Annotated in this window: 55 protein-coding genes, 2 tRNA genes and 1 pseudogene (1 of these 58 only partly in view); 34 read left to right on the top strand and 24 right to left on the bottom strand. The window is 57.7% G+C overall.

Annotation, left to right across the window (positions count from 1 at the left end; all coding sequences use genetic code 11):
* Nucleotides 1-86, bottom strand: the 5' end (the start) of a protein-coding gene (locus tag ACR1XY_RS00290) for an AI-2E family transporter (RefSeq protein ID WP_480588970.1). Its footprint begins 1000 nt before the window's first position; 86 of the gene's 1086 nt are visible here — the first part of the coding sequence; it begins with the start codon at nt 84-86; its stop codon lies beyond the left edge, outside the window.
* A gap of 150 nt (nt 87-236) precedes the next feature.
* Between ACR1XY_RS00290 and ACR1XY_RS00285 the strand changes: the two genes are divergently transcribed.
* The 3 genes from ACR1XY_RS00285 (at nt 237) to ACR1XY_RS00275 (ending at nt 3283) form a co-directional block, all read left to right on the top strand.
* Nucleotides 237-1103 carry a YihY/virulence factor BrkB family protein gene (locus tag ACR1XY_RS00285; RefSeq protein ID WP_480588968.1) on the top strand — a complete coding sequence of 289 codons (867 nt, stop codon included), beginning with the start codon at nt 237-239 and terminating at the stop codon, nt 1101-1103.
* Nucleotides 1100-2998, top strand: coding sequence for a multiheme c-type cytochrome (locus ACR1XY_RS00280; RefSeq protein ID WP_480588966.1), 1899 nt, complete (start codon nt 1100-1102; stop codon nt 2996-2998). The genes ACR1XY_RS00285 and ACR1XY_RS00280 overlap by 4 nt, the downstream gene beginning before the upstream one ends.
* Nucleotides 2999-3094: 96 nt before the next feature.
* Nucleotides 3095-3283, top strand: coding sequence for a hypothetical protein (locus ACR1XY_RS00275; protein WP_480588964.1), 189 nt, complete (start codon nt 3095-3097; stop codon nt 3281-3283).
* Between the two features lie 2 nt (nt 3284-3285).
* On the opposite strand, the gene ACR1XY_RS00270 is transcribed toward ACR1XY_RS00275, so the two are convergent.
* The 3 genes from ACR1XY_RS00270 to ACR1XY_RS00260 are packed head-to-tail and all read right to left on the bottom strand — an operon-like array spanning nt 3286 to nt 5519.
* On the bottom strand, nt 3286-4002 hold the full coding sequence (locus tag ACR1XY_RS00270) for an RlmE family RNA methyltransferase (protein ID WP_480588962.1): 717 nt from the start codon (nt 4000-4002) through the stop codon (nt 3286-3288).
* Between the two features lie 52 nt (nt 4003-4054).
* Complete coding sequence (locus ACR1XY_RS00265) at nt 4055-4390, bottom strand: hypothetical protein (RefSeq protein WP_480588960.1); 336 nt, start codon at nt 4388-4390, stop codon at nt 4055-4057.
* A 16-nt stretch (nt 4391-4406) separates the two neighbouring features.
* The gene (locus ACR1XY_RS00260) at nt 4407-5519 is read right to left on the bottom strand and encodes a Ppx/GppA phosphatase family protein (RefSeq protein WP_480588959.1); all 1113 of its coding nucleotides are present in this window, start codon (nt 5517-5519) and stop codon (nt 4407-4409) included.
* Between the two features lie 241 nt (nt 5520-5760).
* On the opposite strand from ACR1XY_RS00260, the gene ACR1XY_RS00255 reads away from it, so the two are divergent.
* The 5 genes from ACR1XY_RS00255 (at nt 5761) to ACR1XY_RS00235 (ending at nt 9166) form a co-directional block, all read left to right on the top strand.
* The gene (locus tag ACR1XY_RS00255) at nt 5761-6057 is read left to right on the top strand and encodes a virulence factor (protein ID WP_480588957.1); all 297 of its coding nucleotides are present in this window, start codon (nt 5761-5763) and stop codon (nt 6055-6057) included.
* A gap of 26 nt (nt 6058-6083) precedes the next feature.
* Nucleotides 6084-7010, top strand: coding sequence for a methylenetetrahydrofolate reductase (locus ACR1XY_RS00250; protein ID WP_480588955.1), 927 nt, complete (start codon nt 6084-6086; stop codon nt 7008-7010).
* Between the two features lie 9 nt (nt 7011-7019).
* Nucleotides 7020-8072, top strand: coding sequence for a methyltetrahydrofolate cobalamin methyltransferase (locus ACR1XY_RS00245; protein WP_480588953.1), 1053 nt, complete (start codon nt 7020-7022; stop codon nt 8070-8072).
* 128 nt (nt 8073-8200) lie between these two features.
* Nucleotides 8201-9028, top strand: a complete 828-nt coding sequence (locus ACR1XY_RS00240) for a polyphosphate kinase 2 family protein (RefSeq protein ID WP_480588951.1) — start codon at nt 8201-8203, stop codon at nt 9026-9028.
* A gap of 64 nt (nt 9029-9092) precedes the next feature.
* Nucleotides 9093-9166 (top strand) — tRNA-Gly (locus ACR1XY_RS00235).
* A 1-nt stretch (nt 9167) separates the two neighbouring features.
* Here the strand turns inward: ACR1XY_RS00235 and ACR1XY_RS00230 are convergent.
* Nucleotides 9168-10025, bottom strand: a complete 858-nt coding sequence (locus ACR1XY_RS00230; RefSeq protein WP_480588949.1) for a class I SAM-dependent methyltransferase — start codon at nt 10023-10025, stop codon at nt 9168-9170.
* A gap of 23 nt (nt 10026-10048) precedes the next feature.
* Nucleotides 10049-12091 carry an ASKHA domain-containing protein gene (locus ACR1XY_RS00225; protein WP_480588947.1) on the bottom strand — a complete coding sequence of 681 codons (2043 nt, stop codon included), beginning with the start codon at nt 12089-12091 and terminating at the stop codon, nt 10049-10051.
* Between the two features lie 217 nt (nt 12092-12308).
* Here ACR1XY_RS00225 and guaB point away from each other — a divergent pair, with 217 nt between their 5' ends.
* The 3 genes from guaB to ACR1XY_RS00210 all read left to right on the top strand — a co-directional run bounded on the left by guaB (nt 12309) and on the right by ACR1XY_RS00210 (nt 17404).
* Nucleotides 12309-13757: an IMP dehydrogenase gene (gene guaB / locus ACR1XY_RS00220; RefSeq protein WP_480588945.1), complete on the top strand. Its 1449-nt coding sequence runs from the start codon at nt 12309-12311 to the stop codon at nt 13755-13757.
* A gap of 93 nt (nt 13758-13850) precedes the next feature.
* A complete protein-coding gene (locus ACR1XY_RS00215) occupies nt 13851-15008 on the top strand; it encodes an RsmB/NOP family class I SAM-dependent RNA methyltransferase (protein ID WP_480588943.1) in 1158 nt (385 codons plus the stop codon).
* 104 nt (nt 15009-15112) lie between these two features.
* Entirely contained in the window at nt 15113-17404 is a 2292-nt protein-coding gene (locus ACR1XY_RS00210) for a hybrid sensor histidine kinase/response regulator (RefSeq protein WP_480588941.1), read from the top strand.
* Here ACR1XY_RS00210 and ACR1XY_RS00205 read toward each other — a convergent pair.
* Nucleotides 17401-17994 carry a sulfotransferase family 2 domain-containing protein gene (locus ACR1XY_RS00205; RefSeq protein ID WP_480588939.1) on the bottom strand — a complete coding sequence of 198 codons (594 nt, stop codon included), beginning with the start codon at nt 17992-17994 and terminating at the stop codon, nt 17401-17403. The genes ACR1XY_RS00210 and ACR1XY_RS00205 overlap by 4 nt on opposite strands.
* Nucleotides 17995-18186: 192 nt before the next feature.
* On the opposite strand from ACR1XY_RS00205, the gene recA reads away from it, so the two are divergent.
* From recA to ACR1XY_RS00185, 4 genes are all read left to right on the top strand, one after another.
* On the top strand, nt 18187-19254 hold the full coding sequence (gene recA / locus ACR1XY_RS00200; RefSeq protein ID WP_480588937.1) for a recombinase RecA: 1068 nt from the start codon (nt 18187-18189) through the stop codon (nt 19252-19254).
* Between the two features lie 138 nt (nt 19255-19392).
* Nucleotides 19393-22062, top strand: coding sequence for an alanine--tRNA ligase (gene alaS, locus ACR1XY_RS00195; protein ID WP_480588935.1), 2670 nt, complete (start codon nt 19393-19395; stop codon nt 22060-22062).
* 1 nt (nt 22063) lies between these two features.
* On the top strand, nt 22064-22351 hold the full coding sequence (locus ACR1XY_RS00190) for a DUF1330 domain-containing protein (protein WP_480588933.1): 288 nt from the start codon (nt 22064-22066) through the stop codon (nt 22349-22351).
* A 410-nt stretch (nt 22352-22761) separates the two neighbouring features.
* Nucleotides 22762-23331, top strand: coding sequence for a transglutaminase-like cysteine peptidase (locus tag ACR1XY_RS00185; protein ID WP_480588931.1), 570 nt, complete (start codon nt 22762-22764; stop codon nt 23329-23331).
* Nucleotides 23332-23470: 139 nt separating this feature from the next.
* On the opposite strand, the gene ACR1XY_RS00180 is transcribed toward ACR1XY_RS00185, so the two are convergent.
* From ACR1XY_RS00180 to ACR1XY_RS00170, 3 genes are all read right to left on the bottom strand, one after another.
* On the bottom strand, nt 23471-24163 hold the full coding sequence (locus ACR1XY_RS00180; protein ID WP_480588929.1) for a hypothetical protein: 693 nt from the start codon (nt 24161-24163) through the stop codon (nt 23471-23473).
* 458 nt (nt 24164-24621) lie between these two features.
* On the bottom strand, nt 24622-26439 hold the full coding sequence (typA, locus tag ACR1XY_RS00175) for a translational GTPase TypA (protein WP_480588927.1): 1818 nt from the start codon (nt 26437-26439) through the stop codon (nt 24622-24624).
* Between the two features lie 76 nt (nt 26440-26515).
* Entirely contained in the window at nt 26516-26851 is a 336-nt protein-coding gene (locus tag ACR1XY_RS00170) for an SMR family transporter (RefSeq protein ID WP_480588925.1), read from the bottom strand.
* A gap of 206 nt (nt 26852-27057) precedes the next feature.
* Here ACR1XY_RS00170 and ACR1XY_RS00165 point away from each other — a divergent pair, with 206 nt between their 5' ends.
* The gene (locus ACR1XY_RS00165) at nt 27058-27189 is read left to right on the top strand and encodes a hypothetical protein (RefSeq protein ID WP_480588923.1); all 132 of its coding nucleotides are present in this window, start codon (nt 27058-27060) and stop codon (nt 27187-27189) included.
* 52 nt (nt 27190-27241) lie between these two features.
* Here ACR1XY_RS00165 and ACR1XY_RS00160 read toward each other — a convergent pair whose 3' ends face one another.
* From ACR1XY_RS00160 to ACR1XY_RS00150, 3 genes are read right to left on the bottom strand one after another with little or no spacing between them, the layout of a single operon-like run.
* Nucleotides 27242-28399 carry an HD domain-containing protein gene (locus ACR1XY_RS00160; protein ID WP_480588921.1) on the bottom strand — a complete coding sequence of 386 codons (1158 nt, stop codon included), beginning with the start codon at nt 28397-28399 and terminating at the stop codon, nt 27242-27244.
* Entirely contained in the window at nt 28396-28641 is a 246-nt protein-coding gene (locus ACR1XY_RS00155) for a hypothetical protein (protein WP_480588919.1), read from the bottom strand. Before ACR1XY_RS00155 ends, ACR1XY_RS00160 begins: the two co-directional genes overlap by 4 nt.
* Nucleotides 28641-29294 carry an alpha/beta hydrolase gene (locus ACR1XY_RS00150; RefSeq protein ID WP_170413326.1) on the bottom strand — a complete coding sequence of 218 codons (654 nt, stop codon included), beginning with the start codon at nt 29292-29294 and terminating at the stop codon, nt 28641-28643. Before ACR1XY_RS00150 ends, ACR1XY_RS00155 begins: the two co-directional genes overlap by 1 nt.
* A 177-nt stretch (nt 29295-29471) precedes the next feature.
* On the opposite strand from ACR1XY_RS00150, the gene iscR reads away from it, so the two are divergent.
* From iscR to ACR1XY_RS00090, 12 genes are all read left to right on the top strand, one after another.
* Nucleotides 29472-29930, top strand: a complete 459-nt coding sequence (gene iscR, locus ACR1XY_RS00145) for a Fe-S cluster assembly transcriptional regulator IscR (protein WP_480588917.1) — start codon at nt 29472-29474, stop codon at nt 29928-29930.
* 57 nt (nt 29931-29987) lie between these two features.
* Nucleotides 29988-31031: a cysteine desulfurase family protein gene (locus ACR1XY_RS00140; protein ID WP_480588915.1), complete on the top strand. Its 1044-nt coding sequence runs from the start codon at nt 29988-29990 to the stop codon at nt 31029-31031.
* Nucleotides 31032-31049: 18 nt separating this feature from the next.
* A complete protein-coding gene (gene sufB, locus ACR1XY_RS00135; RefSeq protein ID WP_480588913.1) occupies nt 31050-32570 on the top strand; it encodes a Fe-S cluster assembly protein SufB in 1521 nt (506 codons plus the stop codon).
* 38 nt (nt 32571-32608) lie between these two features.
* The gene (locus ACR1XY_RS00130; RefSeq protein ID WP_480588911.1) at nt 32609-32773 is read left to right on the top strand and encodes a hypothetical protein; all 165 of its coding nucleotides are present in this window, start codon (nt 32609-32611) and stop codon (nt 32771-32773) included.
* Nucleotides 32774-32775: 2 nt separating this feature from the next.
* The gene (locus tag ACR1XY_RS00125) at nt 32776-33609 is read left to right on the top strand and encodes a polysaccharide pyruvyl transferase family protein (protein ID WP_480588909.1); all 834 of its coding nucleotides are present in this window, start codon (nt 32776-32778) and stop codon (nt 33607-33609) included.
* Nucleotides 33602-34357 carry a Fe-S cluster assembly ATPase SufC gene (sufC, locus tag ACR1XY_RS00120; protein WP_480588907.1) on the top strand — a complete coding sequence of 252 codons (756 nt, stop codon included), beginning with the start codon at nt 33602-33604 and terminating at the stop codon, nt 34355-34357. Before ACR1XY_RS00125 ends, sufC begins: the two co-directional genes overlap by 8 nt.
* Nucleotides 34357-35637 (top strand): Fe-S cluster assembly protein SufD, encoded by a 1281-nt coding sequence (gene sufD, locus ACR1XY_RS00115; protein ID WP_480588904.1) that lies wholly within the window; start codon nt 34357-34359, stop codon nt 35635-35637. Before sufC ends, sufD begins: the two co-directional genes overlap by 1 nt.
* Nucleotides 35637-36122, top strand: a complete 486-nt coding sequence (locus ACR1XY_RS00110; protein WP_480588902.1) for a YIP1 family protein — start codon at nt 35637-35639, stop codon at nt 36120-36122. Before sufD ends, ACR1XY_RS00110 begins: the two co-directional genes overlap by 1 nt.
* Nucleotides 36119-36685, top strand: a complete 567-nt coding sequence (locus ACR1XY_RS00105; protein ID WP_480588899.1) for a YIP1 family protein — start codon at nt 36119-36121, stop codon at nt 36683-36685. Before ACR1XY_RS00110 ends, ACR1XY_RS00105 begins: the two co-directional genes overlap by 4 nt.
* 13 nt (nt 36686-36698) lie before the next feature.
* Nucleotides 36699-37919, top strand: coding sequence for a cysteine desulfurase (locus tag ACR1XY_RS00100; RefSeq protein WP_480588896.1), 1221 nt, complete (start codon nt 36699-36701; stop codon nt 37917-37919).
* A 66-nt stretch (nt 37920-37985) separates the two neighbouring features.
* A tRNA-Arg gene (locus ACR1XY_RS00095) sits at nt 37986-38062 on the top strand.
* Nucleotides 38063-38259: 197 nt separating this feature from the next.
* Nucleotides 38260-39189, top strand: a complete 930-nt coding sequence (locus tag ACR1XY_RS00090; RefSeq protein ID WP_480588894.1) for a DMT family transporter — start codon at nt 38260-38262, stop codon at nt 39187-39189.
* Between the two features lie 350 nt (nt 39190-39539).
* Here ACR1XY_RS00090 and mepK read toward each other — a convergent pair whose 3' ends face one another.
* Nucleotides 39540-40109 (bottom strand): peptidoglycan L,D-endopeptidase MepK, encoded by a 570-nt coding sequence (mepK, locus tag ACR1XY_RS00085; RefSeq protein ID WP_480588891.1) that lies wholly within the window; start codon nt 40107-40109, stop codon nt 39540-39542.
* A 354-nt stretch (nt 40110-40463) separates the two neighbouring features.
* On the opposite strand from mepK, the gene ACR1XY_RS00080 reads away from it, so the two are divergent.
* Genes ACR1XY_RS00080 through ACR1XY_RS00065 form a run of 4 tightly spaced genes read left to right on the top strand, consistent with a single transcriptional unit; the run spans nt 40464 to nt 44703 of the window.
* A complete protein-coding gene (locus tag ACR1XY_RS00080) occupies nt 40464-42068 on the top strand; it encodes a L,D-transpeptidase family protein (protein WP_480588888.1) in 1605 nt (534 codons plus the stop codon).
* 35 nt (nt 42069-42103) lie between these two features.
* Nucleotides 42104-43195, top strand: coding sequence for a UDP-3-O-(3-hydroxymyristoyl)glucosamine N-acyltransferase (gene lpxD, locus ACR1XY_RS00075; RefSeq protein ID WP_480588885.1), 1092 nt, complete (start codon nt 42104-42106; stop codon nt 43193-43195).
* 32 nt (nt 43196-43227) lie between these two features.
* Nucleotides 43228-43485, top strand: coding sequence for an acyl carrier protein (locus ACR1XY_RS00070; protein ID WP_170324939.1), 258 nt, complete (start codon nt 43228-43230; stop codon nt 43483-43485).
* A 9-nt stretch (nt 43486-43494) separates the two neighbouring features.
* Nucleotides 43495-44703: a beta-ketoacyl-[acyl-carrier-protein] synthase family protein gene (locus ACR1XY_RS00065; RefSeq protein ID WP_480588881.1), complete on the top strand. Its 1209-nt coding sequence runs from the start codon at nt 43495-43497 to the stop codon at nt 44701-44703.
* 70 nt (nt 44704-44773) lie between these two features.
* On the opposite strand, the gene ACR1XY_RS00060 is transcribed toward ACR1XY_RS00065, so the two are convergent.
* A complete protein-coding gene (locus ACR1XY_RS00060) occupies nt 44774-45379 on the bottom strand; it encodes an invasion associated locus B family protein (RefSeq protein ID WP_480588878.1) in 606 nt (201 codons plus the stop codon).
* A 426-nt stretch (nt 45380-45805) separates the two neighbouring features.
* Here ACR1XY_RS00060 and ACR1XY_RS00055 point away from each other — a divergent pair, with 426 nt between their 5' ends.
* Entirely contained in the window at nt 45806-47347 is a 1542-nt protein-coding gene (locus tag ACR1XY_RS00055) for a helicase HerA-like domain-containing protein (protein WP_480588875.1), read from the top strand.
* Between the two features lie 45 nt (nt 47348-47392).
* On the opposite strand, the gene ACR1XY_RS00050 is transcribed toward ACR1XY_RS00055, so the two are convergent.
* From ACR1XY_RS00050 to ACR1XY_RS00015, 8 genes are all read right to left on the bottom strand, one after another.
* Nucleotides 47393-47644: a hypothetical protein gene (locus ACR1XY_RS00050; RefSeq protein WP_480588872.1), complete on the bottom strand. Its 252-nt coding sequence runs from the start codon at nt 47642-47644 to the stop codon at nt 47393-47395.
* Nucleotides 47645-47831: 187 nt separating this feature from the next.
* On the bottom strand, nt 47832-49274 hold the full coding sequence (locus ACR1XY_RS00045; RefSeq protein WP_480588870.1) for a branched-chain amino acid ABC transporter permease: 1443 nt from the start codon (nt 49272-49274) through the stop codon (nt 47832-47834).
* On the bottom strand, nt 49271-50281 hold the full coding sequence (locus tag ACR1XY_RS00040; RefSeq protein WP_480588866.1) for a branched-chain amino acid ABC transporter permease: 1011 nt from the start codon (nt 50279-50281) through the stop codon (nt 49271-49273). Before ACR1XY_RS00040 ends, ACR1XY_RS00045 begins: the two co-directional genes overlap by 4 nt.
* A 209-nt stretch (nt 50282-50490) precedes the next feature.
* Nucleotides 50491-50868: a hypothetical protein gene (locus tag ACR1XY_RS00035; RefSeq protein WP_480588863.1), complete on the bottom strand. Its 378-nt coding sequence runs from the start codon at nt 50866-50868 to the stop codon at nt 50491-50493.
* Between the two features lie 300 nt (nt 50869-51168).
* Nucleotides 51169-51636, bottom strand: coding sequence for a hypothetical protein (locus tag ACR1XY_RS00030; protein WP_480588860.1), 468 nt, complete (start codon nt 51634-51636; stop codon nt 51169-51171).
* Nucleotides 51637-51647: 11 nt separating this feature from the next.
* A complete protein-coding gene (locus ACR1XY_RS00025; protein WP_480589495.1) occupies nt 51648-52478 on the bottom strand; it encodes an ABC transporter ATP-binding protein in 831 nt (276 codons plus the stop codon).
* 8 nt (nt 52479-52486) lie between these two features.
* Nucleotides 52487-53275 carry an ABC transporter ATP-binding protein gene (locus tag ACR1XY_RS00020; protein ID WP_480588857.1) on the bottom strand — a complete coding sequence of 263 codons (789 nt, stop codon included), beginning with the start codon at nt 53273-53275 and terminating at the stop codon, nt 52487-52489.
* 107 nt (nt 53276-53382) lie between these two features.
* Nucleotides 53383-54564: an ABC transporter substrate-binding protein gene (locus tag ACR1XY_RS00015; protein ID WP_480588854.1), complete on the bottom strand. Its 1182-nt coding sequence runs from the start codon at nt 54562-54564 to the stop codon at nt 53383-53385.
* A 159-nt stretch (nt 54565-54723) separates the two neighbouring features.
* On the opposite strand from ACR1XY_RS00015, the gene ACR1XY_RS00010 reads away from it, so the two are divergent.
* Nucleotides 54724-55812: a PQQ-dependent sugar dehydrogenase gene (locus ACR1XY_RS00010; protein ID WP_480588851.1), complete on the top strand. Its 1089-nt coding sequence runs from the start codon at nt 54724-54726 to the stop codon at nt 55810-55812.
* Between the two features lie 294 nt (nt 55813-56106).
* Here ACR1XY_RS00010 and ACR1XY_RS00005 read toward each other — a convergent pair.
* Nucleotides 56107-56196, bottom strand: a pseudogene (locus tag ACR1XY_RS00005) (IS5/IS1182 family transposase); the annotation flags it as partial.

The raw sequence follows: 56196 nt of genomic DNA, 5'->3' as shown, positions 1-56196 counted from the left end.
ACGAGTGTAGTCACAATCGACACGTCCCGAACAACCGACAGCTTGAGCTTCGTCGGCGTAGCGGTTTCGTCTTTGTCCGGTGTCATGCGGTAGCTCATCCTGAGAATTGCACTTGTGTATGATCCTGCACAGCAGGGCCGGATTATGCAATGCGCCCAGATGTTTGTCAGAGAATATTTGCGCAGCGGACAGATTTGCCGGTTCAGTGGCTGGGGCAAGCGGGTTAGGCTTCGGGAATGAATGCACGCGTGATTCCTTACTTTGGTCGGCCCATTCAGGCGCTTTGGGTGGCTGTAACTCGTTTCGACGCCAAGAACGGCTTCGTCATGAGCAGCCACGTGGCCATGTCGCTGATGTTGGCGCTGTTTCCCTTTGCCCTATTCACAGTTGCGTTGGCAGGTTCACTGTCGCAGGACTATGTCACCAACGAATTGATCGATTTGATTTTCGGCGCATGGCCCAAGGATGTGGCAGGGCCGATCGTGGCCGAACTGCGCTCGGTTCTTTCCGAGTCAGGATCTGGCGTGATTACGCTGGGCGGTCTGCTGGCGGTGTTCTTTGCCTCGAACGGGGTGATGGCAGTGCGCAAGGCGATGAACCAGGCCTATCATGATTTTGACAGCTGGCCGTTCTGGAAAACCCGGCTGCTTTGTTTTGGGTTGGTGATCGGTGGCGGCCTCACCATCATGATCATTGCTGCGGTCGAGGTCATCCTGCCGGTCTACACGCAACTGGTTTCGGAAAAGACCGATGTGAACGTATCCGAGTGGTTGTCGGTCGATCGCCTGCGCTGGACCTTCACGGTGGGTGTTCCGGTGGGCGTGGTGGTGCTGGCGCATCTGGTCCTTCCGACCGGGCGTCATAGATTGCGTCAGATCCTGCCGGGCGTGTTGTTGACGCTGGCCTTGTGGGCAGCAGGAGGATGGGGCTTTTCGGTCTATATTGCGCAGTTTGCCTCATACAGCGCCACCTACGCGGGCTTGGCCGGAGCCATGGCGGCACTGATCTTTCTCTATCTTTGCGCTGCCATCCTGATCCTTGGGGCAGAATATAACGGAGCCTTGATGGACCTGCAGAACGATGCCGACGGACTTGAAACGTGAGAGCCGCGTTTCTTATCTGGATGTTTTTGCCAGCTGTCGCTTTTGCGCAAGGGCCGAACTATGTGGGCTCGGATCAATGCATCGAATGCCACACCTCCGAGGCCGAAGCGTGGGCGGCATCCCATCACGCGCTGGCTTGGACCGAGGTCGCGGCCGGGCATGTGGCGGCGGATTTTGACGAAGCCCGGTTTGATCACGACGGCATGGCGGTAGAGTTCAGCGTGAACAACGATGGCCTGCGGGCCAAGGTGACCGAGAAGGACGGCGTCGCAACTGAATATGGTGTGCATTCGGTCGTGGGTATCGAGCCCCTGCAGCAATACCTGTTCGAAACCGAGCCCGGCCGGTTGCAGAGTTTCGATGTCGTCTGGGATACCGAGGCTCAGAACTGGTACCACCTCTATCCCGATCAGGACTTGCCGCCGGATGACGGGTTGCACTGGACCGGTCCCTACAAGAACTGGAATGCTCGCTGTGCCGAATGCCACGCCACCGGGTTTGAAAAGGACTATGACGCGCAGTCCCGCAGCTACGCCTCAACGCAGTCCGAAATTGGGGTCGGGTGCGAGGCCTGCCACGGTCCCGGATCGGCGCATATCGACTGGACGCAAGGCCAGACACTCGCCGCTGATCTGAGCGAGTTTGGTTTCACCATGAATTGGGGCAGGGGCCGGACTGAGGCCGAAATTCAACAATGCGCCGGATGCCATTCCCGACGCGAGGCGCATGGCGACGGCAACCCGATTCCCGGAACGCCCTATCACGACGCTTATAACCTAGCGGTGCTGCGTCCGGGTCTTTATCACCCCGATGGCCAGATTCTGGATGAGGTCTATGTTTATGGCTCGTTCCTGCAATCCAAGATGTATGCGCAGGGCGTCGGGTGCATGAACTGCCATGATCCACATAGTGCTGGGTTGAAGGCGGAGGGCAACGGAGTTTGCACGCAATGCCACTCACCAGCGGGCAATCCTGACTTTCCATCCCTGACCGCCAAGGACTACGACACGCCCGCGCATCATCACCACCCGGAAGACAGCGCAGGCGCGCAGTGCAAATCCTGCCACATGATCGAGCGCACATACATGGGTGTCGACGGGCGGCGCGATCACAGCTTTCGCATTCCGCGCCCGGATCTCGGGCTTGGTGAAGATGCCTGCACCGATTGTCATCAGACCGAGGATCAGGATTGGGCCGCGCAGCGGATAGAGGAGTGGTTTCCGGTGTCCGCTCATCGTGCGCCACACTATGGAACGGTGTTTCAGTCAGCCCTGGACGGTCGCGCGGAAGGGCCGGGTGCTTTAATTGCGATTGCGATGGATTCGTCTCAGCCGGGCATTGCCCGCGCCACGGCAGCCTATCTGCTGCAAACCTTCGGCTCGCCAGGTGTTGCGGACGAAGCGGCGGCATTGTTGTCCGACACGGATCCGCTGGTGCGCGCAAATGCGGTGGTATTGCAACGTCAGGCCGCCTTGCCGGATCAGGTTCAGCGTCTCGAACCCTTGCTGTCTGATCCATTGCGCAATGTCCGTATCTCAGCCGCCAAAGAGTTCTTGAACATCCCCGGCCAAGCCCTGACCCCGGAACAGCAGGCTCGGGTGGCCAAGGGTATGGAAGAATGGCAGGGCACTATTGCTAACCGGCTGGACTTTCCCGAAACACACCTTGTACTGGGCGGTATGGCTCTGACCTTCCGCAACGCCCCGGCCGCCGAACGCGCCTTTCGAGAGGTCGTCACGCTGGACCCGCAACGGGCCGAAGCTTGGCCCATGCTGGTCCAACTGGCACAGATCAACCGCGGTCCGGATGCCGCGCGGGACGTGCTACAAGAGGGACTGGCGGTTTTGCCGAACGATCCGGAGCTGCAACAACTCAAGGCGCAATTAGCCCCGTGAAACGGCACGGCTTGGCCCGGTTTAGGTCACGATCCCGGCAAAATTGGGCGTTAACCGTGAGAAAGGCAGAAACCCAGCCACGCCCACAGGTGACCCATGCCGGAAAAACCGGTCCACACATCGCAGTTGCAAAACCCTTTGTCCCCGGATCAAAGGATAGCCGATCTGCAGGCCAGAAAGCCGGAATATATCAACCATGGTCAGGCGTTGTTGCTGCAACAAACCGCCGCCGCGTCACTGCGCGAGCAGTTTCTGACCGGCGACCGTATCTGGCTTGACGACTGAGGTCAGCCCCGGAACCCCGTGGCGACCACGAATTTCTCGGAACTGTCAGAGCGCGACGCAGGCGGTTTTACGTTTGCCACCTTCTCGAACTTCTGTTTCAACAACTTCTGCAGATCACCCTCGGCGCCTCCGGCCAGAACCTTGGCAACGAATGTGCCGCCTTCTTCCAGAACGTCAAAAGCGAAATAGGCCGCGGTTTCGCACAGGGCCATTATGCGCAAGTGATCGGTCTGTTTATGCCCGGATGAGGCCGCGGCCATATCGGACATCACCACATCAGCCTTACCGCCCAGCCAGTCTTTGACCTTTTGGTCGGCGTCGTCCTCCATGAAATCCAGAACATGGGTGTCCGCACCGGCGACGGGCTCGATCTCTTGCAAGTCAATGCCCAGCACGGTGCCGACCCGTTTACCCGACCGTTCACCCAGCGCGTTGACACGTTTGACGGCCACCTGACACCAGCCGCCGGGCGCGCAGCCCAGATCGACGACGCGTGCGCCTGGGACGAGAAAGCGGAATTTATCGTCCAGTTCCAAAATCTTAAACGCCGCGCGCCCGCGATAGCCCTCGGCTTGCGCGCGTTTCACATACGGGTCATTCAACTGCCGCTCAAGCCAGCGGGTCGAGCTGAGCTTGCGCCCGCGCGCCGTCTTTACTTTGACCTTCAGGTCGCGTTGCCCACGGCCTGAGTTGTTTTTTCCGCTCGGCGTTTTTGCCATGCGCTGGTTCTCCTGAAAGGTTCCCGCTCAATACCGGCTTGGCCAATGTGTATCAAGACGCTGTCGTTGCGGGCTGTCGAAGAGCCAGATCTGGCCAGGGGGACGAAACTCCAAAGATGTACCAGCCCAAGGCATCTACAGCTTTGACAGTCCACGGTGCACCTCGCGCGTCCTCTTGTACAAAGCCTCGCAGCAATTCATGTGCATCCACCACCTGGTCATCGGGCACAGCAATTTGAATGCCACCAATGGCCAAAGAGTAGTGGGGGAGCATGGTCGCAGTATGAAAGCTGGGGCAGAAAACATCAAATCCCGCAGCTTCCAATGTACATATTGTGGTTGCAGCCGTGGCATAACGATAGGCAATCGCAATCGTTGAGATGCTCATACACCTGTGTCCGAAATCAGAATGGTCCGTCTTCCAATACGCCGTCCGCGCTCATCTGCGCATAAAGCAGACCTTCGCGAAGTCCCCGGTCCGCCACGGAAAGGCGGTCGGTGGGCCAGCAGCGGAGCAATGCCTGCAAAATGGCTGAGCCGGACATGATTAGGGCTTGCCGGTCATCGCCGATCCGCGGATCACGCCGCCGTCCCAGTGGGCCGAGTTCCAAGTATCCTCGTATGACTTTGTCGATCTGATCGCTGGTCATACGCAAACCATCCACCTTGGTTCGGTCATAACGCTTTAGTCCCAGATGAGAGGCCGCCACGGTAGTCACGGTGCCGCTGGTTCCGACGATCTGGAACCCTTCGCGGGCTTGCTCATCCTTGTAGGGGGCGAAGTCGGCCAGGTTTTCTTCGAAAAACCAGCTCATCAGTGCAAAGCGTGCCGAATCGTCTTCGACATCGTGGAACTGGTCGCGCAGCGTCGCGACACCCAGCGGCACGCTAATCCAGTCCACCACCTTGGCCGCTGGAAAGGGGCTGTCAGCGGTGTGAAACCCATTGTGCAGGCGCATGATCGCGGCAGGGCGGTCGCGGCGCGGCACCGATGAGATGTCGATCCACACCAGTTCGGTCGAGCCGCCGCCAATATCCACGACCAGCAACTGTTCCGTTTTGGTCGACACCAGTGGCGCGCAGGAGATCACGGCCAAACGCGCCTCTTCCTCGGGCTGGATGATCTCCAGTGTCAGGCCGGTCTCGCGCTTCACCTGCCGGATGAAATCACGCGAGTTTTTCGCGCGCCGACAGGCCTCGGTTGCGATCAACCGCATCCGTTTGACCTTGTTGCGTTTCAGCTTTTGCTGGCAGATGCGCAGTGCCTGAACGGTACGCGCCATTGAGGCCCGGGACAGCCGCCCGGTCCGTTCCAAGCCCGCGCCCAACTGCACGGATTTGGAGAAGCTATCCACCACATGAAACCCGCTGCCCTTTGGCTGGGCTATCAACATGCGGCAGCTATTAGTTCCCAGATCCAGAGCCGCATATAAAGCATCTGGATCGGGTCTTGCCGGCGCGGGGCTTTCGACCGCCTTCGGGAACGCGCCCGCACCTTTGGGACGCTTGGGCGCCATCTTAAACGCCCTCCGATTTTCGAGTTACCCCGACCATAGGTCGGGCGATTGTTTCGTGCAAGACGCTCATTAAAGTGATGAGTATTTTGATGTGCGCGTTTGCGTCGGAATCCAGTACAAGCGCCGTATCCCATCGTGGGCGAAAACGTCGCTTGAAATACGCCTAGTGTCGAAAACCGACCGACTTGCCCCCACATAGACGTTTAGAACCGGTCCATCTGGTTAGGAGGAATCAAAAGCAATGCCTGACGTCACCATTGTATACTGGCGCGATATTCCCGCTCAGGTCATCGTCGGCAAAGGCCGTCGTGGCGCAAAGCGGCAATTGGAGGAACGGTTCGAGCAAGCCATCGACCGCGCGGCCATGAAGGTGAACGCCAAGGACAGCGATGCCTATCTGGCCGAGTGGCGCAAAGCCGAACCTTTTGCAGCTGAGGGCGACCCGTCCGAGATTGCCGAGGCCGAAGCCGTGCGTCTGGAAACGGAATACGATCAGGATCGCATTAAGGCCCTGATCGCCAATGACGGTTGGGCTTAAGCCCCAGATCTAAATGGGAGGCCGCTATGGCTTTGCTGAACTTCAAGAAACGTGATGCGGTCGAAAAGGCCCCGGTTAACCCCACCGTCGAAGCCTTTCTGCAGGGCTATTCGGTCGAGGTGATGCCGCGTACCGCCGAGAAAGTCGATGACTTCCGCGCGTTGCTGCCCGAAGGCACCCGCGTCTACATCGCCCATATCGAGGGCACCCCGATCGAGGACATGGTCAAGACCGCCAAGCGGATCGCGGCCGAAGGCTATCCGGTCATGCCGCACTTCCCGTCACGGATCATCAAGGACGCGGCAACCCTGGAGAACTGGATATCGATGTATCAGGGCGAAGCGGGCGTCGACCAAGCGCTGCTGCTGGCTGGAGGTGTCGCCAAGCCGCACGGCGCGTTCGACAGCTCGATGCAGCTGCTGGAGACCGGCCTGTTCGACAAGGCGGGCTTCAAGCGCCTGCACGTTGCTGGTCACCCCGAGGGCAACAAGGACATCGATCCGGATGGTTCGACCAAGAACGTTGACGACGCGCTGCGCTGGAAACAGAAGTTCTCGGAAACCACCGATGCGGAAATGGCGCTGGCGACTCAGTTCGCATTTGACGCCAAGCCGATCATTGCGTGGGCGGACGGTCTGAAAGAGGCGGGAATCGATCTGCCGATCCATATCGGTATCGCGGGCCCGGCCAAGCTACAGACCCTGATCAAGTTCGCCATCGCTTGCGGTGTTGGTCCGTCGCTGAAGGTTCTGCAGAAGCGCGCCATGGACGTGTCCAAGCTGCTGCTGCCCTACGAGCCGACGGATGTTGTCACCGAACTGGCCAACCACAAGGCCGCCAATCCGGATTTCAACATCACCAACGTGCATTTCTTCCCGCTTGGCGGTATCAAGACCAACGCCAACTGGGCAATCGAAAACGGCGGCGCCTCGGCAAAGCCTGTAAACTCCTAAGGAACGGACATGACCCGTACAGTCGTAGAATCAAAAACAAAAACCGCCGTTCTGGGCTTTGACGAACCGTTCTGCGTGATCGGTGAGCGGATCAACCCCACCGGTCGCAAGAAGCTGGCCGCTGAACTGGAAGCAGGCGATTTCTCGACCGTCGAGAAAGACGCCATTGCTCAGGTTGCGGCTGGCGCAACCGTTCTGGATATCAACGCGGGCGTTGTCTACAACTCGAACCCCAACCCGAACGAGACCGAACCGCCGCTGATGACCAAGATCGTCGAGCTGGTTCAGGGTCTGGTTGAAGTCCCGCTGTGCATCGACTCGTCGGTTCCGGGTGCACTGGAAGCCGGTCTTGAGGCCGCCGAAGGCCGCCCGCTTCTGAACTCGGTCACAGGCGAAGAAGATCGTCTGGAGCTGGTTCTGCCACTGGTCAAGAAATACAACGTTCCTGTTGTTGCGATCTCGAACGACGACACCGGCATCTCGGAAGACCCAGATGTTCGTTTCGAAGTAGCCCGCAAGATCGTTGAACGTGCCGCCGATTTCGGCATCCCCGCGCATGATATCGTAGTCGACCCGCTGGTGATGCCGATCGGTGCAATGGCAACTGCAGGCCAGCAGGTGTTTGCTCTGGTCCGCCGTCTGCGCGAAGAACTGGGCGTGAACACCACCTGCGGCGCGTCCAACGTCTCGTTCGGTCTGCCGAACCGCCACGGCATCAACAACGCCTTTTTGCCGATGGCAATGGGTGCTGGCATGACCTCGGCGATCATGAACCCGGTGGCTCTGCCGGTGACGCAGAAGAAGATTGCCGAGAAGAAAGATGCCGTGGCTGCTGCTGGCATCATCCTGCCCGACGGCATGGACGACGAGGCATTCGTTCAGATGTTCGGTCTGGGCTCGACATTGCCCCGTGCTGGTAAGGAAATGGAGGCCATCCGCGCCGCCAACTTGCTGACCAACAACGATCCGCATGGCGGTGAGTGGATCAAGTTCAACAAATCGCCTGAAGAGGCCGGTGCCGCAGGCGGTCGTCGCGGAGGTGGCCGTCGCCGTCGCGCTTGATCTAAACATCAGTGTGATCAAAGGCCGGGCCATGTGCCCGGCCTTTTTCATTTTGACCCTGATCAATGCCGGGTATTGTCGGGCTTGCGACAATGGCACGACCCCAGCAGCAAAACCCAGGTGTTTTCATGAGCAAACATTACCCCCCGAAATTGGCGGATGTAGACCTGAGCAAACGTCTGAGCAAGCATGACTATTTCGAAAAGCTTGTCGATCTTCAGGCTCAGCTGGCGCTGATTCAGCAGGCGTTTCTGTTTCACGGCGTGAAGGGCGTGCTTGTTTTTGAGGGTTGGGATGCCGCAGGCAAGGGCGGTACGATCCGCCGGATCAGCCAGGCGCTGGACCCGCGCAGTTTCAAGGTCTGGCCTATTGGTGCGCCGCGCAACTATTACCTGAACCGACACTACCTGCTGCGGTTCTGGGAAAGACTGCCCCCCGAAGGCGCCATCTCGGCCTTTGACCGCAGTTGGTACGGCCGGGTGCTGGTCGAGCGGCTTGAAAAGTTCACACCGGAAGAGCGTTGGCGGGCCGCCTATCGTGAGATCAACGACTTCGAGCGGATGCTGGCGGACGACGGCACCCGGATCGTAAAGCTGTTTTTCCACATCTCTCCGGACGAGCAGATGGCGCGTTTCACCGAGCGTTTGCGCAACCCGGTGAAGCGGTGGAAACTCACCTATGAAGATTTCCGCAACCGCGAGAGGTGGGCAGAGGCTGAAGTAGCGGTGGATGAGATGCTGGCACGGACTTCGACCGAAATTGCGCCATGGCATGTTGTGCCGGCAAACAACAAAAAATACGCTAGAATCAGTGCAATGAAGGCAATTGTTGAGGCCTTTTCCAGAGGCATTGATCTCAGTCCCCAGCATCTGGACAAAAAAACTCTGGACGCAGCCTGCGAAGCCTTGGATGTTGACCAGTCCCTGATCGACAGCCTGCGCGCCCGGACCGAGTAATTTCGGACCGCTGCTGAAACGCGCTTGAAGTCGCTCGGTGGGCAGTGTTATCCAGCCCTACGCCGCGGGTATGATGTAATGGTAGCCTGTCAGCTTCCCAAGCTGAACGCGCGGGTTCGATTCCCGCTACCCGCTCCAATCACTCGGATCGGCGTGCCTGAAACAGGTTTATGACTGCCGGGATGCAGGTTTCCGTTCCGATTTGCAGGCGATTGAACTCTGCGACAACGTCTTTCTGGATGGCCTGAACGTCCTGCTCATCCCCGTCGAAATGCGCGATGACCCGAGCGGCCGGCCCGACGCGTGTACACAATATTGCAGTGCCTTCAACGCCGTTGACGCCCTGCAATTTCAAAGAGACTGCCTCGGCCTTCACATCAGACAATCTGGCCTGAACCATCATTCCTTTGACATGGTCAAGGTCGTGGAATGCAATGGGACCGGGTGCATAGCGGTCCACGCGCGGAGGCTGACCCAATCGTTTGACGGCGGCGATATGGGGCATGCGGAACCATGGGTTCTCGGCCAGAGGGCCCCATGCCGCGAAAGTCATTTGAGCACCGGGTTTTAGCGCCTTGGCGATATTGGAGAATGCGGCCACGGAATCGCTGAAGAACATGACACCGAACCGCGAGATCGCCGCATCCATCTGATCGGGGTCGAAGCTATGTGTCTGCGCGTCTGCATACTGGAACTGAATGTTGTCCAGCCCGTCTTCGGCAGCGCGTGTTGCAGCGCGATCCAGAAAGGGTTGAGAGATATCGACAGCCAGTACATGCCCGCCCGGCCTGACCCGCCGGGCTGCGGCAAGGGTGCTGACACCCGTGCCGCAACCGATATCCAGAACCTTCATTCCGGCAGACAGATCAGCCTTGTTCAGAACCAGGTCCAGAACAGGCGCAAAGGCATGGTCTAACTGATCTTCATAGGTCAGCCATTTGGTGCCGTTATCAGACCGGCCCCAATACTCGGCCTGTTCTTCGTTTGCTGACGTCATTATTGCCCCCGTGGTTGGGGCGACTATGACCTCCTGCGGCGACGGCGGCCAGACTTTTCCTCATCTCCGCCGGTGTTGAACGAGGGTGCGGGCAGAGTGACCACCTGCGCCAGTTCCGGGAAGGGGTCGGTTTTGTGCGGAATCGCGTTTGCGGCGACGAAATGATCCTGGAACTTGGGCTCGATGGCGGTTTCGACCTTGGTGATCTCGCGCACGACGCGTTCAATCTCGGTCCGGGCTCCGATGTTGCACAGAGCGATCCGCGCACCGGTGCCAGCAGCGTTACCCGCACTGGACACTTTGTCCAGTGGCGCATCGGGGATCATACCCAGAACCATCGCGTGTTTGGTTGAGATATGGGCCCCGAAAGCACCGGCTAGGACAACGCGATCGACTTTATCGACCTCCATAACGTCCATCAGCAGCCGTGCACCGGCGTATAGCGCGGATTTGGCCAGTTGGATGGCGCGGATGTCGCCTTGGGTCACGGTAATGCGCGGGCCACCCTCGGCGCTGGCATCGTGGATCAGATAGGCGTGGGTTCGGCCTTCGGGAACGCAGCGCACGGTACCGGTTTGCGCGGCCGAGCCGATCAGGCCACTTTCGTCCAACAGCCCGGCGATGCGCATCTCGGCCACGGCCTCGATAATGCCGGAACCGCAAATGCCGGTGATGCCAGTGGTGGCAACGTCCTGATCGAAGCCTTCCTCGTCGGACCATTTGTCGGACCCGATCACGCGGAAGCGGGGTTCCTTGGTCACAGGGTCGATCTCGATCCGTTCAATCGCACCAGGTGCGGCACGCTGACCGGAACTGATCTGGGCGCCTTCGAATGCCGGACCAGTAGGCGAGGAACAGGCCAGAACCCGGCTCTTGTTGCCCAGCAGGATTTCGGCGTTGGTACCCACGTCCACGATCAGCACGAGGTCTTCGGATTTGCCCGGCTCTTCCGACAACGCAACGGCGGCGCAGTCGGCCCCAACGTGACCCGCAATACAAGGCAGGATATAGATCTGCGCGCGCGGGTTCATTTTGTTCAGGTCCATCTCACGCGCGGGCAGAGAGATGCTTTCCGAGGTTGCCAGTGCAAACGGTGCCTGGCCCAGTTCGACCGGGTCCAAACCCAGCAGCAGGTGGTGCATGACCGGGTTACAGACGAAAACGGTCTCAACGATCAGCGCAGCGTCGATCCCGGCTTCCTCGGCGATAGAAACAGTCAGGTCGTTGATCGCTTCGCGCACGGCCCGGGTCATTTCCTGATCACCGCCGGGGTTCATCATCGCGTATGAGACGCGGCTCATGAGGTCTTCGCCGAAGCGGATTTGCGGGTTCATCAGGCCCGAGGACGCCTTGACCTGACCAGTTTCCAGATCGGTCAGGTGCGCAGCGACGGTGGTCGAGCCGAGGTCGATCGCCAGACCGTACAGCCCGTGTTCATGCAAGCCGGGCCAGATTTCGACGATCCGAGCAACTTCATCCTTATGGCCTTTGTGAACGGCCACGGTGACCTCCCATTTGCCCTTACGCAGCACAGGTTGCAGCTTGGACATCAGCGACAGATCGGCGGTGACGGTCTCGATGTTCCACTGTTGGCGGAGGGCGCGTTCCAGACGTTCCAGATCGCCGGTGGGCGAGTGCATGTCGGGCTCTTCCACGACAACGAAATACAGGCGCGTTGCCGGGTCCATGGTGATGGCGCGCGCAGCGGCGGCCTTGCGGACAACCTGACGGTGGACCTGGCTTTCGGGCGGTACGTCGATCACGATGTTCCCCTGAACGGTGGCCTGACAGCCCAGACGGCGGCCTGGTTTCAACCCGCGCTTGTCGTCATAACGCTGCTCAACCGCGTTCCATTCGCTCAGCGCGCCTTCGGAAACGGTCACGCCGTGCTTGGGAAACTCGCCATAGCTGGGCGTTATCTGACATTTCGAGCAAATCCCGCGCCCGCCGCAAACCGAATCCAGGTCGACGCCCAACTGCCGGGCGGCGGTCAGAACCGGGGTGCCAACGGGGAAATGTCCGCGTTTGCCTGAAGGAGTAAAGACTACAAGGGGGTCGGTGGTCATATCTGGCCTGCCTTTTGTATTCGCGCGTATGCCGGGCAAGATATGGGTTTGCGCGCAAAGGGAAAGGGCATTCAGCGGCACGTTTTGTATGGGTTGCGTCTTTTTTTGGTGCTGCACCGGCCCGCAAAGGAAAACTAGTTTAGGTCAGGGGCTTTTCCTTGGGTGAAATCCATGTAATAGGGTCACCGCCAAACGGGCTTTTGCATGGGGTTAGCAGATGCAGATTCGTGAGGCACTTACCTTTGACGATGTTCTTTTGGTTCCGGCGTCCTCGTCGGTACTGCCGGCAACGGCGAATACAAGCACGCGCGTGACGCGGGCGATCACCATGAACATCCCGCTACTTAGCTCGGCCATGGATACGGTGACCGAGGCGCGCATGGCCATCGCAATGGCCCAGGCCGGAGGCATCGGCGTCATCCACAAGAACCTGTCGGTTGAAGAGCAGTCGCGCGAGGTTCGCCGGGTCAAGCGGTTTGAATCCGGTATCGTCTACAACCCGGTCACGCTGCGCGCGGATCAGACGCTGGCGGATGCCAAGGCCCTGGTTGAGCGCTACAACTTCACCGGTTTCCCCGTGGTTGATGAAGAGGGTCGCGTGGTCGGCATCGTGACCAACCGGGACATGCGTTTTGCAACCTCGGATGACCAGCCGATCCGGGCGATGATGACCACTGACAATCTGGCCATGCTGCAGGAACCGGCCGATCTGGAAGAGGCCAAGAGCCTGATGAAAGCCCGCCGCATTGAAAAGCTTCTGGTCGTCGATGGCACAGGCAAGCTGACCGGTCTACTGACCCTGAAAGATACGGAACAGGCCGTGCTGAACCCCACCGCCTGCAAGGACTCGCTGGGTCGTTTGCGAGTGGCAGCGGCGACCTCGGTCGGGGATGCCGGGTTTGAGCGGTCCGAGCAACTGGTGGATTCTGGCGTCGATATCATCGTCGTCGACACAGCACATGGTCACTCTCAGGGTGTTCTGGATGCAGTGAAGCGCGTGAAATCCCTGTCGAACGAGGTTCAGATCATCGCCGGGAACGTAGCAACTGGCGATGCCACCAAGGCGCTGATCGATGCCGGGGCGGATGCCATCAAGGTCGGCATCGGGCCGGGATCGATCTGTACCACGCGCATGGTTGCCGGGGTCGGCGTGCCACAGCTGACGGCGATCATGGATTGTGCCACGGCAGCCGGAGATGTTCCTGTGATTGCCGATGGTGGCATCAAGTTCTCGGGTGATTTCGCCAAGGCAATTGCTGCGGGCGCGTCCTGTGCGATGGTCGGCTCGATGATTGCGGGCACCGATGAAAGCCCGGGCGAGGTGATCCTGTATCAGGGCCGTTCGTTCAAATCCTATCGCGGTATGGGCAGCCTTGGCGCCATGGCGCGCGGCTCGGCGGATCGTTACTTCCAGAAGGACGCGGCCAACGACAAGTTGGTGCCGGAAGGGATCGAAGGGCAGGTGCCCTACAAGGGGTCTGCCAGCGCCGTAGTGCATCAGTTGGTCGGCGGTCTGCGTGCAGCTATGGGTTATACCGGCTGTGCAACTGTTGAAGAGATGCGCAAAAACTGCAGTTTCGTTAAAATCACCGGCGCGGGACTGAAGGAAAGCCATGTACATGACGTGCAGATCACCCGCGAAAGCCCGAACTACCGGGTGATGTAACTTTGGGTTTCAAGGTGAACGGCGTCCGGAGCAGGGCGCCGTTTCGCATTTGTGGCTTTGGCAGCAGCCACGTTAACAGCATCGGAAGATATCATGACACCGGCCGCGCGTATTCAGGCTTCGATAGAAATCCTTGATGAGATTCTCTCTGGTGCGCCTGTCGAGAAATCCCTGACCAACTGGGCCCGCCGTAGCCGGTTCGCCGGGTCCATGGATCGGGCCGCGGTTCGGGACCATGTGTTTGCTGCGTTGCGGTGCAAACGATCCTTTGCGGCGCTGGGAGGGGCCGAGACAGGACGCGGCCTGATGATCGGATTCGTGCGCGCGTCCGGTGATCAACCGGACGATCTGTTTTCTGGTGCTCGACATGCACCCGAGATTCTGGCCGATAATGAGGCCGGACGCGATTTCGTTTCAGAGGCCGAGCAGTATGACATCCCCGATTGGCTCTGGCCCAGATTTCAGTCTTCGCTGGGGGATCAGGCGGTTTCGGTTGCGCAAGCCCTGCAACGCCGGGCGCCGGTGCATCTGCGGGTCAATCTTATCAAATCGGACGTCCCCGCGGCCATCGCTGCGCTGGCCGCCGATGGGATTGTCGCCACCGCACATTCCGCCTGCGACACAGCGCTAGAAGTCACCGAGGGCACGCGCAAGGTTGCGCAAAGCCGGGCTTATTCAGACGGGCTGGTCGAGCTTCAGGACGCAGCCAGTCAAGCCGTTGTCGCGGCCCTGGACCTACAACCCGGGATGCGTGTGCTGGACTATTGCGCCGGCGGCGGCGGTAAGTCTCTGGCCCTGGCCGCGCAAAATGGGGTCTCGGTTTTTGCCCATGACGTGAACGCTGCTCGTATGCGCGACCTTCCGGCACGGTCGGAGCGGGCCGGTGCTCAGGTCGAGATCCTAACACCAGAGAAACTCGCGCAACACGCTCCATTCGACGTCGTTCTCGCGGATGCGCCGTGCTCCGGTAGCGGTTCGTGGCGGCGGGCTCCGGCGGGGAAATGGGCTTTGACCGAAAGCCGCTTGCAAGAGCTGACTGGAATTCAATCCTCCATTCTGGACAAGCTGTCGCCTATGATCGCGCCCAGTGGTGTTCTGGCCTATGCGACCTGTTCGATGCTGGACGCCGAAAACGGTGATATTGTCGACGATTTCCTGCGCAAACACCCGGAATGGTCCGACGTTTTTCGAAAAACGTGGCTTGTCTCCCACGGTACGGACGGTTTCTTCACGTCACACTTGACGCGATAGAGCATCAGATCATAGCAACTTAAAGGAGAGTTCCCGGTTTCTTTTAAGCGGGCATTAACCTTATTTGGGCTGACTGCGTGAAAGCCCACTGACCTGAGTTGTTTATGACTAATACCACGGAAGTTTTCTCGGATCCGTCGTTTCAAAATGCCCCGTCCGGTTTGCGACTTGCCCCTTTGGTCGTGGTCGGCGCGCTGCTGAGCCTTTCGCCTGTTGTGGGGCTAGTGCCTCAGTTGTGGCACACTGGTTTTGTTGTGGCTGGCGTATCTTTGCTGGCGGCAAGTTTTCTGGTGGTGCTGCGGGGAAAGATCGTGGACCATCTGACGCAGCAGGCGATAAAAACGATGGCGGTTTTTGCTGAACAGGATTTGTTTCCCTGCATCATCGCAAACGCTCAGGGTGACATTCTCGCTGCCAACCCCGAGGCACGAAACCGGTTTCAGGCTGTTCCGGGTGCGCGGTTGGAGGGCTGCCTGAAGTCCATGTTTGCAAATCCTGCGGCGGTTCTGTTGCGGCTTCAGTCGAAGGCTGAGATCCACGGCAAAGCGCGGGAAGACATCGTGACCGTCGGATCGACCGTCCCGGTTTCGGTTTTCGACGTTGGCAACGGTCAGTATTGCTGGCGTTTTCATCTGGATACCCCAGGGCAGTGGGATGAGGTCGTTGTTCCAGTCTTGACCGAAGGTCGCAATGGCATGCTGCTGAGGGTCAACGTCGCGGCGGCCCATTTGCTTGGGCACAGGCCGGATACGTTGCAACAGGTCCTTTCAAGCGACCCCGGACCACAAGGTGATATCATGCAGGTTCAAACGGCAAATGGATCGGTTTCTGCCGCCGTATGCGAGCTCAACCGGTCCGGCACTGTGCGCGACCTGCTTGTGCTGCCGACAGAGGCCGCAGGCCATGCCGGCAGCGGGGCCTCTTTTGCCGATTTGCCGGTTCCGATCGTACGCTTTGCGCCCGACGGCCGGATTCTCGAGGCCAACCGGCTGGCTGTGAAACTGATCGGAGAAGTTGAGCCTGGCGAAACCAATGCCGACCAGATCATGCATGGACTTGGCTATCCAGTGTTGGATTGGCTGGCGCGCACAGCTGCTCAGGAACCGGCGGTGCGGTCCGAGTTCCTTCGCTTGACCCGTCAGGACAAGGAGGTGTTCGTACAGGTCACACTGAACCGGGTGGTGAATGACGGACAGGTCCAGCTGATTGCAGTGTTAAACGACGCAACCGAGCTCAAGACGCTTGAGGCGCAGTTCGTGCAGGGACAAAAGATGCAGGCGGTCGGGCAATTGGCCGGAGGCGTAGCCCATGATTTCAACAACTTGTTGACGGCCATATCGGGTCATTGCGATCTGCTGTTGCTGCGCCATGACCAAAACGACCCGAACTATGGGGACCTCGTACAAATCAACCAGAACGCCAACCGGGCTGCGGCTCTGGTCAGTCAGTTGCTGGCGTTTTCGCGGAAACAGACGCTTCAGCCCGAGGTGCTGGATCTGCGGGATACGATCTCGGATCTGATTCACCTGCTGAACCGGCTGGTGGGCGAGAAAGTCCGCCTGATCCTCAGCCACGATCCGGTTTTGAAACCCGTGCGGGCAGACAAACGGCAACTGGAACAGGTGCTGATGAACCTCGTCGTGAATGCACGAGATGCCATGCCCGATGGCGGCGAAGTGCGGATCGAGACCGAGGTTGTGGTGCTGACCGACCCAGTCACGCGCGACCGTGCCACGGTTCAGCCTGGCGAATATGTCACTGTCAGGGTGATCGACAGTGGCGTCGGTATCCCCGCGGACAAGCTGCAAAAGGTGTTCGAACCGTTTTATACCACCAAACGCACAGGGGAAGGCACCGGTCTGGGATTGTCGACAGTATATGGGATCGTCAAGCAAACCGGAGGCTTCATTTTTGTCGACAGCCTTCAGGGGCATGGAACGGAATTCATCGTCTACCTCCCTGTCTCCGTCGCCTCAACAGAAGCCCAGCCGGATTCGATGCCCGTCGCTGACACGCAATCCGCCCGACAGGGCGAAGGGGTTGTTCTGCTGGTCGAAGACGAAGCGCCGGTGCGGGCTTTTGCAACACGTGCGCTGCGGTTGAAAGGGTATACGGTGCTTGAGGCCGAGTCGGCGGAAGAGGCGCTGCGTCTGCTGGAGGACGGCGCGCTAAATGTCGATGTCTTTGTCACCGATGTGGTTATGCCCGGGATGGATGGGCCGACCTGGGTGCGTAAGGCGATGGAGAAACGACCGGAAACAAGGGTGATCTTCATGTCCGGCTATACCGAGGGAGCCTTTGGCGATTCCGGACCCGAGATCGCAAACTCCGCCTTCCTGCCCAAGCCGTTCTCGCTGAACCAACTGACCGAGGCGGTGTTTCAACAGATCAACTAAAGCGCCGCCTCGTGGCAAGCGAATTCGGCCTTGTGTCGATTGCGGAACTTGCGCTCCGTCTCGGGCGTCAGCAACAGCTCGCGATGGGGTGAGACATTTTCCTGTTTCAGATCGATCTGCGTGTTCAGCCGATGTTGCAGGAAACCCACGATCTTGTCCTGGTTTTCATATTTAAAGATGTGGCTGGCACCAAATCCGTTGCTCCGGGTGCGAAAGAACTGGCTCTGGCTGCCCACATCGGCAAACTCGGGGCGCGGAGTTTGCATATAGGCTTGCACAAAGTCATCAAAGCTGAGGTCGCGCGTGGAATGCGGATGTCCGATCCGATCATCCCGGCTGCGAAATCTGTACCAACTGCCCAGCCAATCGATTGGTTCGCGCACGACCGCCATGATTTCCATTTCGGTGTCGTACATTTTCCGAAAGATGTTCTGAAAAAAGCGGTCAAAGCGCCGCACGGGGGCGTGTTTCAGCTCTGGAGGGTCGGTTACGACAAAGTCGGCGCGGTCGCGCAGGGCGGTGTGATATGCCGTGCTGCCTGTTTTGGGGACAGCCAGAAACGCAAGGCGTTCCTTATAGAAAACAAGCATTTAGTCGCCCCTCATCAGTCTTTGTTATTGTCGCAGATTGGCGTAAACGACTCTTTAACACAATTGATGAACAGTAAGTATTGTAAGTTTTAGTTGAAATGTTCTCTTTTTGATCTCATAAGGAACAAGAGGCGAACAAAGCAGCGATTGCCGCCCGTTCAAGGGTGTGACAAAAGGGAAGGCGACAGGACAATGGCGGATCTTCTGACGATGAGCGACAAGAAAAACGCAGACAAGCAAAAGGCGCTCGACAGCGCGCTGGCGCAGATCGAACGGCAGTTCGGCAAGGGATCGATCATGAAGCTGGGCGAGGACGCCAAGCAAGATATCGATGCAAGCTCGACCGGTTCACTGGGTCTGGACATCGCGCTGGGGATTGGCGGTCTGCCGATGGGTCGGATTGTTGAAATTTACGGCCCGGAGAGTTCGGGCAAGACGACGCTGACGCTGCATTGCATTGCCGAACAGCAGAAACGTGGCGGTGTCTGTGCGTTCGTTGACGCGGAACACGCGCTTGACCCGCAATATGCGCGCAAGCTGGGTGTAGATCTTGATGAGTTGCTGATTTCCCAGCCCGACACCGGCGAACAGGCGCTCGAAATTACCGACACGCTGGTTCGTTCGGGTGCGGTGAATATGGTCGTGGTCGACTCGGTGGCGGCGCTAACGCCGAAATCGGAACTTGAGGGCGATATGGGCGACAGCAGCGTCGGTGTTCAGGCCCGCCTGATGAGCCAGGCGATGCGCAAGCTGACTGGCTCGATCAGCCGCTCGAACTGCATGGTAATCTTCATCAACCAGATTCGGATGAAGATTGGCGTGATGTTTGGCAGCCCGGAAACCACGACCGGTGGTAATGCGCTGAAATTCTACAGCTCGGTCCGTCTGGATATTCGGCGCATCGGCGCGATCAAGGACCGGGACGAAGTTGTCGGCAACCAGACCCGCGTCAAGGTCGTGAAGAACAAGGTGGCACCGCCCTTCAAGCAGGTGGAATTCGACATCATGTATGGCGAAGGCATCAGCAAAATGGGCGAGCTGCTGGATCTGGGCGTCAAGGCCGGTGTGGTCGAAAAGTCGGGATCGTGGTTCAGCTATGGCGACGAGCGGATCGGGCAGGGACGTGAGAACGCCAAACAATACTTGCGTGACAACAGCCGCGTCGCGCTTGAGATCGAAGACAAGATTCGCGCGGCCCATGGACTAGAATTCGACATGCCGCCCGGCGCGGCCGAAGATGACGATATACTCGAAGCCTAAAGCGCTCTGAGAATTCTGATTACAAGGTGGTCCCCTGGGCCGCCTTGTTTCGTTCGGCGCCTCCAATGCTGTGGACTATCCGCAGGGACGGGGATAAACCCGTTTCAACACAATATGATTGCGCGCTGAGAGAAGCTTATGCCCACGCTGAACGACATCCGATCGACCTTTCTGAACTACTTTGCCAAACAGGGGCATGAGGTGGTGGCATCCAGCCCTCTGGTCCCGCGCAATGACCCGACGCTGATGTTCGTGAACTCGGGCATGGTGCAATTCAAGAACCTGTTTACCGGTCTGGAAACGCGGGAATATCAGCGCGCGACCACGGCGCAGAAATGTGTGCGCGCGGGCGGCAAGCACAACGATCTGGACAATGTGGGTTACACCGCACGGCACCATACGTTCTTTGAGATGTTGGGGAATTTCTCATTCGGCGATTACTTTAAGAGCGACGCAATCCCCTTTTCGTGGGAACTGATCACCAAGGAGTTCGGCATCGACAAGAACCGCCTGCTGACGACGGTTTATCACACCGATGACGAGGCGTTCGAGATCTGGAAAAAAGTTGGTGTACCCGAAGATCGGATCATCCGCATCGCTACCAATGACAATTTCTGGCAGATGGGTCCGACCGGTCCTTGCGGCCCGTGCACCGAGATTTTCTATGACCATGGCGATCACATCTGGGGTGGCCCTCCGGGTTCGGCCGAGGAAGACGGCGACAGGTTCATCGAAATCTGGAATATCGTTTTCATGCAGAACGAACAGTTCGAGGACGGCTCGATGGTCGAACTCGACATGCAGTCGATCGACACCGGCATGGGGCTGGAGCGGATCGGCGCGCTTTTGCAAGGCAGCCATGACAACTACGACACCGATCTGTTCAAGACGCTGATCGAGGCGTCGGCGGATGCGACCGGTGTTGATCCTTACGGAGAACAGAACGTCCATCACCGCGTCATTGCGGATCACCTGCGTTCGACCTCGTTCCTGATTGCGGACGGGGTGATGCCCAGCAATGACGGGCGCGGTTACGTGCTGCGCCGGATCATGCGCCGGGCTATGCGACACGCGCATCTGTTGGGGGCGAAAGATCCAGTCATGCATCGTCTGGTTCCGACGCTGGTGCAACTGATGGGCGCGCAGTATTCCGAACTGGGCCAGGCCCAGCCGCTGATCGAAGAGACACTTTTGCTGGAAGAAACACGTTTCAAGCAAACATTGGATCGCGGCCTGAAGCTGCTGGATGACGAGGTTGCGGGCCTGTCCGAAGGTGCGGCTCTGTCTGGTGATGCGGCGTTCAAGCTGTATGACACCTACGGTTTCCCGCTGGACTTGACGCAGGATGCGCTGCGCGAAAAAGGCCTGACTGTAGATACGGACGGTTTCGATGCTGCTATGGCCGAACAAAAAGCCAAGGCGCGTGCCGCCTGGGCCGGGTCGGGCGAAGCGGCCGATCAGGCCGTATGGTTTGACGTGATAGACGGTGCCGGGGCTACGGACTTCCTTGGCTACGATACCGAGAAAGCCGAAGGGCAAGTGGCCGCGCTGGTTGTTGACGGTGCACAGGTCGACAAGATCGATCAGGGTGGCACCGGCTGGGTTGTCGTCAATCAGACGCCTTTCTATGGCGAAGCCGGTGGTCAGGTTGGCGATACCGGTGAAATCCGGCGTCTCGAGAACATGCAGGATGTGGCGCAGGTTGAAGACACGCGCAAGTTCGCCGAAGGCAAGGTCTATGCGCATCGGGTGACGGTCAGCCAGGGTACGTTGTCGAAAGGCGACGCGGTCGAGCTAGCGGTCGATCATGCGCGCCGCACCGCGATCCGGGCCAACCACTCGGCAACGCACCTGCTGCACGAGGCGCTGCGCGAAACGCTGGGTGATCATGTTGCTCAGCGCGGGTCGCTGAACGCGTCGGACCGGCTGCGGTTCGACTTCAGTCATTCCAAGGCGCTGAGCCCCGAGGAGATCCAGAAAGTCGAACGCGAGGTGAATGAGTTCATCCGCCAGAACTCGACCGTCGAGACCCGGATCATGACGCCGGACGATGCACGGGGATTGGGGGCTCAGGCGCTGTTTGGTGAGAAATACGGCGACGAAGTTCGCGTGGTCTCTATGGGTAAGGCCCCGACGGGCAAGGGACATGACGGCAAAACCTGGTCGATCGAACTATGCGGCGGGACTCATGTGCGTCAGACTGGCGATATTGGCACGTTTGTTGTTCTGGGTGACAGCGCCAGCAGTGCCGGTGTTCGCCGGATTGAAGCACTGACCGGAGATGAGGCTTTTCGACATCTTTCGGCGCAAGATCAACGGCTTGGCCAAATTGCGAACGAGCTGAAGGCACAGCCGGACGATGTGGTGAGCCGGGTCAAATCCTTGCTGGATGAGCGCAAAGCCCTGCAAAATGAAGTCGCTCAGCTGCGCCGCGATCTGGCGATGGCAGGCGGTTCGGGGCAGGGCGGTGCCGAAGCTCGCGACGTGAACGGAGTGCCATTCCTGGCACAGGCCCTGAGCGGCGTGTCTGGCAAAGACCTGCCCGCATTGATCGACGAACACAAAAGCCGGTTGGGCTCGGGCGCGGTTTTGCTGATTGCCGATGCCGGCGGCAAGGCTGCGGTTGCGGCCGGTGTGACTTCGGACCTGACAGATAAGGTATCGGCCGTTGATCTGGTCCGGGCCGCGGTAGTCGAACTAGGCGGCAAAGGCGGTGGCGGACGCCCCGATATGGCGCAGGGCGGTGGTCGTGATGCCTCGAATTCGGACGCGGCGATCAAAGCTGCTGAGCAAGTATTGGGAGGATAACATGCCTGCACTCTGGATAGCCCATGTCACCGTGACCGACGCCGAGGCCTATGGAAAATATGTCGAGTTGGCTGGCCCGGCGATTGCCAAGCACGGGGGCGAGTTCATCGCCCGCGCGGCGCGTTACGTGCAGCTTGAAGGAAAAGAACGGCCCCGCAACGTGGTTGCCCGTTTTCCCTCGGTCGAAGCCGCGGTTGAGTGCTACGAATCCCCCGAATATCAGCGGGCACTGGACCACGCCCGTGGCGCCAGCGAGCGTGAATTGGTCGTTGTCGAGATCGCCGACTAGAATCACTTTGGCTAATTTATGCCAGATTCCGGCTGGTTGAGCGGAATTCAGCCAATGAATGGAGAAGGCGGCTTGGATAGCTGCCTGACCTTTTTCATTTCGGACTGCAGTCAAGCTTTTCAACCGTTTATCGCGGATGTCGGGTGAAAAGTTTACGTTAGGTCACCTTTAGATTGTGGCCAACATCTCTCAATTCTTGCCTGAAATGGTCTAAATGCGGGACGAATTTCCGCCTCTTTTCACTTGCAACCTCGCTGCAGATTGCGCAAACGGCACCGTGCACTGATAGTTAGCAAAACAAGCTACGGTCCCGTTTATCCGCAATCGCGTGGATGAATATGGATCGAGGAACAGGCATGAAACCGTTAAGCACTGAATTCAGAGCCGTTGTTGCGCGGTTGACCTCATCTGTGGGTCGACTGATCGCAGTCGCCGCGCTGGCGGTAGGCGCTTTGGTCGCGGGCACCGCTGCATATGCAAGCGAAGGCAACTTTCTGAAGATCGTTTCCGCATCGCCGCCGCCTTCGGGCGCGCGTCAATTGTGTCGTCAGTACAGCTGGGCCTGTTCCGGTAAGGCCGCCGCATCCATGTCCAGCCAGCAGGAAATGCAGATAATCCAGCGGGTCAATCGCCAGGTCAACGCGACAACGCGTTCGGTGACGGATCAGTCGCAATATCGAACAGCTGAAAGGTGGGCGTTGCCGACGTCCCGGGGCGGAGATTGCGAAGACTTCGCCTTATTGAAGAAAAGAGATCTTATTCGTGCCGGGGTCGATCCGAGCAAATTGCTTATCGCGACTGTTTTGGATAGGCAGCGCAATTCTCATGCTGTTCTTGTGTACCGCTCGGCTGCAGGTGATCTGGTGTTGGACAATCTGACCGATAAAATCAAGCCATGGTCGGCAACGCGGTATTTGTTTCTTAGGATGCAGAACCCGCGGAAACCCAGTGGTTGGGTTGGGGTTTACAGCCGTAGCTAATACACTCCTGCTGAATACCCGGGTTGTTAAGGCAAAGAAAAGGGCGACACGAGGGTCGCCCTATCCGTAATCAGGGTGTTTTCAGTTTGATACGGCTGCGCCGCACATCTTTTTGTGACGCAAGACCGCCGCGTTCCAATTAGAAAACACCGCCGCTGCCAGCACCACCTGAATTGCCGCCGCCGTCGCCGCCGCCAGTACCAGCGCCACCGGAATTGCCGCCACTACCGCTGTCATTGTTGCCGCCGTTGCCGTCACCGGTGTTGCCGCTACCGCCATTGTTGCCGCCGTTTCCGTTGCCGTCGTTACCGCCGCTACCGTTGTTGCCGCCATTTCCGTTGCCGGAGTTGCCGCCATCACCGTTGTTGCCGCCGTTGCCGTTGCCGTCGTTACCGCCGCTGCCGTTGTTGCCGCCATTTCCGTTGCCGGAGTTGCCGCCATCACCGTTGTTGCCGCCGTTGCCGTTGCCGTCGTTACCGCCGCCACCGTTGTTGCCGCCGTTGCCGTTTCCGGAATTACCGCCGCCGCCGTTGTTGCCGCCATTTCCGTTGCCGGAGTTACCGCCGCCGCCATTGTTGCCACCGCCGCCGTCATTGCCGTTGTCGCCGCCATCATTGCCGTTGTCGCCACCGTCATTGCCTGTGGAAGATGGGCTACCATTGTCGCCGCTGGAACTGCCTGAATTAGAGTCAGTACCCTCACCATCGCGCGCAGATGCTGCGGAAGTGGCTGTTGGCAGGTCGGTCAGCACTGTAGCAAAAGCCGGACAGCTTTCCAGCGTTCGTGCCAGGATATCGTCGAAATCAGACCGCCGCTGAATGTACTTCAACATTCGGGTATCGACGATCGTGCAGGCACATAGAGTGTCTGTCGACACCGACTGCCGCGCCGTTTTGATGTTACATCTTTCTGCTAGCGCCGCACTGGCTGTGATCAGTGGGAATGTCGCTGAAACAAATACAATAGACAATAGTCGAGACTTCACGCGCATGGCGCCACTCCTTCAAAACTCGTTACACACTTTGCCGCACAAATTGCGGAGACACATTAAATGGTAATACTATCGTGCCACATTTATTCCTTTATTACATCCGTTTTTGGACACAATTTCAAGAGGAGTAATGGTAGAGTGGGCTTGAAGAATGCAACTTAAGGTAGAAATGAGCCAAGAAACAAAAAGTAAGCCCGCCAATCCGGCGGGCTGTACCGTGTATCAGTGGCATACTTTGGATGTAAATCTGCCACTGTTGTAGTATTGTTTCACATTTGTGAACGACGCCATTGTCAACCTTAGGCAGACTTAGCCATGCGTTTGCGTTCGTGCGGATCCAGAAAGCGTTTACGCAGGCGTACCGCGTTCGGTGTAACCTCGACCAGTTCGTCATCGTCGATATATGCGATAGCTTCTTCCAGCGAAAACTGAACATGAGGTGTCAGCCGGACCGCGTCGTCAGAACCGCTGGCGCGCACATTAGTAAGTTTTTTGCCTTTGAGCGGATTCACCTCAAGGTCGTTGTCGCGTGAATGCTCGCCGATTACCATGCCCTGATAGACATCGGTCTGGGGGCCAACAAACATGCGGCCGCGCTCTTCGAGGTTCCACAGGGCATAAGCCACGGCCTGACCTTTCTCCATTGAGATCAGGACACCTGCACGACGGCCCGGGATCGGTCCTTTATGGGCCGCCCAGCCGTGGAACACGCGGTTCAACACACCGGTGCCGCGGGTGTCAGTCAGAAACTCGCCGTGGTAACCGATAAGGCCGCGTGACGGTACATGTGCGATGATCCGGGTCTTGCCAGCACCGGCGGGGCGCATCTCAACCAATTCGCCTTTGCGCGCACCAGTAACCTTTTCGATCACCGCGCCTGAAAACTCGTCGTCCACGTCGATGGTAACTTCTTCGATAGGCTCCATGCGCTGGCCGTCTTCGTCGCGAAACAGAACCTGCGGGCGCGAGATGCTGAGTTCAAAGCCTTCACGCCGCATATTCTCGATCAGAACGCCCATCTGCAATTCGCCGCGACCGGCAACCTCAAATGCCTCACCGCCGGGGGTGTCGGTGATGCGGATTGCCACGTTCGATTCGGCCTCTTTCATCAGGCGATCTCGGATGACACGCGACTGCACTTTCTTGCCATCACGACCGGCAAGAGGCGAATCGTTGATGCCAAAGGTCACGGTGATGGTCGGCGGATCGATGGGTTGGGCGGGCAGGGCCTCTTCAACCTGCGGCGACACTAGCGAGTCGGCTACTGTGGCCTTGCTCATGCCTGCGATGGTGACGATGTCACCGGCTTCGGCCACGTCGATGGGCTGTTGCGCCAGGCCACGGAAAGCCAGGATTTTCGAGGCGCGGAAGTTTTCGATCAGCGTTCCGTCACGGCTGAGCGCCTTGAGGCTGTCACCGGCTTTCAGCGTGCCGCTTTCCACGCGTCCGGTCAGGATGCGCCCGATGAACGGGTCACTGCCCAGCGTGGTGGCCAGCATCCGGAAGGGTTCGCCTTTTTTGTCGGCTTGTTTGGGCGCAGGGACGTGATCGACGATCAGGTCGAATAGGGCGTTCAGGTCCTTGCGGGGGCCGTCCAGCTCCATGTCAGCCCAGCCCGAACGGCCCGATGCGTACATGGCCGGAAAGTCCAGTTGATCATCGTCGGCACCGAGGTTTGCGAACAAGTCGAAACATTCGTCCAGCGCGCGGTCGGGTTCAGCGTCGGGCTTGTCGACCTTGTTCAGAACCACAATGGGACGCAGGCCAAGTGCCAGCGCCTTGGAGGTCACAAACTTGGTCTGAGGCATCGGGCCTTCGGCAGCATCGACAAGGAGGACCACGCCGTCGACCATGCTGAGAATGCGCTCGACCTCACCGCCGAAATCGGCGTGGCCGGGGGTATCGACGATGTTAATACGTGTGCCCTTCCACTCGACGCTGGTGGCCTTGGCGAGGATAGTGATCCCGCGCTCGCGCTCGAGGTCATTGCTGTCCATCGCACGTTCAGCGACGGCCTGATTTTCCCGGAACGCGCCGGATTGTTTGAGCAGCTCATCTACCAGGGTCGTCTTGCCGTGGTCCACGTGAGCGATGATTGCGATATTGCGCAGGTCCATGAGAGGTCAGCCTTTGAACGGGAAGTTGCCGCGCGCATAGCGCGGTTTTATCAAATAGGCCAGCCCTAACCGGAGATCAGTGGCCAGCGGTCTTGGAAAAAAGGTGAATGATCAGAATTCCGGTCAGAATCATCATAAGGCCAATGACTGCTGGCCAATCCAACCTCTGTCCAAAGACGATAAAGCCGATGATCGCGATGAAAACGATGCCAAGACCGGACCAGATCGCATAGACGATGCCGACTGGCATAAATTTTAGTGTCAGACCTAACAGGTAGAAGGCGACGCCATAGCTGATAACGACCAGAACGGAGGGCCAGAGGCGGCTGAATTGTTGGCTGGCTTGCAGCGCGGTAGTGCCGATGGTCTCAGCAATGACCGCCAGAAAAAGGATCAGATAAGCGTGGGGCACGGTGCATTTCTCGACAGAAGTTTTGCGAGGTTGAGCACGAAATCAGTCAAACGGGCAAGTGAAATTTCGATGCCGCCGCCTGTGTGAAGACGCCACGTCATTAGTGCTGGCCTTTCGTAAGGTCAGGATAACCTGACTATTTTTTGAGAATGCTCTGTGATAAAAAACCTTTGTTTTTAAAGGTTTTTTGTTTGTGAGTGTTTTTCATGACGAAATTTGCAAAGTATATCGTCTTTGTTTCGGCGTTGATTGTGGCGCTTGGGTGGCTTGCTGGCGGGGGGTCCGTCGACAAAAACGCGGCCAGTTTTGTTGAACGTTTAGATAGTGATCAGGTTTGAGCGTCTGCTGAAACACAGGAAAAAGAGGTCCTTGGGCCTCTTTTTCTTTTTTCTACGTATCAGTAGTGGCGGCGACAAAGGCATCAAGCTGCGGCTGAAGCCATGTCCAAAGGCCCGGTGCGCCGCGCTGTATCGGGGTGCCGACCCGCTGTTCGATTTGGGCGAATGTGACATTGTAGTCCACCCATGAACCACCGCCCGTGGCAAGATTGCCGACCGGGGCCTGAAAGCGATCTATGGCTTTGGCGAACCGGGCATCCGGGCTTTCGGCCGCTTCGAACTCGGACCACAAGGACATAAAGCCCGTTTTCTGATCATCCGGAAGCAACCCGAACAGACGTTCGGCGGCGGCCTGTTCCTCGGCCGCTTGCACGGTGTGGTCAACCTGACCGTGGATAGGGTGATCTCCGGCATCGATCTCCACAATGTCATGTAGTAATAGCATTTTCAGCGCACGGTCGATCGAAACGCCGGGGGCCGCGTGTTCCGCCAGAATCCACGCGAACAGCATGATATGCCAGGAATGCTCGGCCGAGTTTTCGAACCGCTCACCGCTGAGCAGGCGTGAGGCGCGGTAGACCGACTTCAACTGGTCGGTTTCTGCCAGAAAGGCGAGGCGGGTCGAGAATGTGGTTTCCGTCGGTTGGTCGCCATCCAGCAAGCTCCGGGCGGCGGCGTGGGCCTCGGGAAATTCGGTCTTCAGATAGGCCGCTCGCCCACCGTTCAGATTGTCCCGCACGATTGCCCTGTGTTCGGGCAGTGGGTCGGGCGCACACAGAACCTGAAACATCGGTTGGCACCGATCCAGATATTTGGCGAATTTTGCGTCCGGGCTCTGGTCGGCTTCGAACTCTTGCCACAGGGCAAGACAATCCGCAGCCTGATCCGCGGGTAACAGGCCGAACAACTCGGCTGCAGCGGTATTCTCAAGCCGCTCGACGGCCTGCCAGTCGGTTTGCAGATGGATAGGATGGTCACCAACGATGATTTCGACCAGATCATGCAGCAACAGCATTCGGATGACCCGGTCGACGCTGACGTCAACACCGGCCAAAGGCTGCATCACCAGCGCCCAAAGCGCCAGTTGCCAGCTATGCTCAGCAGCATTCTCCGGGCGGGACTGATCCAGCAGAAAGTTGGCGCGATCAACCGATTTCAGGCTGTCCGCGCGTTTCAGGAATTCGATCTGCGCAGACAGTCTTTCAGTCATTGTTTCTCGATCGCTTTAGTCTTGGCGCGGTGATCCGTCAGTTTCTGGATCACGAATTTACGGGCCTTGCGTTCGGCCAGCCGGACGCGGATTTCGGTCAGGAAAGCTTCTTCCAAGGTCTGAGAGGACGCCCCCAAAAGGTCGCCCACTTCGACAAAGAAACGGTCGTCCCCGGTTTCGTCCATCACTTTCATTGTGTCCTCGGCCAGTTTCGAGGCGAGGGTGGTGATGGTGTCAGACATCAGCGCGTGTTCTCGGTCAGGCGGCGTTTCACATAGTCGCTGACGTCGGTAATCAGCGTGTCCATGTGGCGATCCTGGAAGAAGTGATCGGCGCCCTCAACCTCGTTATGAGTGATGGTGATGCCCTTTTGTTCGTGAAGTTTGTTCACCAGCGAGGTGGTGTCAGCCGGGGGGGCTACCCGATCGGAAGATCCGTTTATGATCAGACCGGACGAGGGGCAGGGTGCCAGGAACGAAAAATCGTACATGTTGGCAGGCGGCGATACGCTGATAAACCCGGTGATTTCCGGGCGGCGCATCAGCAATTGCATCCCGATCCACGCGCCGAAGGAGAACCCCGCGACCCAACAGTGTTTCGAGTTGTTGTTCATCGACTGCAGGTAATCGAGCGCCGAGGCCGCATCGCTCAGCTCACCCACGCCCTGATCGTATTCGCCCTGACTGCGGCCGACGCCGCGGAAGTTAAAGCGCAACACGGTGAAGCCCATGTTGTAAAACGCATAATGAAGGTTGTAGACGACCTTGTTGTTCATGGTCCCGCCAAATTGTGGATGCGGGTGAAGCACGATGGCGATCGGTGCGTCTTTTTCCTTTTGCGGGTGGTAACGGCCTTCCAGGCGGCCTTCGGGTCCGGGAAAAATCACCTCGGGCATGTGTGCTTTGGTCCTGTCTTTTTCTTCTTGGCGCCGGGATATACTTGACGGTTATCGTCAGGCACCTTAGAACGGTTCTAATTGTATTGCTTTACGCAAGTTGCTGCCTGTCGGAGATACGCACTGGCGGCGGCGGCGTCAATGTTTTCGCGCGGTACCTGCCAAGAGGAAAAGACAATGAAGCTTTCGACCAAGGGTCGTTACGCAATGGTTGCACTGGCCGATATTGCGACTCAGCCTCAGGATACCCTGGTGACACTGGGGGAAATCTCGGAGCGGCAGGATATCTCTCTGCCGTATCTGGAGCAGCTTTTCGTCAAGCTGCGTCGCGCTGATCTGGTGTCCTCGGTTCGGGGGCCGGGTGGAGGCTATCGCTTGGCGCGCCCCGCATCGGAAATTCGCGTGGTCGAGGTTCTGGCGGCCGTAGATGAAACGGTTGATGCGCTGCAAAAAGGTGCAGGGGCGTCCGGCGCATCATCAGGAAGCCGGGCGCAATCGCTGACCAACCGTCTGTGGGAAAGCCTGAGTGCGCATGTCTATGTATTCCTGCACCAGACGCGGTTGTCGGATGTGATTAAAAACGATCTTGCTCCGTGCCCTGCGGTGCCCAGTCTGTTCGCCGTTGTGGATGAGTGATGTGATGCGTCAGAAATCCGGCAACGCGGTTATTCGCATTTGGAAAAAGGTGAATCCGTGACTCGCATTTACCTGGATCACAACGCGACAACCCCACTTCGACCCGAAGCGCGTGAGGCGATGATTACGGCGATGGAACTCTGCGGAAATCCGTCCTCGGTTCATGCCGAAGGGCGCGCGGCCAAGGCGGTGGTTGAACGCGCGCGGGCGCAAATCGCATCCGCTTTTGGGGCGGATGGGGCGGATATCGTGTTCACCTCGGGCTCAACCGAAGGGGCAGCGCTGGCGCTTGGGGGGCGGAACCTGCATGGATCGTCTATTGAGCATGACGCTGTAAGGGCTTGGATCTCCGAGGATCTACCCGTAGCGATGTCCGGTCAGGTGCAGGTGTCAGAGCCGGAAAACTCGACCCTGCAACTGGTCAATTCGGAGACCGGGATTGTTCAGAATCTTCCCAAGGGGGTAGCCGTAACCGATGCGACGCAGGCGTTTGGCAAACTGCCCGTTGCGTTCAACTGGCTGGATACCCAGATGGCGTTGGTATCGGCCCATAAGCTAGGTGGCCCAAAGGGGATCGGCGCTGTCGTGATGAAACGCGGCACGGACCTGCCTGCCCAGATCAAGGGGGGAGGTCAGGAAATGGGCCGTCGTTCGGGTACGGAAAATGTCATTGGAATCGCGGGGTTCGGGGCTGCAGCTGAGGCCGCGGCACGGGATTTGGCCAATGGCGTTTGGGAGCAGGTTCAAGAATTTAGAAATATTCTAGAAAAGGCCCTTGAGGCTGGTTCTAAATCTACTATTTTTGTCGGGAAAGATCAGGATCGCCTGCCCAATACCTTGTGTTTCGCAACCCCCGGCTGGAAGGGAGAAACGCAAGTGATGCAGATGGACTTGGCGGGCTTTGCGGTCAGCGCGGGTTCGGCCTGTTCCAGCGGCAAGGTGCGCGCCAGCGCGGTTCTTACGGCAATGGGATATGACGAGGTCTCGGCAGCCAGCGCGATACGCGTGTCGCTTGGCCCTTTGACTACGCAGGAAGATGTGTTGCGCTTCGCCGAAGCGTGGCTTGAAAAAGAGAAAAAGCATCGCGCGCGTGCCGCGTGATTTGACGGAGTGAAGGATATGGCCGCTTTGGACCAGACCCAGGTAAAAGAAGGTGTCGATCAGGAAACCGTGGATGCTGTGCGCGAGGTTGGCACCTACAAATACGGCTGGGATACCGATATCGAGATGGAATATGCGCCCAAGGGCGTGAACCCGGATATCGTCCGCCTGATCTCTGAGAAAAACGAAGAGCCCGAGTGGATGACCGAATGGCGTCTGTCGGCTTTTGAACGCTGGACCAAGATGGAAGAACCGAAATGGGCGATGGTGCATTACCCGCCGATCGACTTTCAGGACCAGTATTACTATGCCCGTCCGAAATCGATGGAGGAAAAGCCGAAATCGCTGGATGAGGTCGATCCCAAACTGCTGGCCACTTACGAAAAGCTCGGTATCCCTCTGAAAGAACAGATGATTCTGGCGGGCGTTGAAGGCGCTGAAGACATGCCCGCAGAAGGCCGCAAGGTCGCGGTGGACGCGGTGTTCGACTCGGTCTCCGTGGGTACGACCTTCAAGGACGAACTGGCAAAGCACGGCGTGATCTTCTGCTCCATCTCCGAGGCGATCAAGGATCATCCTGAACTGGTTAAGAAGTATCTGGGCACCGTGGTTCCGGTGTCGGACAACTTCTACGCCACGCTGAACTCGGCCGTGTTCTCGGACGGGTCCTTCGTTTACATACCGCCGGGCGTCCGCTGCCCGATGGAGCTGAGCACCTATTTCCGCATCAACGCGGAGAACACCGGTCAGTTTGAACGCACCCTGATCATCGCCGACAAGGGCTCGTACGTGTCCTATCTGGAAGGTTGCACCGCGCCTCAACGCGACACCGCGCAGCTGCACGCGGCGGTGGTTGAAATCATCGTCGAGGAAGACGCTGAAGTTAAGTACTCGACCGTTCAGAATTGGTTCCCCGGGGATGAAAACGGGAAGGGCGGAATCTACAACTTTGTTACAAAACGCGCCGATTGCCGTGGCGACCGATCCAAAGTGATGTGGACACAGGTGGAAACCGGCTCGGCCGTGACCTGGAAATACCCGTCCTGCATCCTGCGCGGTGATGACAGCCAAGGTGAGTTCTACTCGATCGCTATCACCAACAACTATCAGCAGGCCGACACCGGCACCAAGATGGTTCACCTGGGCAAGAACACAAAATCGCGCATCGTGTCCAAGGGTATCAGCGCGGGTAAGGCGCAGAACACCTATCGTGGTCTGGTCTCGATGCACCCCAAGGCCAAGGATAGCCGGAATTACACGCAATGCGACAGCCTGCTGATCGGTGACAAATGCGGGGCCCACACGGTTCCGTATATCGAGGTCAAGAACAACTCTTCGCGCGTGGAACATGAGGCGACGACGTCCAAGGTGGATGACGATCAGCTGTTCTACTGCCGTCAGCGCGGCATGGACGAAGAAGAGGCCGTGGCACTGGTCGTCAACGGGTTCTGCAAGGACGTACTGCAGGCGCTGCCAATGGAATTCGCTATGGAAGCGCAACAACTGGTGGCAATCTCACTGGAAGGCTCTGTCGGTTGATGGCGCGGACACCCCGGAAAAGCATCCAGAGAGATGATGTGCTGACCTGGCTTGGATATGCACTGCCGGTTTTGGGCGGCCTGCTCGGGGTGGCCTACGTCAACATCTTCTACATGAACTTCATCAACCCGGTCTGGGCGGTGGGCATCGGGGCAGTCCTTGGTTGGGTTGCTGCGCGTCTGCTTAGGAAAGTTCTGGGATAGGTATGGAACACTCGACGCCACAGCCTGAGGCAGCGCCAATCAAGCTGTATTGGTGGAACCAAGCCGCAAATTTCGGCGATGACTTGTCGCGGGACGTCGTGGCCCATGTGTCGGGCCGTGATGTTGTCTGGGCGAAACCAGTGAAAGCCGACCTGTTTGGGATCGGTTCAATCATGGCTTTTGTCAGCCGTGGTGCGCTGGGACGGGGGTCTCCCGTGAAGCCCGTGATCTGGGGCAGTGGCTGCATGGCGCCGTTGAATACCAAGTTTCTCGACGCGGTTAAACCTCCGAAAGTTGTACGTGGCCCGATTACGGCATCCCTTTTGGAACTGAAGAATGTCGCTTTTGGTGACCCGGGTGTTTTGGCCAGGGATGTCTACGGCACGGTCGCGGACCGACAGGATGTCGTAGGCATTATCCCGCATCACAGCGAGGTTGACGATCCGGCCGTTGCAGCCCTGATCGCATCGGACCCCAGGTTCCGGCTGATTGATACAAGGCGTCCTGCCCGGGTTGTCTGTGTCGAAATCGCGGCCTGCGCGCAGGTCTTTTCATCAAGCCTGCACGGGCTGATCGTTGCGGACAGTTTCGGGGTAACCAACCACTGGTTCGCGCTGAACGAAATACACCGCAAACCGGGTCTGAAATTTTATGACTACGCAACCGGAATTGAACGCGCTTTGGCTCCGCCTCTTGAGGTTGGAGACATAGCGAAACAAGCAAAGAACGAGCCTCCGGCTTCGCTGGCCTACCAGAACGGTATTGAAAAAAGCCAGTCGAACCTTTTGGAGCGCTTTTCAATGAACATCCAGGAAACGGAACTCCACCATGCTTGAAATAAAAAATCTGCACGTACAGCTTGAAGAAGAAGACAAGCAGATCCTGAAAGGTGTGGACCTGACGGTTGAGGCTGGCAAGGTACACGCGATCATGGGGCCGAACGGCTCGGGGAAGTCGACGCTCAGCTATGTGCTATCGGGGCGTGATGGCTATGATGTTACCGAAGGTTCGGCCACGCTGGACGGTGAGGATCTGCTGGAGATGGAACCGGAAGAGCGCGCCGCCGCAGGTGTCTTCCTTGCGTTCCAGTACCCGGTTGAAATTCCGGGCGTAGGCAACATGACCTTCTTGCGGACCGCCGTGAACGCGCAGCGCAAGGCACGTGGACAAGAAGAACTGTCCGCTGCCGAATTCCTGAAAGAAGTGCGTGCTAAGGCCAAATCGCTGAAAATCGACGCGGATATGCTCAAGCGTCCGGTGAACGTCGGCTTCTCGGGCGGTGAGAAAAAGCGCAATGAAATCCTGCAGATGGCCATGCTGGAGCCCAAAATGTGCATCCTGGACGAGACCGACTCGGGTCTTGATGTGGACGCGATGAAGCTGGTGTCGGAAGGTGTGAACGCTCTACGTGATGAGGGACGCGGGTTCCTGGTCATCACCCACTATCAGCGTCTGCTGGACCACATCAAACCTGATGTCGTTCATATCATGGCGGATGGTCGTATCGTGAAATCTGGTGGCCCTGAACTGGCACTGGAAGTTGAACATAACGGTTACACCGACATTCTGGCCGAGGTGAACTAATGGCTTTGCCGCAAGCAAAACAGACCGCGACCGAGGAACGGTTGGCCGCGTTGACCATGCCCGATGCCGGATGCACGCGTGCCGCGCGTGAAGATGCTCTGGCGCGCGTGTTGGAGATGGGACTGCCCGGACGGCGCGACGAGTACTGGAAATACACGCGCCCCGACACTTTGATTTCGCCGGAAGCTCCGCATGCCGCGCTGTTTCACACGGATGAGGAGACATTGTTCGGCGATATAGGCCGATTGAAAATCGTCTTCGTCGACGGTGTGTTCAGCGCCGAGGAATCGGATGAACTGGAGCTGGAAGGCGTCAACATTGATCGGATCGAGGATATCTGCTGCAAGGATATTCACTGGGCCAAGGAACTGTACGGCGTTCTTGAGGCGCGTGGGCAGTCTCCGGTGCAACGGCCTTTGGCAGCGCTGAACACGGCCTTTGCAGAAGATGGCGTAGCGATTCACGTCACCGGCAAACCGTCCAAGCCGATCAGCCTGATCTATCGTCATGCGTCAGAAACGTCGGATGCCATGCTGCACCATATTGTCCGCGTCGAAAGCGGTTCCGAAGTGACGATCCTGGAAAATGGCCCGGCAGCGTCGCGTTTCAACAAATGCATGGAGATCGACATTGCCGACAACGGCACGCTGCATCACGTGCGCGCCCAGGGTCGCGATCACGAGCGTCGGGCGATGACTCATATGTTCACCCGTTTGGGCAGGGAATCGACCTACAAATCGTTCACCCTGACCGCAAATGGCGTTCTGACTCGTAACGAGCAGGTCGTCGAACTGACCGGTGACGATGCGGTGGCCCATGTGGCCGGTGCCTGCGTTGGCGATGGGGATTTCCATCACGACGATACCGTCTTCATCACCCATGACGCGGTGAACTGCGAAAGCCGTCAGGTGTTCAAGAAGGTTCTGCGCAACGGCGCCACCGGTGTTTTCCAGGGCAAGATCCTTGTAAAGGAAGGCGCGCAGAAAACCGATGGCTATCAGATCAGCCAGTCGCTGCTGTTGGATGATGACAGCCAGTTTCTGGCCAAGCCCGAGCTTGAGATCTATGCCGATGACGTCGCGTGTTCACACGGTTCCACTTCGGGTGCGATCGACGAGACGGCCCTGTTTTACCTGCGCTCGCGCGGGGTTCCGGTCAAGGATGCCACCAATATGCTGACGCTGGCCTTTCTGGCCGAGGCGGTGGACGAGATCGAAGACAACGAACTGGCCGATGCGATCGTGACCCGTTTGGAAGGCTGGCTGGCGCGGCGCAGCTGATGCCTGTCACATCGGATATCGTGGCCACGTACCGGGGGCCGGGGAGCGTAGTGCGTCGGCTTCTGGACTCGGGTGAACGGGAAGACAGAGCGCTGATCTTTGTAATGGGATTCTGCGTGGTAGCTTTTATCGCGCAGCTTCCCAGCCTTGCCCGGCGGGCGCATCTGGAAGGGCTTGAGCTGAACATGCTGATGGGTGGGGCCTTGTTGGGCACGGTTATCATCTTGCCGCTGTTTTTCTATTTTCTGGCTTTTATGTCCTATGGCGCTGCCCGGTTGGTCGGAGGGCGCGGAACAGCCTACGGAGCCCGGCTTTCACTTTTCTGGGCGCTGTTGGCATCAACGCCTCTGGTGCTGTTGAACGGCTTGGTCGCCGGGTTCGTTGGACCCGGCCCGGCATTGACCTTGGTTGGATTGATCTGGCTCGGGATTTTTGTGTGGTTCTGGCTGGCCGGTCTCAGACAAGCGCAAAGGCGGTTGGAATGAATTCTACGTCCCTTGCCAACCTTGCGGTTCTGACGGTGACCAACCCGGCCCAGACCGCACGCCTGTTGCTGGCCATGCGCCCCGGGCGCGAGGTTTTGTGGCTGGGGTTTTTTCTGGCCGTTGTTTTGAGTTGCCTGCTTCAGGTAGGGGTTGCGCAACTGCTGCCGATCCCTCCAGACCAACCCGTTCCCGCGACCGAGCCGGTGTTGCTGATCCTTGCCCGTTCCGCCGGTGCCATTATGCTGAGTATCTTGGCGTTTTTGATGTTCGGGCGTTTGCTTGGCGGTGTCGGGACCTTCGACGATGTTTTTCTTCTGACAGTCTGGCTGCAATACCTGCAGATCGCCGGGTTGGTTTTGTCGCTGGTATCGTTGCTCGTGCTGCCGCTGTTGATCGTCGTAATCACTCTCGCGACAGCTGTGTTGAGCCTTTACGTCACGCTCCATTTCCTGAATGAAGCGCATAAGTTCGGATCGCTCTGGAAATCCTTCGGGGTCATTTTGCTGTCTGCCCTTGTGGCAGTGCCCTTTGTCCTCGCGTTAACGCCTAGCGGCCCTGTATAGGGATAAGAAGACCATGTATGACGTAGAAAAAATCCGCGCAGACTTTCCAATTCTGTCGCGCGAGGTGAATGGCAAGCCGCTGACCTATCTGGACAACGGGGCCTCGGCGCAAAAGCCTCAGGTCGTGATCGATGCGGTGACGCGGGCCTATGCCGAGGAATACTCGAACGTTCACCGCGGTCTGCATTTCCTGTCGAATCTGGCGACCGAGAAGTATGAGGCCGTCCGCGGCACCATCGCTCGTTTTCTGGGCGCGGCGGATGAGAATGAGATCGTCCTGAACTCGGGCACGACCGAGGGGATCAATCTGGTCGCTTACGGCTGGGCGATGCCACGGCTGCAGGCGGGCGATGAGATCGTCCTCAGCGTCATGGAGCACCACGCCAACATAGTCCCCTGGCATTTCCTGCGCGAACGTCAGGGGGTTGTCCTTAAATGGGTCGATGTGGACTCCGAAGGTGGTCTGGATCCGCAGGCAGTGATCGACGCGATTGGACCCAAGACCAAACTGGTCGCCGTGACCCAGTGCTCGAACGTTCTGGGCACCGTGGTTGATGTAAAGGCCGTCACTGCAGGTGCTCATGCCAAAGGTGTTCCCGTGCTGGTCGACGGCAGCCAGGGTGCCGTTCATATGCCGGTCAATGTGCAGGATATCGGCTGCGATTTCTATGCGATCACCGGACACAAGCTGTACGGCCCGTCTGGCTCGGGTGCGATCTACATCAAGTCTGAACGTATGGCGGAGATGCGCCCATTTATCGGGGGCGGCGACATGATCAAAGAGGTCAGCAAGGACCAGGTGATCTATAACGACCCGCCAATGAAGTTCGAGGCCGGAACCCCCGGTATCGTTCAGACCATCGGCTTGGGCGTGGCGCTGGATTACATGATGGATTTGGGGATGGAGAACATCGCCGCCCATGAAGCCGGGATTCGCGACTATGCGATGCAACGCCTGACCGGCTTGAACTGGGTTCAGGTGCAGGGAACTCGTGCGGACAAGGCGGCCATCTTCAGCTTTACGCTGGACGGGGCAGGGCATGCGCATGATGTGTCGACGATTCTCGACAAGAAAGGCGTCGCCGTGCGCGCGGGCCACCATTGCGCAGGCCCGTTGATGGATTTCTATGGTGTGACCGCGACCTGCCGCGCCAGTTTTGGCCTGTATAACACCAAAGGAGAGGTCGACACGCTGATCGACGCGCTGGAACTGGCGCACGATCTGTTCGCGTGAAAGCTGACTGATCCGGGTAGATTTGCAGTTGCACCCAGATCGGAACAAGGTTAGCTAACGGCCAAGGCACCTGTAGCTCAGCTGGATAGAGCGCTGCCCTCCGAAGGCAGAGGCCAGAGGTTCGAATCCTCTCAGGTGCGCCATATTTTCTAAAAATGTTGAAGCAGAAAGACTTATGTGGTCTTAGTTTGAAGCCATTCGGGTTCAATTTGATCCCACATTATGCCTCCATTATGCGTCTGTTGTTCGTGGCGCTAAGCCCGAACTATCAACAAGTGTAGCACGCGTGCGCGATGAATTTCTGCTTTAGTGTTGGCAGTCCTGTGTTAGCTCTTGTTTTATGGAAACACCATCAGCACAACCCAGACCGGCTGTTCCCTATGCGCTAGCGGTTGGTGGTGTGCTTTTCGCCTCAGTTTGTTTCGGGCTGGTTCCATACTTCAGCCGGGGGTTGACCGAGCAAGGTGTTGCTCCATACGCCGTCGCATTCTATCGCTACATCGTTGCCGCAGTTCTGCTGCTACCTGTTCTCTTCATACATCGTAAATCATGGCGCGAGATTTGCTGGGGGCTTGCTGTCGGCGTAGTGATGGGGCTTGGGTGGATTGGATATGTGACCGCGTTAGAGACATTGCCCGCTTCGACAGTAGGTGTGCTCTATATGACCTATCCGGTTTTCACGTTGATTATCGCCTGGGTCTTGTTCGCCGATTCACCAACGAGGCGTGCCTTGGTTGCCTCGGGGCTTATCACGCTGGCTGCAATCATAGCGGCCGGAACATCCGCGTCTGTGCCCCTAGAGCACATCCCAACACTCTTGATTTCGCTTGCGGCTCCTTTTGGTTTTGGCTTCGGTATATGTGTCTTGGTCCATAGGCTGTCCCGCATCGCGCCTCTTGCCCGCATTGCGTCAGTATCCCTGGGATCTGTTCTTGGACTCTTACCTCTGATGATGAGTGCCGATCTGGCAAAGCTTCTCCCCGAAGGGCAATCTGACTGGGTTTTGATAGTCGGGATAGGCTTAGTTACAGCGCTTATCCCACAGTTCATATACACTATATGTTCACCGTTGATCGGCGCTTCTCAAACTGCAGTCGTCGGGAGCATAGAACTGCCCACGATGTTTGCAGTTGGTTTTTTTGCTTTTGGCGAAGCGATTACGGTGCCACAAGCCATGGCCTGCGTTTTAGTTCTGAGTGCTATTGCAATCACTAGAAGTCGAACGACACGCACGGTTACGGCTGTGATTTCCAAAGAACAAAAAAAGTAAGTTGGGTGCTTTGGTAGCACTGACCCATGTGCTTCGTGATTGCCAGGGCTACATGGCTTTTACTGTTTAACGCTGAGAGAAGACTATGCTTACCGGTCAATTTGACAGGGTGTGAGAGCCTAATCAATCAGAGTGCATGGGTTAATTGTTTCCTTTTGGAAGGCATCACAAAATGCAAGGCGAAAATTGATCAGATGCCAAAACCTATACGTCGAAGGAAGCATCTAGCCATTCTCCTAGCCTGTTGGTCCGCAGGCTGTATTTCAGATTCAAAAGGTATCGCTTTTTGTGCACAAAAAAAACAAAGAGCGCCCGAGGGCGCTCGTCGTTTTGAAGTTTATTGCGGGGAGTTAACCGCCCCAGCTGCGGACTTCACCGCAATCCATATGGACGAAATTCGAGCGGGAGTATTTGCCGACGCCACCCGCGCGGCAGGACATGGCCGCCTTGGCCATCTGCGAGACCGAACGCGATGACAGGCGCAGGTCGGCGGCCTGACCTTTCATATGCAGTGAGTTCTTGGCAACCCGACGCGAACGCGACCGCAGCATCGCGTTGGTCTGCGGCGATCGATATCCCGAAAGCAGCATGTACGGTTCGTTCACATCCAGAAGGTTGTGCGAGGCCGCCATGATATCAATGGTGCGCAGGTCCATGCCCTTGACCTGATCGGTCCGCCAGTCGCGCATGAAATGGTTGACCTCTTTCACGGCGTCCTTGATGTACTTCCCATCGACCCAATAGATCATGTCGATGCGTTCGCCGGTGCGACCTGAATACATGCGAATACGCCGAACATCGCCGCCGCCCCGAAGGAATCCTGCTGCATTGGAATAGGTCGGTGCCGCCACAACTGCCGTAGCTGCAAATGCGCCCAGAAGGGCACGCCGGGTCAAGCCCGAGGTACTGCTCATCGTCATTTTAGTTTCGTCCCGTACTGTTCCTGCCTGCACACGATGTTACGCGCGCGTTCTTAATTTTTTTCCATCCCAGATGCGGGATTTATGACACAGTCGCGAAAAACAGCCAAGAAGTCTTTCAAAATCACCTTTTCAAGGGGGAATTTTCGGCAGTTTTTTGCGCAGTTGATGCGTTTATGTATAATTCAGAAGCATTTGGTGGCGCCATTCCGCCGGGCGATGCAAACACGCATCACGCTCCGATAGATGCGCCGCGTTGATACATTTGTGAATAGACAAGCTGCCCGGGACGCAATCATAGTTGATCGGCACGCTCGCGAGCGGCGTAAAATTAAGAATAATCAAGGCCATCCCATGTTCTCAGGTTTTCGGACGCGTACTGGTTTCTTTTTAACGGCATGTTTTCTGGCTTCGGCATCTGTCTCAAGCGCAGGAACCCGGCCGGCAACGGCTTATCAGATGGCGGTCGCTGAATTTGCCCCGCCGGGGTCCGGAATTGCGGAATTCTACCGGGAAAACGGGTTTGCGCCGGTTTGGGTAGGGGAAACGCCCGCGCACATGGTGCGGCGAGCACAGTTGATCCGGGCGTTGTCAGGCACCGAAATGCACGGTTTGCCGCAAGGCTCCTACAGCGTTCAAGCGCTTTTGGATCAAATGCAGAGCGCACGCACGACGCGTGATCTCGGCGCTGTCGAGATCCGGTTAAGTCGTGCTTTTGTGGAATATGCCCGGAACCTCCAATCCGGCGCGTTGCGGCCATCTGAAATTGACGACGGTCTAGTTCGAAATGTCGAACGCACCTCGGCCAAGGATCATCTTCAAGGGCTGATCGCTGCGGAAAACGGAAGCTATTTCGATCAGCTTGCTCCGCAATCAACGCAATACCGGGCGTTGATGAAGCAGAAACTGGTTCTGCAAACCCTTGTCAACCAAGGTGGCTGGGGGCCGACTGTTCCGGTGTCCAAGCTGGAATATGGTGATACGGGACCAGATGTAATCAAGCTGCGTAACCGATTGGTTTCCATGGGTTATCTGCGACCGACGGCCAACCCGGATTTCGATGATGCCTTGTTGGGTGCGATTCAGGCGTTTCAGACAGACCACGGCCTTGCAGCCGATGGGGTCGCCGGGCCGGGCACAATCACCGAACTCAACCGCAGTGCCTCGGATCGGCTCAAGGCCGTATATGTTGCGCTTGAGCGCGAGCGCTGGTTGCCGCGCGAACGGGGCGCACGGCACATTCTGGTCAATCAGACCGATTTTTCTGCCAAAATCATAGATGACGGTTTGATCACCTTCGAAACCCGCGCCGTGATCGGCAAGAACACGCATGACCGCCGCAGCCCCGAATTCTCGGACGAGATGGAGCATATGGTCATCAACCCCAGCTGGTATGTTCCGCGCTCGATCATCACCAAGGAATACCTGCCCAAGCTGAAGTCCAACCCGCACGCGGTTGGTCATATCCAGATCACCGATCGCCGCGGTCGTCAGGTCAATCGCGGTGCCGTGGATTTCACCCAGTTCAACGCGCGCAACTTTCCGTTTGCGATGCGTCAGGCGCCCGGTACCAGCAACGCCTTGGGGTTAGTGAAGTTCATGTTCCCCAACAAGTACAACATTTATCTACATGATACGCCTCAGAAAAGTCTGTTCGCGCGTGAGGTGCGGGCGTTTTCGCATGGCTGTATACGCCTGGCGCAACCGTTTGAGTTCGCCTATGCGCTGTTGGCCAAACAAGAAGAAAACCCAAAGGCGTTTTTCCACCGGGTCCTGAACACGGGCAAAGAAACAACGGTGCAACTGGATCAGCACGTTCCGGTCCATATCATCTACCGAACGGCCTTTATTGGACCCAAGGGCAAGGTTCAGTATCGTCGGGATGTCTATGAGCGGGATCAGAAAATCTGGGAGGCTCTACAGAAGGCAGGGGTAGCCCTGCCGGACGTTCAGGGGTAATCAGCGGGGCAGGTCCTTAAACCGGGAAGCCCGATATGCACTACACCATCCAGCAAATCGCCGATGCCCTTGCGGCAGAAAGCCAAGGCGACACCAGCCTGATTATCCAACGCGTCGCTGAGCCGGCGGATGCCGGATCGTTTGATCTGGCGATGGCGATGTCTCCGAAATATGCCGAGGCGCTGAGCGGTGGGTCTGCAAGGGCCGCCGTCTTGTGGGAAGGTGCCGATTGGCAGGCGTTGGGTCTGGAAGCGGCAATTTTCGTACCCCGGCCGCGCATGGCGATGGCGGGGGTAACCGCGATGCTGGATCGCGGGCAGGGGGTTGAGCCGGGGATTCACCCCTCGGCCGTGATCGACCCGGCGGCTGAAATCGGTGAAGGCGCTTCGATCGGGCCGCTGACCGTCATCGGCGCGCGTGTGCGGATCGGCAAGGGCGCGGTGATTGGCCCGCATTGCGTGATCGGGATGGATGCCGTTATGGGCGATCAAGCGATGCTGCGCGAGATGGTCAGTATCGGTGCGCGGGCGCAAATCGGTGATCGCTTCATTGCCCAACCCGGTGCGCGGATCGGTGGCGACGGGTTCAGTTTCGTCACTCCCGAAGTGTCCGGTGCCGAAAACGCGCGCAAGACGATGGGCGATCAGGGGGAAGCGCGGGCGCAAAGCTGGCTGCGTATCCATTCTCTGGGCGCGGTTGAGATCGGCGACGATGTCGAGGTTGGTGCCAATTGCACGGTTGATAACGGTACGATCCGCAATACGCGCATCGGTAATGGCTCCAAACTGGATAACCTCGTGCATGTCGGTCACAATACCCGTGTTGGGCAGGATTGCCTTCTATGCGGTCAAACCGGCGTGTCCGGGTCGGTCGAGATCGGAAATAACGTGGTGCTGGGCGGCCAAACCGGAGTGGTCGACAACATCTTTATCGGCGACGGTGTGATCGCGGGGGGCGGCACCAAGATTCTGTCCAATGTTCCTGCGGGCCGCGTGATCATGGGCTATCCGGGCGTCAAGATGGAGACCCATACAGATATCTACAAGGCGCAGCGTCGTCTGCCCCGAATTGCACGTGACGTCGAGGCGCTGAAAAAGGCTGTTTTCAAACAGCCTCCGAGTGATTAAATCATCCTCAACGGGATAATCAGAGGACCGACATGAGCATCACCGACCGCGTCATCGCAATCATTGCTGAGCAGGCCGTGCTGGAGCCTTCGGACGTCACTCCTGAAAGCACGCTTGAGGATCTGGGAATCGACAGTTTGGGTCTGGTCGAAAGCATTTTTGCCATCGAGGAAGAATTCGACATCTCGGTGCCGTTCAACGCCAACGAACCCGAGGCCAGCGATTTCGATATTTCGAATGTCGCCGCCATCATTGCCGGTATCGAAAAGCTTGTGTCGGAAAAGGTCTGACCTGAGCCAATGAAACGCGTTGTTATTACCGGGGCCGGCACGATCAACTCGCTGGGTCATTCGGTCGCCGATACGCTTGAAGCCATGCGCGAAGGGCGTTGCGGCATCTCCGAGCTTGAATTCCGCGATGTTGAGCGTCTTTCCATCAAGATCGGTGGTCAGGTCCGGGGGTTCGAGGCTGAAGGGCGCTTCAACCGCCAACAGATGAGCCTTTACGACCGGTTTACCCAGTTCACCCTGACGGCCGCGAAAGAAGCGATCGATCAATCCGGGATCGAGTTTCATGGTGATCTTGCCGCCCGGTCCGGTGTCGTTCTGGGCACCGCTGGCGGTGGCGTTTCGACCTGGGACGATAACTACCGTTCGGTTTACGAAGACGGCAAGAACCGTGTTCACCCATTCGTTGTGCCCAAGCTAATGAACAACGCTGCGGCCAGCCACGTGTCGATGGAGCACAACCTCAAAGGCCCGAGCTTTACCGTCTCGACTGCCTGCGCGTCGTCCAACCATGCGATGGCGCTGGCGTTCCAGATGGTACGTAGCGGGGCGGCGCCTACGATGATCACCGGCGGGTCGGAATCGATGCTGTGTTTTGGTGGCGTGAAGGCCTGGGAAGGGCTGCGCGTCATGTCCCGCGACGCCTGCCGCCCCTTCAGCGCCAACCGCAACGGAATGGTCCAGGGTGAAGGTGCTGGTATCTTCGTTTTCGAAGAATATGAACACGCGCGCGCCCGTGGCGCCGATATACTGTGCGAGGTTGTGGGATTTGCCATGACCTCGGACGCATCGGACATTGTGATGCCCAGCAAACAAGGCGCGGCACGGGCCATGGCGGGTGCCTTGGCGGATGCGCGTCTGAATGCGGATCAGGTCAGTTATATCAATGCGCACGGAACCGGCACGGCTGCGAATGACAAAACCGAATGCGCTGCTGTTGCGGATGTGTTCGGTCCGCACGCGGATGATCTGATGATCTCATCCACGAAGTCCATGCACGGACACCTAATTGGTGGAACCGGCGCTGTGGAACTGCTGGCCTGTATCATGGCACTGCGCGATGGTGTTATCGCTCCGACCATCGGTTACGAAGAACCTGACCCGGAATGTGCGCTGGACGTGGTGCCCAACGATGCCCGTGAAGCAAAGGTCAAGGTGGCCCTAAGCAACGCGTTTGCCTTCGGCGGGCTAAACGCGGTGCTTGCGCTGAAACGGGTTTGAAGTTTCAACTAACGAATGCAAAAAAAAACGCTGCCTGTCGGGACTGGCAGCGTTTTTGGGTTTCATGGGATCAGTTCTGGTTGACGTTCAACCCGTCGAAACCTGCTGTAAATCCTGTCAGAGACATTTCCATATTGATCACCTGGTCGGGAAACCGGGCCGGAACCAGAGAAAATACGGCTTTTGACCCAGACTTCATCGCATCGATCTCTGCTTGACTGAGGCCAAGCTGCGCTACGCATCCAACGCGGACGCAATGGTGATAGTTGTAAAGCTTTCGCGGTGCGCCGTCGATTGAAAGAGCAAGCTGCGCTTGCAGAAGTGTTTCCAGCGGAACGATTACATTGGCCCAGGCGACAGCAGCGCCACCGGCCGGTAGCTTGCCAATGCTAACCTCAGCCAGCGGTTCACCTTCTTGACCGTTCAGGATCTGGACCATTGCGCAGGGGTCTTCACCAGCTTCTGCTTTGATACAGGACACTTCCCAGTCGCCGGTCTTTTCCTTGACGAATTGCTCACCGGTTCTTGGGCCGGAAGTGCCAAGATCCAGCCCGCTATCCGCCTGAGCGGATGGGGTTTCCTGCGCCTGCGTATCCTGTGTTGCTTCCTGTGCGTATGCGGCTCCGCACCAAAGCGCAGCCACCAGAATGTTAACGGGTAGAAGTTTCTTGATCATGAATGCCTCGGCAGATTGATTGATCTTTTTTGTGGGTCTTACCACCGTTCGAACACGGTGTCAGGCACTAAGCTGCGCAAACGGCCGGATGTGATCAGTTTTCTGCCGTTTTTGGGTGTTCCCGACCAATGAAAAAGGGAGCCGGTGGAGCGGCTCCCTTCAAATATGTTCTCCCCGTCGGACTGGCCGACTTAGTTATGCGCAGACGTTACGAAAGGCGGGCGCAGCGGTCAACTGCAAACCTAAAAAATTAATGGCAGATCCAGCTTTCTGTTAAAAAAACCGCGCCCGAAGGCGCGGTCAGTCGACAGGGAGGAAGATTGCCGCCTTGTTCCGTTCGCAACAAAGGCGGCGAATTGACTATCGCAGTCAAAGGTTAACTTTGTATGCTGGGGGCAGATCGGTGGAAATTAAGGCCTTACATACATGGAAAATAACATCTTTCTGGGTGGCGCGGGTGACGACTATAGCCAACCCCAATCCCTGACGTTGAAATATGCCAATCGGCACGGGTTGATTGCCGGTGCGACAGGGACCGGCAAAACCGTAACGCTTCAAATTTTGGCTGAAGGCTTTTCGGCCGCAGGCGTTCCTGTGTTTCTGTCAGATGTCAAAGGGGATTTGTCCGGTCTGGCCAAGGCGGGGAGCGACACCCATAAGCTGCATCAAGCGTTTCAGGACCGCGCAAAGCGCATCGGGTTTCAGAATTATGCCTATGCCGCGTGCCCGGTGACGTTCTGGGACCTGTTCGGGCGGCAAGGCCATCCGGTGCGCACAACCGTGACCGAGATGGGTCCGTTGCTGCTGTCGCGCCTCATGGACCTGAGCGAGGCGCAGGAGGGCATCCTGAACATCGCTTTCCGGGTGGCGGACGAAGAAGGAACGCCGCTGCTGGACCTTAAGGACTTGCAGGCCCTGCTGGTCTGGATCGGCGAGAATCGGGCGCAGTTATCCCTGCGTTATGGCAATGTCTCGACTGCTTCGATCGGGGCGATCCAGCGGCGCTTGCTGGTGTTGGAAAACCAGGGCGGGACCAACCTGTTCGGCGAACCAGCGTTGGAGCTTGCCGATCTGATGCGCACGGATGCGAACGGGCAGGGGATGGTGAACATTCTGGCCTCGGACAGGCTGATGGGGGCTCCGCGTCTTTATGCGACCTTCCTGTTGTGGCTGCTGAGCGAGCTTTTCGAGGAACTGCCCGAGGTGGGCGACCCGGACAAACCCAAGCTGGTCTTCTTCTTTGACGAGGCGCATCTGCTGTTCGAAGACGCGCCCAAGGTTTTGGTCGACAAGGTTGAACAGGTCGCGCGGCTGATCCGGTCCAAGGGGGTCGGGGTCTACTTCATTTCGCAAAACCCGGCGGACATCCCCGAGGACATTCTGGGGCAGCTCGGCAACCGGGTTCAGCACGCCCTGCGCGCGTTCACCGCCCGGGATCGCAAGAATCTTCGTCTGGCCGCCGAAACCTATCGCGAAAACCCTGCTTTCGACACCGAAGCCGCAATACGTGAGGTCGGCGTGGGTGAGGCGGTGACCTCGATGCTGCAGAAAAAGGGGGTGCCGGGGATCGTTGAACGCACACTGATCTGCCCGCCCGGTTCGCAGCTTGGGCCCATCACCGAGGCCGAACGTCAGGCGGTTCTGGCAGCCTCTCCTATGCAGGCGAAATACGGCACGCTGAATGATCGCAGGTCAGCGTTTGAAATCCTTCAGGGCCGTGCGGATGAAGCGGCTCAGGCCGCCGCCAAAGCGGAGGAGCAGGAAGAGACGCAGACAGTGGCTGAACGTGAATTTGCAACGGCCCGCCGGTATTCCGGTGGTCGCGTCGGGCGGTCTTCTTCCCGGTTAACGCGGAAGAAGGATACCTTTGCCACCGCCATGAGCGAGGCCGTCATCAAAGAACTCAAAGGCACTACCGGCCGCCGCATAGTTCGCGGTATTCTGGGCGGGTTGTTTCGGGGCCGATAGGTGTATGGCGCCGCGCAGCCTGTCTGCCGTCCGACGTTGATCCTGTTACTTAAGGCGGCGCTGGCCTTCTTGTCTGCAATAGGCGTCAGCCTCGGGCACCGACATTTTTGTGGCCGGGAAGTCAATGGCGCGATCCCAGGTCACTCGGTCATGCCGGTACAATTGGCAGGTCACCACTCCCTTTGGCGTCTGGACCTTGACCGGTGTGGTCTCCAGATCTTCGGGTGACGGGATACATGCGGCCAGACTGGCAACCATCGGTAGCATGAGGATCTTGGGGATGAAGGAGTTTTTCATGTGTCGTCTTCTTACTCTCGAGAGGTGGCCAGTAGTTTCAGCCTTGATTGACTAATTAAGCGTGAAGGCGATCTGGCGCAGGTCCGGAACGCGCCCACCGGTAACTTGGTCTATTCAGGTTCGGTTCATGAATCAAGAAACCGCGCCGGTTATGCGGCGCGGTTTTCAAAATTCCCCCTGATACGATCTATTTCTCGGGGATCAGCCCCCTTGGGCTGAATCTGAGAACAATCAGCAAGATCAGGCCCATGGTCAGCAGGCGCATATGCGCGGCGCTTTCGATCAGATGCGCCTTGAGCGCACTGCCATCGGGCAACCCTGATGTGATCAGGCTCATCAGCCACAAGCCGATGGGTTCGACCTGTACCCAGAGGAACCAAATGACAAACGCCCCCAGCACCGCGCCGAAATTATTGCCCGACCCGCCAACGATCACCATCACCCAGACAAGGAAGGTAAACCGCAGCGGCTGATAGGCGCTTGGGGTCAATTGACCGTCCAGAGTGGTCATCATCGCACCGGCAATGCCGCAGATGGCCGAGCCCAGAACAAAAATCTGCAGGTGGCGGCGGGTAACATCCTTGCCCATCGCCTCGGCCGCGACCTCATTGTCGCGGATCGCGCGCATCATGCGGCCCCATGGGCTGTTCAGTGCCTTTTGTGCCATCCACAACAGAACAAGCAGAACGATCAGGAACAGCAGCGAATAGCCCAGCTTGACCGACAGGGTCGAGGCCGTGACCGGGTCCAACCCCAGCCAATCGGCGCGTGCTACAAAGCCGGGATCGTTCTGCAGATCGACCTCATAGCCGACCACAGGGGCAGGGCGCGGAATGCCGTAGACATTCTTGACGCCACGCGCCAACCAGTCCTCGTTTTTCATGATAGCGATGATGATCTCGGCGATACCAAGCGTTGCAATCGCCAGATAATCAGACCGCAGACCCAGCGCCGTTTTACCGATCAGCCATGCGGCACCCGCAGCCAGCAGGCCACCTGCGGGCCATGCCAGCAACACAGGCAGATTCAGTCCGCCAAGGTTGCCCGCGACCGCCGACTCAATCGCCTCAACAGCCGCGGTGTTGGGATCGAGAACGGCGCGGTACACAAAAAATCCCACGACCAGAATGGCGATGATCGACAGGGTTCGCACACGGCCTTTCGGCATCTTCTGCGCCACCAGTACGGTGGTTACCACGGTCGCGGCACCCAGCAGCAAGGCCAATACGATACCGTACCCGCCCGCCGACCATGCTCCGGGCGTAGTAGGGGTCGAGACCAACACAACCGCCAATCCGCCTAGCGCGACAAAACCCATGACGCCAACGTTAAACAGGCCCGCAAAGCCCCATTGCAGGTTCACTCCAAGCGCCATGATGGCCGAGATCAGCCCCATGTTCAGGATCAGAATCGCCGCGTTCCAACCTTGTAAGAACCCGGTGCTCAAGACGAGGATCGCGACTGCGGCGAACAAAGACGAGTTCTTAAGGCTTTCATTTTGAGTGCGTAAGGCGTGCCAATAGACCCAACCACAAGCAACTTCGCCGACCCCGGCAATGAGGCCAACAGGGCCAAGTACCAAGCCTGCAAGCAGTGGAATTGCAATAGTTGCAATAACTCCGAAGATCATACCGCTTTCCCCTTAAACAGGCCCGTAGGTTTGAACAGAAGCACGATCAGCAGGATCACAAAGCTGACCGCGAATTTGTAATCGGTGGACAGGAACTGGACCAATCCTGACGGCTCCAGGCTTTCGGGTGCCAGATAGGTCAGCACTTTCTTCCAGGCATAGGTGATCGTCACCTCCGAAAATGCGATGATAAACCCGCCCGCGATGGCACCCAGAGGGCTGCCGAGGCCACCCACGATAGCCGAGGCAAAAATAGGTAGCAGCAGTTGGAAATAGACGAAAGGCTTGAAGCTTTTGTCCAGCCCGTAGAGCACTCCGGCAGTGGTCGCCAGCGCGGCGACGATGATCCATGTGATCATCACCACGCGTTCGGGGTTGATACCAGACAGCAGCGCCAAGTCCTCATTGTCGGAATAGGCGCGCATCGATTTACCGGTGCGTGTCTTGTTGAGGAACCAGAACAACAGCGCCACTGCGACAACGGCCACGATGACGGTAATGCCCTGAGAGGTCTTGATCGCCAGCCCTTCACGCAACCCGGTCATCGCCTTGAAATCCCTTGCAGAGACTATGAACCGCGCGCCGTCCGAAAACCTCTGATCATCCGGCCCGATGATGAAACGCACAAGGCCGTTCATGATGAACATCACGCCCATCGACACGATGACCAGAATAACCGGCTTGGCCTTTTGCTCGCGATAGAACCGATAGACCAGCCGGTCGGTGATCAGCACAAGTACGATACAGCCGAGAATGGCAAAGGGCAGGGCCAGCAGAGCGGTTGGCAGCGGCCCGAAACTGACCCCGGCGGCCTGCAGGCCCCATGTCACAAGCACGGCAATCATCGCACCAAATGCCATCGTGTCGCCATGGGCAAAGTTAGAAAACCGCAAGATGCCGTAGATCAGAGTGACCCCCAACGCCCCCAGTGCCAGCTGGCTGCCATAGGCAATTGCCGGCACCAACACAAAATTCGCAAGCGCGACTAACGCGTTCAGTATGTCCATCTCACCTTCTCATTCCGTCGGGTGCGGCCTTATGGCATATCAGTGAGGAAAGACACAATAATTCAGCTGTGTTGAGATGCCGAAATCCAGAGATAATACGGAAAAAGTGTAACCTTTTGCGCCTCGGAACGGGATGCGCCGGATCACTGGAAATCTACCCGGCGCAAAGAAAGTTGAAACCTGCAATTTGAAAGCCAGTGAACGCGATCTCAGGTTGCGATCTTGCAGGTCCCGCGGTCGTTTCGTTGCTGGCCACCAGACGCACGGACCTCAAGTTGGCCGGTGTCAGATTTCACGGTGTATCCGACGCTTCCACCGGCCAGAACCTGAAGAAATTCCAGCGCTCCAAGACTTGGGTACACGAGAACTTCGTGCTCTTGACCTTCAGCGACTAGGAGCCCTTTGGATTGGCCTTCAAATTTCTTCAACGTCACATGACCGGCGGAACCCAGTGGTGCGCAACCGCTGGACTTGCAGCTTTCGGTGATCTGGCACTCGTATACAACTTCACCTTCGACCGGGTTTTGCGATACGGCCTGCGCGGTCGCAGGCAGGACAATAGCGGCGAGCGCTGCCAGATATTTCATAATGTGTCTCCTGAATGGGATGTCTGCCCGAATGGGTTAAGAATCAACTGGTTGATTCCCGTTGTTCGCACGCTGTGAGTACGTGCGGATCGTGGCGAAAATTTAGCCGTCGAGAGAGGTTTCAGGAGGTCGAATAAGGGCTTTTAGGGCATTGTAATTGAACAATTTAAGTTATTCAGATTTTGACGCTCACCAAACGCAATCACAGTTTGGCCTCAATCCTGAAGAACGGTCGACGTTAGATGATTGCGGGAACAAGCACGAAGTTGGAGAGCGTTACAAGGGCGTTGGGGAAGTTCATTATTTGATGACCATACAATTGCCAAAGTGGGTTGTTGTAAGGAAAGTTCTGACATTCTGAGTTGTCAGCGATGCTGGCCCGCCATTAAGCGAGACAACAAACGATGATCGCCACTCAGAGACTTCGCCGGAAGCTCCAATACCCCAGAAATGGTCCTTATTCCCTCCACCTTCGAGATCGTAAAGACTTCCGTCCAAGAAAAGCAACGCGGTTGAGGCAACAATTTCGCTTGATGAAACCTCGTTAAGCCGTTGGTCTAGTGCGGTCGCGTAGACTACAAACTCACCTTCAATGCTTACCGCTTCGCAGAAATCGTCTAGGCATTTGGTTGGCATTTCGCAATGGAGTTCGATTGCGCCCGCTTTCAACAGTTTTGGGCGCAGTTTCTCGGAGTAGAAGTCTTTCAGCCCGCCTTCCGCACTCGAAACGCACGGAGACAATACAAGTGATATCAGGAAAATAGCCACTTTTCGCATCCTCACCCCCCCAAGAAACTCTTCCGAACCTCTGGATCAGCCAACAGTTCCTTGCCCGTGCCGGAATACGCATTCCGCCCCTGAACCAGCACATAACCCTTGTCCGCGATCTCCAGCGCTTGGCGGGCGTTTTGTTCGACCATCAGGATCGGCAGCCCGGTGCGCGAAACTTCGATGATCCGGTCGAACAGCTCATCCATCACGATGGGCGAGACACCGGCGGTCGGTTCATCCAGCATCAGCACCTTGGGCTGAGTCATCAGGGCGCGGCCGACGGCGACCTGTTGGCGTTGACCGCCAGACAGCTCTCCGGCTGGCTGATTGCGCTTGTCACGCAGTATGGGGAAGAGGTCATAGACCTGCTCCATCGTCCCGGAAAAATCATCGCGGCGGATGAAGGCCCCCATTTCGAGGTTTTCCTCGACCGTCATGGACGTAAAGATGTTTGAGGTCTGCGGCACGAAACCCATGCCCTTGATCACGCGATCTTGTGGCGAGAGTTTGGTGATATCCTCTCCATCCAGCCGCACGGAACCGGCGCGGACGTCCAGCATTCCGAACACGGCCTTCATTGCGGTGGATTTACCGGCGCCGTTGGGGCCGACGATGACCGCGATCTCGCCCTTGTCCACGGCGATGGTGCAGTCGTGCAGGATGTCAGGCCCTTTGCCATAGCCGCCGGTCATAGTGTCGCCGATCAGAAAAGGGCCGCCTTCGACCTTGTGTGTTGCACCACTTGTTCGATGGGCAGGCGTCATGGTGCCGACACCACGGGTATTGGTGATCGAGGCGTCTTTGTTGCCCTTGTCATCCTGATAGGGATTGTCGCTCATGCCAGCGGTCATGTTTGGGCCTCCAGCTTGTCTTTGTTCTTTAGCCCGGTGCCCAGATAGGCCTCGATCACGTGCTCATTGGCCTTGATCTCGTCCAAAGTTCCCTCGGCCAGCACCTTGCCCTCGGCCATGCAGATGACCGGGTCGCAGATCTTGCCGATGAAATCCATATCATGCTCGATGACGACGAAGGTATAGCCGCGTTCCTTGTTCAGACGTAGGATCGTGTCGGCAATGGTCATCAGCAGGGTACGATTCACGCCCGCGCCGACCTCGTCCAGAAACACGATCTTGGCGTCGACCATCATGGTGCGGCCCAGTTCCAGCAGCTTCTTCTGCCCGCCCGACACCTGACCCGCCTTGTGGTCGGCCAGGTGTTCGATGGTCAGGAACTCAAGAACCTCGTCAGCCTTGGCGCGCAGGGCGCGTTCCTCGTCGGCGATGCGCTTGCGGCCAAACCATGTGTTCCAAAGCGATTCACCCGATTGCGCACCCGGCACCATCATCAGGTTCTCGCGGCAGGTCATCGAGGAAAACTCGTGCGCGATCTGGAACGTGCGCAGCAGGCCCTTGTGAAACAGCTCATGCGGGGGCAGGCCGGTGATGTCCTCTCCGTCCATGATGACTTTCCCGCTGGTCGGAGGCAGAACGCCCGCAATCACGTTGAACAGGGTAGTCTTTCCTGCTCCGTTCGGTCCGATCAGGCCAGTGATCGAGCCCTTTTCGATCTCAAGCGATGCTCCGTCTACGGCGTGGAAACCGCTAAAATGCTTGTGCACGTCCTCAACGACGATCATGGTTTTCCCTTGTCTTATCCCCGAAAACAGAGGTGCAGACTTTTGTCACTGAAAAAGCCCGGACACAAGGCCCGGGCTGTTCTGATTATTTCTTGTCAGATGGTGGATTAACGGTAGTTGACCGTCTTCATCTCACCGTCGATAACTTCGATCTCACGATACGCACCGGCGCTTTCACCGGGGCCGATCAGTTCAACGCCTGATGCACCGACATAGTCGATCTCCTGACCGGCAGCGAGCAGTTCCAGACCTTTGGCCAGTTCGCCCGGATAGATTTTCTCACCCGGTTCGTTGGCGACATCCATGATCTTGCTGCCGTAATCCGCGGGATTGCTGGAACCTGCAGCCTGCATGGCCAGCAGGAACAGGGCTGCGGCGTCATAGGATTCAGGAACAAAGATCGACGAACCGTCAAAACCTTCGCCTTCGGCCATAGCAAAGAACGAATCCGCGGCCTCGCTTTTCGAACCCGGCGCCTGGCCGTACGACCCATTCAGTTCCGGACCAACGTTTTCGGGCAGCGAGTCACCGATCATCCCGCCAGGCAGGCCGAACGTGTCAAACGCGCCGCTGTCCAGCGACGACTGAATGATGCCCAGACCGCCCTGGTCCAGGTAACCAGCCACAACCAGAATGTCACCGCCTGCCGACGCCAGCGCGCCAACTTCGGCCGAGTAGTCGGCCTTGCCGTCTTCGTGCGCGGCAACGATGGTCACTTCACCGCCCAGCGCTTCGAACGAGGATTTGATCGCCTCGGACAGACCCTTGCCATAGTCGTTGTTGGTGTAGGTCAGAGCGATCGAGTTCACACCACGCTCTTTTAGGATGTCTGCCATGATTTCACCTTCACGCGCGTCCGACGGCGAGGTGCGGAAGAACAGGTCATTGTCCTCCATCACCGACAGGCCGGGCGAGGTAGCCGACGGCGAGATCATCACCATGCCGTTCGGCAAGGCGACGTTTTGCAGGATCGCGCCGGTCACGCCCGAGCAGTCACCGCCGACCAGCCCATTGATGCCTTCGGCAACCAGACGTTCGGCGTTGGCAGTGGCCAGTGCGTTGTCGGCGCAGCCGGTGTCGGCGCGCACCGGGGTTACGGTCGATCCGTCCAGCAGTTTGCCCGATTCCGAAACTTCTTTCATTGCCAGCTCGGCGCCTGACGCCATTGCAGGCGACAGCGATTCAATCGGGCCGGTGAAGCCGAACATAATGCCCAGTTTGACATCTTCGGCCATGGCGGTGCCGGCCAGCAGAGCGGTTGCTGCAGTTGCAGTAAGCAGCTTTTTCATGAGGTTACTCCCTGAAGTGGTCTTCATTCTGGGCACGACCCTAGGCAAGCTGTTCGGAAAAGAAAAGTCCTAACGAAAAAGTGTCTTTGCGGCTGGGAACCCTATTTGATCAGATGGGTGAAAGGGCGCTGCTGGCGCAGGAAACGACGGAGGACCAGGATGATCCGGACAACCGCAATCTTGATGCTGGCGTGGACCAGCTTCGCATGGGCCGACAGGCTGCAAACTTCACAAGGCGCTGTCGAAGTTACTGAAATGGTGGGCGGTTTGGACACGCCATGGGCAGTTGGGCTTTTGCCGGATGGCGGGTTTCTGGTGACCGAACGGGAGGGAGAACTGTTACACGTCAAGGACGGCAATATTCAGCGCGTTTCCGGTGTGCCCAAAGTACTGGCCAAAGGGCAGGGTGGGTTACTGGACGTGACCGTCGCCCGTGATTTCAATCAAACCCGAGAGGTTTTCCTGACGTTTTCGAAGCCACAACGAGGCGGTGCCGGAACCGCTCTTGCGGTGGCCCGTTTGTCAGATGCAGGCGACCAACTGACCAACCTGCGCGTGATCTTCGAGGCTGTACCGGGAGGATCGTCCGGTCGGCACTATGGCTCGCGCGTAGTCGAGGCCGAGGACGGAACCCTGTTTGTCACGATCGGAGACCGGGGTGAGCGGCCCAAGGCGCAGGATAGGTCCAACTTCAATGGTACCGTCATCCGCGTGAACCGCGACGGATCGGTGCCTGCAGACAACCCCTTTGTTCAGGAAGATGGTGCGCGGCCTGAGATCTGGTCCTTTGGCCACCGCAATCCGCAGGGGGCCGGTCTGGACTCACGTGGGCAGCTATGGGTTTCCGAACATGGGGCAAGGGGCGGGGATGAGGTCAATCTGGTCCGGCCTGGCCTCAATTATGGCTGGCCGGTGATCTCGTACGGTGTGCACTATTCCGGTGAAAAAATCGGAGAGGGCACTGAGAAACCGGGCATGGAGCAGCCCGCGCATTATTGGGACCCTTCTATCGCGCCCTCGGGGCTGCTGGTTTATTCGGGCAAACTCTGGCCGGAGTGGAAGGGAGACATCTTTGTCGGTTCGCTGAAATTCGACTATATCGCGCGGCTGGCGGGTTCACCGCTGCGCGAGGTCGAGCAGATCAAGGGCTCGGAGACCGAACGTGTACGGGATATCGTAGAAGCTTCGGATGGGGCGATCTGGTTTGTTTCTGTCGGGCAGGGGGCGGTTTACAGGATGACACCTTAGTTCTAAGGAGCGTTGAAGGCATCAATTCTAAGGTGTTAAAATGTTCCGAATTTTCCTTTCAGCGTTTCTGAGCGTATGCGCGGCTCCGGTGATTGCGGGAGACCTGTTCGCTTCTTACGAAGATTATGCGTCGTTTGTTGACGCAAAGATGAAAAACCGAGATTTTTCCGAATTTATTAACCGGTTAGGCAGCGAGGCCCAGATCGTACCCCAAGAGGTAAGAACTGTTAACAATCAACTCCGTGAAGTGATTCCGTATTATTTGACAAATGCTGATGTCGTTAGGGTCAGGGCTCATAGCCAATAGATGACGAGTGCTGCGAGGGCGATGGCTGACAGGAAGACCTTCGGGCACCTGTCGTAGCGGGTCGCCACACGCCGCCA

The sequence above is a fragment of the Ruegeria sp. AD11(2025) genome, assembly GCF_056542405.1.
Note: the sequence above shows the minus strand (reverse complement) of the source record. Positions and strands in the feature narration are given on the sequence as shown.

Bases quoted from the DNA above. Each gene is read 5' to 3' on its own strand.
- typA (WP_480588927.1), bottom strand. From the start codon at position 26,439: ATGGACCTGCGCAATATCGCAATCATCGCTCACGTGGACCACGGCAAG.
- ACR1XY_RS00225 (WP_480588947.1), bottom strand. From the start codon at position 12,091: ATGACCACCGACCCCCTTGTAGTCTTTACTCCTTCAGGCAAACGCGGA.
- ACR1XY_RS00205 (WP_480588939.1), bottom strand. From the start codon at position 17,994: ATGCTTGTTTTCTATAAGGAACGCCTTGCGTTTCTGGCTGTCCCCAAA.
- ACR1XY_RS00055 (WP_480588875.1), top strand. From the start codon at position 45,806: ATGGAAAATAACATCTTTCTGGGTGGCGCGGGTGACGACTATAGCCAA.
- sufC (WP_480588907.1), top strand. From the start codon at position 33,602: ATGCTTGAAATAAAAAATCTGCACGTACAGCTTGAAGAAGAAGACAAG.
- iscR (WP_480588917.1), top strand. From the start codon at position 29,472: ATGAAGCTTTCGACCAAGGGTCGTTACGCAATGGTTGCACTGGCCGAT.
- ACR1XY_RS00180 (WP_480588929.1), bottom strand. From the start codon at position 24,163: ATGTTGAAGTACATTCAGCGGCGGTCTGATTTCGACGATATCCTGGCA.
- ACR1XY_RS00250 (WP_480588955.1), top strand. From the start codon at position 6,084: ATGGCTTTGCTGAACTTCAAGAAACGTGATGCGGTCGAAAAGGCCCCG.
- guaB (WP_480588945.1), top strand. From the start codon at position 12,309: ATGCAGATTCGTGAGGCACTTACCTTTGACGATGTTCTTTTGGTTCCG.
- ACR1XY_RS00245 (WP_480588953.1), top strand. From the start codon at position 7,020: ATGACCCGTACAGTCGTAGAATCAAAAACAAAAACCGCCGTTCTGGGC.
- ACR1XY_RS00100 (WP_480588896.1), top strand. From the start codon at position 36,699: ATGTATGACGTAGAAAAAATCCGCGCAGACTTTCCAATTCTGTCGCGC.
- ACR1XY_RS00035 (WP_480588863.1), bottom strand. From the start codon at position 50,868: ATGAAATATCTGGCAGCGCTCGCCGCTATTGTCCTGCCTGCGACCGCG.
- mepK (WP_480588891.1), bottom strand. From the start codon at position 40,109: ATGACGATGAGCAGTACCTCGGGCTTGACCCGGCGTGCCCTTCTGGGC.
- ACR1XY_RS00190 (WP_480588933.1), top strand. From the start codon at position 22,064: ATGCCTGCACTCTGGATAGCCCATGTCACCGTGACCGACGCCGAGGCC.
- ACR1XY_RS00260 (WP_480588959.1), bottom strand. From the start codon at position 5,519: ATGGCGCCCAAGCGTCCCAAAGGTGCGGGCGCGTTCCCGAAGGCGGTC.
- ACR1XY_RS00275 (WP_480588964.1), top strand. From the start codon at position 3,095: ATGCCGGAAAAACCGGTCCACACATCGCAGTTGCAAAACCCTTTGTCC.
- ACR1XY_RS00020 (WP_480588857.1), bottom strand. From the start codon at position 53,275: ATGATCGTCGTTGAGGACGTGCACAAGCATTTTAGCGGTTTCCACGCC.
- alaS (WP_480588935.1), top strand. From the start codon at position 19,393: ATGCCCACGCTGAACGACATCCGATCGACCTTTCTGAACTACTTTGCC.
- ACR1XY_RS00065 (WP_480588881.1), top strand. From the start codon at position 43,495: ATGAAACGCGTTGTTATTACCGGGGCCGGCACGATCAACTCGCTGGGT.
- ACR1XY_RS00015 (WP_480588854.1), bottom strand. From the start codon at position 54,564: ATGAAAAAGCTGCTTACTGCAACTGCAGCAACCGCTCTGCTGGCCGGC.
- ACR1XY_RS00255 (WP_480588957.1), top strand. From the start codon at position 5,761: ATGCCTGACGTCACCATTGTATACTGGCGCGATATTCCCGCTCAGGTC.
- ACR1XY_RS00230 (WP_480588949.1), bottom strand. From the start codon at position 10,025: ATGACGTCAGCAAACGAAGAACAGGCCGAGTATTGGGGCCGGTCTGAT.
- ACR1XY_RS00060 (WP_480588878.1), bottom strand. From the start codon at position 45,379: ATGATCAAGAAACTTCTACCCGTTAACATTCTGGTGGCTGCGCTTTGG.
- ACR1XY_RS00210 (WP_480588941.1), top strand. From the start codon at position 15,113: ATGACTAATACCACGGAAGTTTTCTCGGATCCGTCGTTTCAAAATGCC.
- ACR1XY_RS00270 (WP_480588962.1), bottom strand. From the start codon at position 4,002: ATGGCAAAAACGCCGAGCGGAAAAAACAACTCAGGCCGTGGGCAACGC.
- ACR1XY_RS00080 (WP_480588888.1), top strand. From the start codon at position 40,464: ATGTTCTCAGGTTTTCGGACGCGTACTGGTTTCTTTTTAACGGCATGT.
- ACR1XY_RS00090 (WP_480588894.1), top strand. From the start codon at position 38,260: ATGGAAACACCATCAGCACAACCCAGACCGGCTGTTCCCTATGCGCTA.
- ACR1XY_RS00010 (WP_480588851.1), top strand. From the start codon at position 54,724: ATGATCCGGACAACCGCAATCTTGATGCTGGCGTGGACCAGCTTCGCA.
- sufB (WP_480588913.1), top strand. From the start codon at position 31,050: ATGGCCGCTTTGGACCAGACCCAGGTAAAAGAAGGTGTCGATCAGGAA.
- ACR1XY_RS00125 (WP_480588909.1), top strand. From the start codon at position 32,776: ATGGAACACTCGACGCCACAGCCTGAGGCAGCGCCAATCAAGCTGTAT.
- ACR1XY_RS00045 (WP_480588870.1), bottom strand. From the start codon at position 49,274: ATGATCTTCGGAGTTATTGCAACTATTGCAATTCCACTGCTTGCAGGC.
- ACR1XY_RS00240 (WP_480588951.1), top strand. From the start codon at position 8,201: ATGAGCAAACATTACCCCCCGAAATTGGCGGATGTAGACCTGAGCAAA.
- ACR1XY_RS00040 (WP_480588866.1), bottom strand. From the start codon at position 50,281: ATGGACATACTGAACGCGTTAGTCGCGCTTGCGAATTTTGTGTTGGTG.
- sufD (WP_480588904.1), top strand. From the start codon at position 34,357: ATGGCTTTGCCGCAAGCAAAACAGACCGCGACCGAGGAACGGTTGGCC.
- ACR1XY_RS00215 (WP_480588943.1), top strand. From the start codon at position 13,851: ATGACACCGGCCGCGCGTATTCAGGCTTCGATAGAAATCCTTGATGAG.
- ACR1XY_RS00165 (WP_480588923.1), top strand. From the start codon at position 27,058: ATGACGAAATTTGCAAAGTATATCGTCTTTGTTTCGGCGTTGATTGTG.
- ACR1XY_RS00285 (WP_480588968.1), top strand. From the start codon at position 237: ATGAATGCACGCGTGATTCCTTACTTTGGTCGGCCCATTCAGGCGCTT.
- ACR1XY_RS00050 (WP_480588872.1), bottom strand. From the start codon at position 47,644: ATGAAAAACTCCTTCATCCCCAAGATCCTCATGCTACCGATGGTTGCC.
- ACR1XY_RS00025 (WP_480589495.1), bottom strand. From the start codon at position 52,478: ATGAGCGACAATCCCTATCAGGATGACAAGGGCAACAAAGACGCCTCG.
- ACR1XY_RS00150 (WP_170413326.1), bottom strand. From the start codon at position 29,294: ATGCCCGAGGTGATTTTTCCCGGACCCGAAGGCCGCCTGGAAGGCCGT.
- lpxD (WP_480588885.1), top strand. From the start codon at position 42,104: ATGCACTACACCATCCAGCAAATCGCCGATGCCCTTGCGGCAGAAAGC.
- recA (WP_480588937.1), top strand. From the start codon at position 18,187: ATGGCGGATCTTCTGACGATGAGCGACAAGAAAAACGCAGACAAGCAA.
- ACR1XY_RS00110 (WP_480588902.1), top strand. From the start codon at position 35,637: ATGCCTGTCACATCGGATATCGTGGCCACGTACCGGGGGCCGGGGAGC.
- ACR1XY_RS00070 (WP_170324939.1), top strand. From the start codon at position 43,228: ATGAGCATCACCGACCGCGTCATCGCAATCATTGCTGAGCAGGCCGTG.
- ACR1XY_RS00160 (WP_480588921.1), bottom strand. From the start codon at position 28,399: ATGACTGAAAGACTGTCTGCGCAGATCGAATTCCTGAAACGCGCGGAC.
- ACR1XY_RS00155 (WP_480588919.1), bottom strand. From the start codon at position 28,641: ATGTCTGACACCATCACCACCCTCGCCTCGAAACTGGCCGAGGACACA.
- ACR1XY_RS00265 (WP_480588960.1), bottom strand. From the start codon at position 4,390: ATGAGCATCTCAACGATTGCGATTGCCTATCGTTATGCCACGGCTGCA.
- ACR1XY_RS00105 (WP_480588899.1), top strand. From the start codon at position 36,119: ATGAATTCTACGTCCCTTGCCAACCTTGCGGTTCTGACGGTGACCAAC.